The organism is Simiduia sp., assembly GCF_058345725.1.
Map to the genome: position 1 here is coordinate 1 of NZ_JBTUOC010000072.1, position 57,671 is coordinate 57,671.

The 57,671-nt window shown below is 55.2% G+C and carries 51 protein-coding genes, 2 tRNA genes and 1 other RNA gene (1 of these 54 running past the window's edge); 12 read left to right on the forward strand and 42 right to left on the reverse strand.

Annotation, left to right across the window (positions count from 1 at the left end; genetic code table 11):
* Positions 1-498: 498 nt before the first annotated feature.
* The 3 genes from ACW8F6_RS14950 to ACW8F6_RS14960 all read right to left on the reverse strand — a co-directional run bounded on the left by ACW8F6_RS14950 (position 499) and on the right by ACW8F6_RS14960 (position 4,578).
* Positions 499-1,962 (reverse strand): succinate-semialdehyde dehydrogenase, encoded by a 1,464-nt coding sequence (locus tag ACW8F6_RS14950; RefSeq protein WP_491576679.1) that lies wholly within the window; start codon positions 1,960-1,962, stop codon positions 499-501.
* Positions 1,963-2,134: 172 nt separating this feature from the next.
* On the reverse strand, positions 2,135-3,640 hold the full coding sequence (locus tag ACW8F6_RS14955; protein ID WP_491576680.1) for an AMP-binding protein: 1,506 nt from the start codon (positions 3,638-3,640) through the stop codon (positions 2,135-2,137).
* Positions 3,641-3,684: 44 nt separating this feature from the next.
* Positions 3,685-4,578, reverse strand: coding sequence for a LysR family transcriptional regulator (locus tag ACW8F6_RS14960; protein WP_491576681.1), 894 nt, complete (start codon positions 4,576-4,578; stop codon positions 3,685-3,687).
* Between the two features lie 185 nt (positions 4,579-4,763).
* Between ACW8F6_RS14960 and ACW8F6_RS14965 the strand changes: the two genes are divergently transcribed.
* Together ACW8F6_RS14965 and ACW8F6_RS14970 are read left to right on the forward strand one after the other, a co-directional pair.
* Complete coding sequence (locus ACW8F6_RS14965; protein WP_491576682.1) at positions 4,764-5,465, forward strand: CoA transferase subunit A; 702 nt, start codon at positions 4,764-4,766, stop codon at positions 5,463-5,465.
* Positions 5,466-5,476: 11 nt separating this feature from the next.
* On the forward strand, positions 5,477-6,133 hold the full coding sequence (locus tag ACW8F6_RS14970; protein ID WP_491576683.1) for a CoA transferase subunit B: 657 nt from the start codon (positions 5,477-5,479) through the stop codon (positions 6,131-6,133).
* Between the two features lie 299 nt (positions 6,134-6,432).
* Here the strand turns inward: ACW8F6_RS14970 and ACW8F6_RS14975 are convergent, their stop codons facing one another.
* The 3 genes from ACW8F6_RS14975 to ACW8F6_RS14985 form a co-directional block, all read right to left on the reverse strand.
* A complete protein-coding gene (locus tag ACW8F6_RS14975) occupies positions 6,433-7,431 on the reverse strand; it encodes an NAD(P)-dependent alcohol dehydrogenase (protein WP_491576684.1) in 999 nt (332 codons plus the stop codon).
* Positions 7,432-7,443: 12 nt separating this feature from the next.
* Positions 7,444-8,448, reverse strand: a complete 1,005-nt coding sequence (locus ACW8F6_RS14980) for an NAD(P)-dependent alcohol dehydrogenase (RefSeq protein ID WP_491576685.1) — start codon at positions 8,446-8,448, stop codon at positions 7,444-7,446.
* Positions 8,449-8,515: 67 nt separating this feature from the next.
* Positions 8,516-9,070, reverse strand: a complete 555-nt coding sequence (locus tag ACW8F6_RS14985; RefSeq protein ID WP_491576686.1) for a P-loop NTPase family protein — start codon at positions 9,068-9,070, stop codon at positions 8,516-8,518.
* A gap of 387 nt (positions 9,071-9,457) precedes the next feature.
* Between ACW8F6_RS14985 and ACW8F6_RS14990 the strand changes: the two genes are divergently transcribed.
* Positions 9,458-10,117, forward strand: a complete 660-nt coding sequence (locus ACW8F6_RS14990; RefSeq protein ID WP_491576687.1) for a DUF8616 domain-containing protein — start codon at positions 9,458-9,460, stop codon at positions 10,115-10,117.
* 241 nt (positions 10,118-10,358) lie between these two features.
* Here the strand turns inward: ACW8F6_RS14990 and bktB are convergent, their stop codons facing one another.
* Both bktB and ACW8F6_RS15000 read right to left on the reverse strand, forming a co-directional pair.
* Positions 10,359-11,543 (reverse strand): beta-ketothiolase BktB, encoded by a 1,185-nt coding sequence (bktB, locus tag ACW8F6_RS14995; RefSeq protein ID WP_491576688.1) that lies wholly within the window; start codon positions 11,541-11,543, stop codon positions 10,359-10,361.
* 142 nt (positions 11,544-11,685) lie between these two features.
* Complete coding sequence (locus ACW8F6_RS15000; protein WP_491576689.1) at positions 11,686-13,275, reverse strand: ABC-F family ATPase; 1,590 nt, start codon at positions 13,273-13,275, stop codon at positions 11,686-11,688.
* Positions 13,276-13,691: 416 nt separating this feature from the next.
* On the opposite strand from ACW8F6_RS15000, the gene ACW8F6_RS15005 reads away from it, so the two are divergent.
* From ACW8F6_RS15005 to ACW8F6_RS15025, 5 genes are all read left to right on the forward strand, one after another.
* Positions 13,692-15,155, forward strand: a complete 1,464-nt coding sequence (locus tag ACW8F6_RS15005; protein WP_491576690.1) for a serine/threonine-protein kinase — start codon at positions 13,692-13,694, stop codon at positions 15,153-15,155.
* A 22-nt stretch (positions 15,156-15,177) separates the two neighbouring features.
* Positions 15,178-16,833 carry a caspase family protein gene (locus ACW8F6_RS15010; RefSeq protein WP_491576691.1) on the forward strand — a complete coding sequence of 552 codons (1,656 nt, stop codon included), beginning with the start codon at positions 15,178-15,180 and terminating at the stop codon, positions 16,831-16,833.
* 24 nt (positions 16,834-16,857) lie between these two features.
* A complete protein-coding gene (locus ACW8F6_RS15015; RefSeq protein ID WP_491576692.1) occupies positions 16,858-18,336 on the forward strand; it encodes an autotransporter outer membrane beta-barrel domain-containing protein in 1,479 nt (492 codons plus the stop codon).
* 42 nt (positions 18,337-18,378) lie between these two features.
* The gene (locus ACW8F6_RS15020; protein WP_491576693.1) at positions 18,379-22,722 is read left to right on the forward strand and encodes a fibronectin type III domain-containing protein; all 4,344 of its coding nucleotides are present in this window, start codon (positions 18,379-18,381) and stop codon (positions 22,720-22,722) included.
* 95 nt (positions 22,723-22,817) lie between these two features.
* Positions 22,818-23,681 (forward strand): hypothetical protein, encoded by an 864-nt coding sequence (locus ACW8F6_RS15025; RefSeq protein WP_491576694.1) that lies wholly within the window; start codon positions 22,818-22,820, stop codon positions 23,679-23,681.
* Positions 23,682-23,711: 30 nt separating this feature from the next.
* Here the strand turns inward: ACW8F6_RS15025 and ACW8F6_RS15030 are convergent, their stop codons facing one another.
* The 22 genes from ACW8F6_RS15030 to ACW8F6_RS15135 form a co-directional block, all read right to left on the reverse strand.
* The gene (locus ACW8F6_RS15030; protein ID WP_491576695.1) at positions 23,712-24,470 is read right to left on the reverse strand and encodes an MBL fold metallo-hydrolase; all 759 of its coding nucleotides are present in this window, start codon (positions 24,468-24,470) and stop codon (positions 23,712-23,714) included.
* Positions 24,470-25,639, reverse strand: coding sequence for an outer membrane protein assembly factor BamC (locus tag ACW8F6_RS15035; protein WP_491576696.1), 1,170 nt, complete (start codon positions 25,637-25,639; stop codon positions 24,470-24,472). Before ACW8F6_RS15035 ends, ACW8F6_RS15030 begins: the two co-directional genes overlap by 1 nt.
* A gap of 48 nt (positions 25,640-25,687) precedes the next feature.
* Entirely contained in the window at positions 25,688-26,563 is an 876-nt protein-coding gene (gene dapA / locus ACW8F6_RS15040) for a 4-hydroxy-tetrahydrodipicolinate synthase (RefSeq protein ID WP_491576697.1), read from the reverse strand.
* A gap of 85 nt (positions 26,564-26,648) precedes the next feature.
* A complete protein-coding gene (nadA, locus tag ACW8F6_RS15045) occupies positions 26,649-27,686 on the reverse strand; it encodes a quinolinate synthase NadA (RefSeq protein ID WP_491576698.1) in 1,038 nt (345 codons plus the stop codon).
* Positions 27,687-27,831: 145 nt separating this feature from the next.
* Positions 27,832-27,907: transfer RNA gene (locus tag ACW8F6_RS15050), tRNA-Lys, on the reverse strand.
* Positions 27,908-27,964: 57 nt separating this feature from the next.
* A tRNA-Lys gene (locus ACW8F6_RS15055) sits at positions 27,965-28,040 on the reverse strand.
* Between the two features lie 84 nt (positions 28,041-28,124).
* The gene (gene queC, locus ACW8F6_RS15060; RefSeq protein ID WP_491576699.1) at positions 28,125-28,799 is read right to left on the reverse strand and encodes a 7-cyano-7-deazaguanine synthase QueC; all 675 of its coding nucleotides are present in this window, start codon (positions 28,797-28,799) and stop codon (positions 28,125-28,127) included.
* Positions 28,800-28,801: 2 nt separating this feature from the next.
* A complete protein-coding gene (locus tag ACW8F6_RS15065; protein WP_491576700.1) occupies positions 28,802-29,644 on the reverse strand; it encodes a substrate-binding periplasmic protein in 843 nt (280 codons plus the stop codon).
* Positions 29,628-30,278, reverse strand: coding sequence for a 7-carboxy-7-deazaguanine synthase QueE (gene queE / locus ACW8F6_RS15070; RefSeq protein WP_491576701.1), 651 nt, complete (start codon positions 30,276-30,278; stop codon positions 29,628-29,630). Before queE ends, ACW8F6_RS15065 begins: the two co-directional genes overlap by 17 nt.
* 156 nt (positions 30,279-30,434) lie before the next feature.
* Complete coding sequence (gene ybgF / locus ACW8F6_RS15075; RefSeq protein WP_491576702.1) at positions 30,435-31,151, reverse strand: tol-pal system protein YbgF; 717 nt, start codon at positions 31,149-31,151, stop codon at positions 30,435-30,437.
* A gap of 297 nt (positions 31,152-31,448) precedes the next feature.
* Positions 31,449-31,931 (reverse strand): peptidoglycan-associated lipoprotein Pal, encoded by a 483-nt coding sequence (gene pal / locus ACW8F6_RS15080; protein ID WP_491576703.1) that lies wholly within the window; start codon positions 31,929-31,931, stop codon positions 31,449-31,451.
* 27 nt (positions 31,932-31,958) lie between these two features.
* Positions 31,959-33,245: a Tol-Pal system beta propeller repeat protein TolB gene (gene tolB, locus ACW8F6_RS15085; RefSeq protein WP_491576704.1), complete on the reverse strand. Its 1,287-nt coding sequence runs from the start codon at positions 33,243-33,245 to the stop codon at positions 31,959-31,961.
* The gene (gene tolA, locus ACW8F6_RS15090) at positions 33,242-34,000 is read right to left on the reverse strand and encodes a cell envelope integrity protein TolA (protein WP_491576705.1); all 759 of its coding nucleotides are present in this window, start codon (positions 33,998-34,000) and stop codon (positions 33,242-33,244) included. The genes tolB and tolA overlap by 4 nt, the downstream gene beginning before the upstream one ends.
* 7 nt (positions 34,001-34,007) lie before the next feature.
* Positions 34,008-34,433: a protein TolR gene (gene tolR, locus ACW8F6_RS15095; protein ID WP_491576706.1), complete on the reverse strand. Its 426-nt coding sequence runs from the start codon at positions 34,431-34,433 to the stop codon at positions 34,008-34,010.
* A gap of 54 nt (positions 34,434-34,487) precedes the next feature.
* The gene (gene tolQ, locus ACW8F6_RS15100) at positions 34,488-35,174 is read right to left on the reverse strand and encodes a protein TolQ (protein WP_491576707.1); all 687 of its coding nucleotides are present in this window, start codon (positions 35,172-35,174) and stop codon (positions 34,488-34,490) included.
* Complete coding sequence (gene ybgC / locus ACW8F6_RS15105; protein ID WP_491576708.1) at positions 35,171-35,599, reverse strand: tol-pal system-associated acyl-CoA thioesterase; 429 nt, start codon at positions 35,597-35,599, stop codon at positions 35,171-35,173. The genes tolQ and ybgC overlap by 4 nt, the downstream gene beginning before the upstream one ends.
* Positions 35,592-36,602 (reverse strand): Holliday junction branch migration DNA helicase RuvB, encoded by a 1,011-nt coding sequence (gene ruvB / locus ACW8F6_RS15110; protein WP_491576709.1) that lies wholly within the window; start codon positions 36,600-36,602, stop codon positions 35,592-35,594. Before ruvB ends, ybgC begins: the two co-directional genes overlap by 8 nt.
* Before the next feature lie 46 nt (positions 36,603-36,648).
* Positions 36,649-37,266, reverse strand: a complete 618-nt coding sequence (gene ruvA, locus ACW8F6_RS15115) for a Holliday junction branch migration protein RuvA (protein WP_491576710.1) — start codon at positions 37,264-37,266, stop codon at positions 36,649-36,651.
* A 28-nt stretch (positions 37,267-37,294) separates the two neighbouring features.
* Positions 37,295-37,813: a crossover junction endodeoxyribonuclease RuvC gene (ruvC, locus tag ACW8F6_RS15120; protein WP_491576711.1), complete on the reverse strand. Its 519-nt coding sequence runs from the start codon at positions 37,811-37,813 to the stop codon at positions 37,295-37,297.
* 59 nt (positions 37,814-37,872) lie between these two features.
* Positions 37,873-38,616, reverse strand: a complete 744-nt coding sequence (locus ACW8F6_RS15125; protein ID WP_491576712.1) for a YebC/PmpR family DNA-binding transcriptional regulator — start codon at positions 38,614-38,616, stop codon at positions 37,873-37,875.
* A gap of 31 nt (positions 38,617-38,647) precedes the next feature.
* A complete protein-coding gene (aspS, locus tag ACW8F6_RS15130) occupies positions 38,648-40,426 on the reverse strand; it encodes an aspartate--tRNA ligase (RefSeq protein WP_491576713.1) in 1,779 nt (592 codons plus the stop codon).
* A 45-nt stretch (positions 40,427-40,471) separates the two neighbouring features.
* On the reverse strand, positions 40,472-40,747 hold the full coding sequence (locus ACW8F6_RS15135) for an FmdB family zinc ribbon protein (RefSeq protein WP_491576714.1): 276 nt from the start codon (positions 40,745-40,747) through the stop codon (positions 40,472-40,474).
* A gap of 184 nt (positions 40,748-40,931) precedes the next feature.
* Here ACW8F6_RS15135 and ACW8F6_RS15140 point away from each other — a divergent pair, with 184 nt between their 5' ends.
* Together ACW8F6_RS15140 and ACW8F6_RS15145 are read left to right on the forward strand one after the other, a co-directional pair.
* On the forward strand, positions 40,932-42,014 hold the full coding sequence (locus ACW8F6_RS15140; RefSeq protein WP_491576715.1) for an HD-GYP domain-containing protein: 1,083 nt from the start codon (positions 40,932-40,934) through the stop codon (positions 42,012-42,014).
* Positions 42,015-42,335: 321 nt separating this feature from the next.
* On the forward strand, positions 42,336-42,734 hold the full coding sequence (locus ACW8F6_RS15145; protein WP_491576716.1) for an HU family DNA-binding protein: 399 nt from the start codon (positions 42,336-42,338) through the stop codon (positions 42,732-42,734).
* A gap of 94 nt (positions 42,735-42,828) precedes the next feature.
* On the opposite strand, the gene ACW8F6_RS15150 is transcribed toward ACW8F6_RS15145, so the two are convergent.
* The 5 genes from ACW8F6_RS15150 to ACW8F6_RS15170 form a co-directional block, all read right to left on the reverse strand.
* Positions 42,829-44,670 (reverse strand): DUF885 domain-containing protein, encoded by a 1,842-nt coding sequence (locus ACW8F6_RS15150; RefSeq protein WP_491576717.1) that lies wholly within the window; start codon positions 44,668-44,670, stop codon positions 42,829-42,831.
* Between the two features lie 154 nt (positions 44,671-44,824).
* Positions 44,825-45,328, reverse strand: coding sequence for a DUF6702 family protein (locus ACW8F6_RS15155; protein WP_491576718.1), 504 nt, complete (start codon positions 45,326-45,328; stop codon positions 44,825-44,827).
* A complete protein-coding gene (locus ACW8F6_RS15160) occupies positions 45,325-47,778 on the reverse strand; it encodes a M1 family metallopeptidase (protein ID WP_491576719.1) in 2,454 nt (817 codons plus the stop codon). The genes ACW8F6_RS15155 and ACW8F6_RS15160 overlap by 4 nt, the downstream gene beginning before the upstream one ends.
* Before the next feature lie 129 nt (positions 47,779-47,907).
* An RNA gene (gene ffs / locus ACW8F6_RS15165) (signal recognition particle sRNA small type) lies at positions 47,908-48,004 on the reverse strand.
* A gap of 190 nt (positions 48,005-48,194) precedes the next feature.
* Positions 48,195-48,806 carry a nitroreductase family protein gene (locus ACW8F6_RS15170; protein WP_491576720.1) on the reverse strand — a complete coding sequence of 204 codons (612 nt, stop codon included), beginning with the start codon at positions 48,804-48,806 and terminating at the stop codon, positions 48,195-48,197.
* Positions 48,807-48,979: 173 nt separating this feature from the next.
* On the opposite strand from ACW8F6_RS15170, the gene ACW8F6_RS15175 reads away from it, so the two are divergent.
* The gene (locus tag ACW8F6_RS15175) at positions 48,980-49,876 is read left to right on the forward strand and encodes a LysR family transcriptional regulator (protein ID WP_491576721.1); all 897 of its coding nucleotides are present in this window, start codon (positions 48,980-48,982) and stop codon (positions 49,874-49,876) included.
* A 34-nt stretch (positions 49,877-49,910) separates the two neighbouring features.
* On the opposite strand, the gene ACW8F6_RS15180 is transcribed toward ACW8F6_RS15175, so the two are convergent.
* From ACW8F6_RS15180 to pdsR, 7 genes are all read right to left on the reverse strand, one after another.
* A complete protein-coding gene (locus ACW8F6_RS15180) occupies positions 49,911-50,750 on the reverse strand; it encodes a DMT family transporter (protein ID WP_491576722.1) in 840 nt (279 codons plus the stop codon).
* 71 nt (positions 50,751-50,821) lie between these two features.
* Positions 50,822-51,070 (reverse strand): hypothetical protein, encoded by a 249-nt coding sequence (locus ACW8F6_RS15185; protein WP_491576723.1) that lies wholly within the window; start codon positions 51,068-51,070, stop codon positions 50,822-50,824.
* 506 nt (positions 51,071-51,576) lie between these two features.
* Complete coding sequence (locus tag ACW8F6_RS15190; RefSeq protein ID WP_491576724.1) at positions 51,577-52,296, reverse strand: OmpA family protein; 720 nt, start codon at positions 52,294-52,296, stop codon at positions 51,577-51,579.
* A gap of 431 nt (positions 52,297-52,727) precedes the next feature.
* On the reverse strand, positions 52,728-53,189 hold the full coding sequence (locus tag ACW8F6_RS15195; RefSeq protein WP_491576725.1) for a hypothetical protein: 462 nt from the start codon (positions 53,187-53,189) through the stop codon (positions 52,728-52,730).
* A 12-nt stretch (positions 53,190-53,201) separates the two neighbouring features.
* On the reverse strand, positions 53,202-54,035 hold the full coding sequence (locus ACW8F6_RS15200; RefSeq protein ID WP_491576726.1) for a hypothetical protein: 834 nt from the start codon (positions 54,033-54,035) through the stop codon (positions 53,202-53,204).
* Positions 54,036-54,395: 360 nt separating this feature from the next.
* A complete protein-coding gene (locus ACW8F6_RS15205; protein WP_491576727.1) occupies positions 54,396-56,441 on the reverse strand; it encodes an ATP-binding protein in 2,046 nt (681 codons plus the stop codon).
* A gap of 1 nt (position 56,442) precedes the next feature.
* On the reverse strand, positions 56,443-57,132 hold the full coding sequence (pdsR, locus tag ACW8F6_RS15210; RefSeq protein ID WP_491576728.1) for a proteobacterial dedicated sortase system response regulator: 690 nt from the start codon (positions 57,130-57,132) through the stop codon (positions 56,443-56,445).
* A 231-nt stretch (positions 57,133-57,363) separates the two neighbouring features.
* Here pdsR and ACW8F6_RS15215 point away from each other — a divergent pair, with 231 nt between their 5' ends.
* Positions 57,364-57,671, forward strand: the beginning of a protein-coding gene (locus tag ACW8F6_RS15215) for a marine proteobacterial sortase target protein (protein ID WP_491576729.1). Its footprint extends 1,903 nt past the window's final position; only the first 308 of its 2,211 coding nucleotides appear in the window; its start codon is at positions 57,364-57,366; its stop codon lies beyond the right edge, outside the window.

The window sequence follows — 57,671 nt, forward strand, 5'->3', positions numbered from 1 at the left end:
GTCGGCGTCGGGGTTGGCGTCGGCGTCGGGGTTGGCGTCGGGGTTGGCGTCGGGGTTGGCGTCGGGGTTGGCGTCGGGGTTGGCGTCGGCGTCGGGGTTGGCGCGTCGCCGCTGCCCGCTGAACCGCAGGCGCTGAGTAAGCTGGCCAGCAGTATCATAAACACGAGTTTTTTCTGTGACATGTTGTGCTCCTAGTTATTTTTATGCGGAACAACCAAAAACGCAACAATTGATCAGACAGGTTATAGATACCCTCTCGGTAGAGAGTGGCTATAAAGCCTTGTTTCTACTTAATTTTTTAAAAGATGAACAACGATCATTATTAGTATTTGGCCATTCCATGCGAAAACTAAGCTATCCACGCATCAACTGTCAACATATTAATCAGATGCATTGGGCGCCCACATTGATATTTTCCATCTGCCCAATTCTGCGCCAGCCTCAAACGTCAGGCAAAAAAAAGGCCCCCTTGGGAGCCTATCTGACGTCGCTGGGCGGCTATTTATCGATGCCGCCAATACACATGTATTTAATTTCCAGGTAATCGTCCATGCCGTATTTGGAACCCTCTCGGCCCGAACCCGACTCTTTCACACCGCCAAAGGGCGCCATTTCATTGGAAATAATACCCTCATTAATGCCTACAATGCCGTATTCCAACGCCTCGCCCACGCGCCAAATACGACCTATATCGCGCGAATAAAAATAAGCCGCCAATCCAAATTCGGTATCGTTGGCCATCTTAATGGCCTCGGCTTCATTCTCGAATTTAAAAATGGGGGCCACTGGACCAAAAATTTCCTCGCGAAATACGCGCATATCATCGGTAACATTGGTGAGAATGGTGGGCTCAAAAAAGCACGCCCCCAAGTCGGAAATTTTTCCGCCCAAGGCAACCTTTGCGCCCCTGCTCACGGCATCGTCAACCATTGCCTGCACATCATTGGCCGCTTTGTTGTTAATCATGGGGCCTAGGTTAACGCCGTCTTGCTGGCCGTCACCCATTTTTAATTCTTTAACGGCCGCCGCCAGCTTTTCGGTAAAGGCATCGTAAATACTTGCTTGCACCAACATGCGATTGGAACAGACGCAAGTCTGGCCGGCGTTGCGGTACTTGGAGGCCACCGCTCCTCTGACCGCAGCGTCGAGGTCGGCATCATCGAAGACAATAAACGGCGCGTTGCCGCCCAGCTCCATAGACGTCTTTTTCACGGTACCCGCACACTGCTCCATCAACACCTTGCCCACGGGTGTAGAGCCGGTAAAGGTGAGCTTGCGGACTTTTGGATTACTGGTCATTTCGCCACCAATGGCCCGCGAGCTTTTACCGCAAACCATATTGAATATGCCCGCTGGGATACCCGCCGCTTCTGCCAAAGCCGCCAGTGCCAGAGCCGACAAAGGCGTTTCGGTGGCCGGCTTACCCACAAAAGCACAGCCCGCAGCCAGGGCTGGCGCCGCCTTGCGGGTAATCATGGCGTTGGGGAAATTCCAGGGCGTAATGGAGGCCACAACACCCACAGGTTGCTTGATGACCACAATGCGCTTATCGCCCGAGGGAGCGGGAATAATGTCGCCATAGACGCGTTTGCCCTCTTCCGCAAACCACTCGATATAATTGGCGCCATAGACGATTTCGCCGCGCGACTCCGCGAGTGGTTTACCCTGCTCTGCCGTGAGGATGAGCGCCAAATCATCCAGATTTTCGAGAATCAGGTTGTACCAGGTGCGCAGCAAATTGGCGCGCTCTTTTGCGCTTTTGGCCGCCCAGGCGGGCATGGCCGCTTCGGCAGCGTCAATGGCACGGCGCGTTTCGTCTACGCCACAACTGGCGATATTGGCAATAATTTCGCCATTGGCTGGGTTGTAAACGGGAACGGTTTCGCCACTGTCACTGTCGACCCATTGGCCGTTGATGAAAGACTGGCCGCGCAACAGCGACGGGTTGTTCAGTTTAAGCATGGCGATATCCTCAATTGGTCCATTTAGCAGGCGATAGTTATGCGCGTTGCGCTATTCGGAGTGACAGGCAACCTTGGCAGTGCTCTGGGCCCGCGCAGGCCATGAGACTGCCAAAGGCGATAGTTCTATAAAATCAATAATTACAGAATTATAGATTAGGCCATTTCAAACATTATGATTGGAACAGAGCGCGATATTGCGCCCGAAGTGCCGCTTTCTGCACTTTACCCATGGTATTGCGCGGTAATTCTGGCACGGCAATATAGCGCTTGGGTTGTTTAAAGCGGGCCAGTGCCGGCGCCACGGCAGCTTGCAAGGCCTGCAGATCCGCATCACCCACAATCAACGCCACCACTGCCTCGCCAAAATCTGGGTGGGGTACACCAATCACGGCGCTCTCAATCACGCCCGGTTGCGCATCAATACACAACTCCACCTCCTTTGGGTAAATATTGAGGCCACCGGAAATAATCAAGTCTTTAGCGCGCCCAACAATGGACAGATAGCCATCTTCAGACAGACTACCCTTGTCGCCGGTATTGAAATAGCCGTCGGCCGTAAAATCTTCGGCGGTTTTTTCCGGCATGCGCCAATAGCCTTTGAAAACGTTGTCGCCGGCCACCTGAATATTGCCCACTTCGCCGGTCGCCACCGGTTGATGGGCATCGTCTACCACGCGCACGCGAACGCCGGGTAATGCCTGGCCGACAGTGCCCGCTCTGCGCTGACCAGCCAGCGGGTTGGAGGTATTCATATTGGTTTCTGTCATGCCATAGCGCTCCAGAATCCGATGACCGGTGGCCGCCTCAAAGGCGCTAAAGGTGTCGGCTAGCAGAGGCGCCGAGCCGGAAATAAAGACCCGCACCTGCGGGCAGTGATCGCGCTGAATACCGGCGTCCAGCAGGCGGGTGTAAAAAGTGGGCACACCCATCATCACCGTCGACGTTGGCAGCCATCGGAGGGCCTGAGCGGCTTCAAACTTTGGCAAATAGATCATCTGCGCACCGCTCATCAACACACAGTGAATGGCCACAAACAGGCCGTGCACGTGAAAGACCGGCAGCATGTGTAACAGCGTATCGGCGTCGCTAAAGGCCCAAGCGCTGTGCAACGCGCGGGCACTGGCGGCCATATTCTGGTGCGACAACATTATTCCTTTTGGCCGGCCGGTGGTGCCTGAAGAGTACAAAAGTGCGGCCAGGTCGTCGGGCGCACTTGTCGCGGTCGTAAAATCGCTCGGGCAGTTGACACTGGCTTCGGCGAGACTGCCTGAGTCGTCGCCATTTAAGATCCAGCGCCGGGTGATGCCCTGGGCATCGCACAAGGCCGCCAGTGCCGGCTCGTAAGGTGCCGAGCAGATAACCGCCGCCGGCTCGGCATTTTCCAAGAAGTACGCCAGCTCCGCTGGCTGGTAGCCCGTATTCAAGGGGTGGTAGACCAGGCCCGCGCGCAGGCACGCCAAATACAAGCACAGCCCCAGCGGACCCTTATCCACCTGCACGGTCACCCGATCACCGGCGGCGAGCCCCTGCGACACCAAAAAGTTCGCCAGCCGACCGCTGGCGGCCAAGACCTGAGCGCGGGTCCAGTGGCTGCCGTCGGCCAAGGTTAATAAAGGGCGCTGGCCGTCGTTAGCCAATTGGGGGTAAAAGAGCTCAAAAAGATTGGCAGAGTGCATGCGTTTCTCTCATAGATAGCAATGTTGGGATTTCCGGCTCGTCATCAAGCCTGTTGATAGTGGCGCTTTAATTCGTCAATCATGGCGCAGGCCGCCTGCGACAAAGGCCGGCGACGATGGGTCAGTACCCCCACTTGCCGCTCGATATCCGGCCCGCTGAGGGGGATACACACTAGCCCCAACTCGCGCATTTGCGGCTCGCACAGCTGCGGCACTGCGCTTACGCCTAAGCCGGTGGCGACCATGCGCCCCACAGTAGCGAGCTGGTTGGCCTCTAACACCACATTTAAGCTCAGGCCCTGCGCCTGTAGGTGGCGATCAATCAGCGCCCGCAGACTGGAAGGTCGCTGCAAGGCCACGTAGGGGTGTGCACACAGTGCTTGCCAGTGCAGGCAATCGGCCCCAGCCAAGCTGTGCGACGGCGGTACTATCGCCACAAAATGATCGCTGAATAAGGGGGTAAAGGCCACATCCGCCTGGGTACCTGGGTCGAAGGAGATTCCCAGTTCAATGCGCCCCTCGTGCACCTGCTCCACCAACTGCTCAGCAATAACCTCTTGCACGGTGATCGAAATTTCCGAAAAGCGCGAGCGAAAGGCCAGCAACACCTGCGGCAATGCAGTGCTGGCAAAGGATGGCATGGCGGCAATGGCCAGTCGGCCGCGCTTGAGGGCGAAGCGCTGATGGGCTTCGGCCATGACGTTATCCCAGTCGGCCAGCAAGCGCTGCACCTGAGGCAGCAGGTCGGCGCCCTCGGGGGTGAGCGCCACAGCGCGAGTGGAGCGCGCGAACAACAGGCCGCCCAACTCGGCCTCTAAGTTTTTCATGGCAATACTCAAGGCGGGCTGGCTCATGTGCACCAAGGCGGCCGCCTCGGCAAAGCTTTGCGTTTGCGCCACCGCCAGGAACGCACGCCATTGTTTAAGGGACACATTCATCCGATAACACCTCGGCGGAACCGTAGCCCGCCAATAAAAATTATTTAATAATACGTTAATAATTTAAACTGGATAAATATATCTTAACCCTGCATGCTAGCCCAATACAACAGACCCACTGGTCAGAGTTTGCCAGGGGAGCCGTCTACACTCACTCCACAAGGCACATAACACAGGAGTTTTACATGAGCGGATTTAACAAAGTGGTGCAGTCCTACGAAGCGGCCATGGCCGGGCTCACCGACAACATGACCATTATCGCAGGCGGTTTCGGCCTGTGCGGCATCCCCGAAAACCTGATCGCCCAAATCAAGAAGTCGGGCGTAAAAGGCCTGACCATTGTTTCCAACAACTGTGGTGTCGACGGTTTTGGCCTGGGCATTTTGCTGGAAGACCGCCAGATTAAAAAAATGGTGTCGTCCTACGTGGGTGAAAACGCGCTCTTTGAAAAGCAACTGCTGGCCGGCGAGCTGGAAGTGGAACTCACCCCCCAGGGCACCCTGGCCGAAAAAATGCGCGCCGGCGGCGCGGGTATTCCCGCCTTTTATACCGCCACGGGTTACGGCACGCCCGTAGGTGAAGGCAAAGAGGTGCGCGAATTTAACGGCCGTAAATACATTCTCGAAGAATCCATTACCGGCGATTTTGCCATCGTCAAAGCCTGGAAAGCCGACCGCTACGGCAACCTTGTATTCCGCCACACGGCCCAGAACTTCAACCCCATGGCGGCCACAGCCGGCAAGATTACCGTGGTTGAAGTGGAGGAAATTGTAGAGCCCGGCGAGCTGGACCCGGCCCAGATCCACACCCCAGGCATTTACGTCGATCGCGTGATCAAAGGCACCTTTGAAAAACGCATTGAACAACGCACCGTCCGCAGCGCATAAGGAGAATCACCATGGCTTTAACTCGTGAACAATTAGCGCAGCGCGTTGCACGCGAACTGCAAGACGGCTTCTACGTCAATCTGGGCATTGGTATTCCCACCTTGGTGGCCAACTATGTCCCCAAGGGCATGGAGGTCATGCTGCAATCTGAAAACGGTTTGCTGGGCATGGGCCCCTTTCCCACGGAAGACGAAATTGACGCCGACCTGATCAACGCCGGCAAGCAAACCGTAACCACAATTAAAGGCGCGTCTATTTTTAACAGCGCCGAATCCTTTGCCATGATCCGCGGCGGCCACGTCGACCTGACGGTACTGGGTGCCTTTGAAGTGGACGTACAAGGCAACATTGCCAGCTGGATGATTCCCGGAAAATTGGTGAAAGGCATGGGCGGCGCCATGGATTTAGTGGCCGGTGCCGACAATATTATCGTGACTATGACCCACGCCAGCAAGCACGGCGAATCCAAATTGCTCAAGCAATGCACCCTTCCGCTGACAGGCGCGGGTTGCATTAAAAAGGTGGTCACAGACCTGGCTTACATCGAAATTGCCGACAATAAGTTCTGGCTCAAAGAACGCGCTCCGGGAGTGAGCGTCGATGAGATCGTCAAACTCACCGCCGGTGAGCTGGTGATCCCTGAAGTGGTACCTGAAATGGAGTTCTAATGGGCGGGAAACCGCCACCCAATCTTTGTTTTTAACTGTAAATCGTTTTTTCAGTTCCGCACATTGGCAGCCTCTGGCTGCCTTTTTTTCACCGAATACAGAAATGTAACGTTGCACGCCCACTAGGGCAGCGTGCCCTGCCACATATCACTGCCGGTAAGCTTATAGAATTCGGTTAACTCATAGGACTCGCTCACAGGGCTAGCTCGCGAGCGCTTGCGCCTAAACCTTATCACGTCCAGCGCCCAACAAATCCTGCGTGCTTTTGTTAGCGGTACTATTCAATAGCGTTCAGCAACTCAATGTCGTTCAGCGACTGACAGCACTACATGCCCCACTCGCTGTTCAGACTCAACCAACTTGTGCCCCTTAACGGCATCCTCAAGGGGTAACACTCGATCTAACACAACCTGCACATCGCCCGCGGATACCATACCCAGCAAGTCTTGCAACTCTTCACGTGTTTCTCGCGCAAAACCGCAGTGCACTTGAATACCCCTGCCAGGGCGACCTAACAGACAGCGCAACATCGACACTAAGCGCGGATTACCCAAAAGATAACGGCCGCCCGGCTTTAATATCGACAACGCGGCACCGTAGGGCGTTGAAGGCACCATATCGAACACTATGTCGAAACGCTGCTGTGAGTCTGTGATCGTATCGCGGGTGTAATCGATGACGCGATCGGCGCCCAGTGTTTTTAACAACGCCAACTTATGCGGCGCATCCACGGCCGTTACCTCCGCGCCCAACAGTTTGGCGATCTGCAACGCATATACGCCGATACTCCCACCAGCGCCAATGATTAACAGCCGCTCGCCGGCCTGAATTTTTGCCAGGCGCATAAAGTGCAAAGCATTCAAACCACCCAAAAGCAGCGCAGCCGCTTTTTCAAAACTGAGGCCTGACGGTTTTAAAGCCAAGGTATTTGCGCAGGGTAAACACACATATTCAGCGCAGGCCCCCATGCGCAGGTTCGTCGTTCCCAGCACGGCGTCGCCCACGCGGAAATCCCGCGCGCCCTCGCCCAAAGCAGTCACCCGGCCCGAAAAATAGACACCCAAAATCTGTCGGCGCGGGCGCAAAAGACCCACCGCCAGGCGCAGTGGTAGCCAGAACCACTGAACGGAAAAGCGAAAGCTGCGCAGTTCGCAGTCTGTTTTGGTTACTTCCACCGCTTCTACACGCACCTGAATTTCACCGGCCGCAGGGCTGGGCCTGGGGCGCTGTGCCACCGACATCACGTCGGCAGCGCCATAACGTTCGTAGACAAGCGCTTTCATTTGAGCAACAGACATAACCTTTCCTCGTTAACAAGCTAGTGGAATTTCTGGCACCAGTTCGATGATCACTTTGCCGTGGTGCAGGCCGCTGCCAAACAACGCGAGCGCTTGTGAACATTGTTCCAGCGGAAAGCGATCGCCCAACACCGGCCTGAGAACGCCCTGCTCCCCGTATGCACTTAAAGTGGCTAAGCCTTGATTAGGTTTTAAGGCCAGAATAAGCAGGCGCTTCTTATTCGACCGGCGAAAAAACGGCGCAAAGAGCGCCAACAAAAGTAATTTACTGGTGGTACCGCCTGCGGTTACATAGCAACCTTCGGGGGCTAACGCACGCAGATAATGCCAAGGGCAGCGCGTGGAGCGAGCATCGACAATCAGGTCAAATTGCTCGCCGCGCTGCGTGAAATCCTGCTGCGTATAATCCAGTGCGGTATCGCATCCCAAATGCAATAGCAAGGCGCGCTTGCTACCATGATCAACGCCTACGATGCGCGCAGCGCCGGCATGGCGCAACAGTTGGACGCACATACTGCCCATACCACCACCTGCGCCATTAACCAACACGGTTTTGCCCCGCAGCGCTTGTTTATAGAGCGCAATACTTTGCAAGGCGAGCAGGCCCGCGTGGGGTAATGCCGCCGCTTGAGCGTGAGTGAATCCCGACGGTTGTAGTGCGATTGCCGACTCGGGCACGCAGCAGTACTCGGCAAACGCGCCAAATCCGGATTCGGACAAGTCGCCATACACCCGGTCGCCGCGCGCAAAGCGCGTCACACCCGCCCCGACTGCCACCACCACACCTGCCACGTCTGCACCAGGCACCCGCACGTTGGGTCGCAGAAAGCCGCACAGCATGCGAATATAGAAAGGACTGCCCCGCACCAGCGACCAGTCCCAATCGTTTACCGAACTTGCATGTACTTTAACCAGTACTTCGCCCGCATGCACCGTCGGTTGCACCAAGGTGTTTACGGCCAGGGCAGATGGCCCTTTGTAACCGGCCAGTACGGCTCCCTGCATTGGTTCTGTCATTATCGCTTCCTGCGTTGTGTAAGAAATTAACGCCTGGCATCGCCCGCAGCCAGTCGTCAGCTATGGCTCAGTCTGTTATACCCTGCAGCAGTATTTCAGTGGATGTATTTTCGATCAACTCCCATTTTTTCCCCTTGAACCGCAACAATAACGCCCGGTGCGCCGATTGCGAACACACGTCCTGCCGCCTAGGGTAGCTGGCTATCCAATCCAGCAGCATGGTCAAATTTGCATCCTGCGCCGCTTTGGATGCATATTTGTGGGGCTCCCATGGTCGCTGCAAGGCGTTGTGCTGACAGTGCGCCACCGGCATATTCAAGTAAATCATCGCGCTCGCCTTCGGCAACAGCAACTCAATTAAATCGCTATAACAGCCCTCAATGACCCAGTGGGGATGGGCCGAAATAAAAGCCTCTATCTCTGCCCAGGATTGCGCCAGCGGATTGCGCTCTGGCGGGGTACTGGCAGCCCAGGCCAGAGTATCCAAGTCCAGGTGCGCCAGGCCCAATCGTTGGCTGAGGTCTCGCGCCAAGGTAGATTTTCCCGACCCGGCGTTGCCGAACAAAATCCATTGGCGAGGCGCACCTTCGACACCTTGGGCTTGGCGATTTTTTACATTCATTTAGCGCATCCTAACATCAGAGTTCACTGCCAGAGGGGCGGCCCGCTACTGCAGAGTCAGCTACAGGCTAGCAGTGCCGATCGCGCATCGATCGAATGCCTCTACCAAAAAAGTGCCAATTCTAAATGGGATGTGCATCCACACTGCAGCCAAGTGCTCGAACTGGGCACCGGGCGCTCGACCGACAGGCACAGCGCCCTGCGCTAAATCGAGACACAACCCCAACTTTAGTCGCAATTCGAACCGCCCCTTTATATTAACGCTTTTGGCTGAATCCACATCCGGGGTAAAATCCAGCAACCCACCTCACTAACAGTAAAATAGACCTGCTGCGCTGAATAGCGCCTTCTCGCAGAGTCGGCAATTCGTCAAAAGGAATCCTTGACTGTGACCAAACCCGCGTACTTTTTATTTCAACCCGCCAATGATGACCCAAACGACCAATCCATGTTAATTGGTGCTCAATACGTCAAGCATGCATTTTTTGCCAACAATTCGCAGGGTCGAGAAAACTCACTCACCCACTTTACCCACATCGACAGCATGGGGGCGCTTTCCAGCTACGATCCCGCTGTATTGATTGTCTTTGGTCACGGCAACATGGGCGCCGGAATTGGCACCCACAAAACCCATTACGACGAGACAGCGCTGGTGCGCTTACTCTCCAGTAACGGGCTAAAAACAAAGCAAAAAAACCTTACTATCTACCTGTGGGCGTGCAACACCGGCGCTAAAACACCGGGCTCAGGTACATTTAGCCGTACCCGTGAGCCCTTCGCCAAGCGTTTTGCAAATAAATTGCATGCAGCGGGTTTCAGCGGTATTCGCGTCATTGGCGTGGCGGGCTTCATAGCTGGCAGCGGCTCATTTACCTCGCTTACCTATACAGACAGGCCCGTCATCGAGACCCCAAAAGTCCAACCTACTGATGCAAGCCGGCATATTTACTTTGATGTGGGCGCAACCGGCGTGGTGGCCGGCAATAATACCACCTGGAAATGTTCAGCCATGCCCGGCAATAAAGGCTGGAAAACGTCCAAAGTTTAACGATAGGTAATCCGTACAAGGCGGTCACCGCGAGCGATGCCTAACCGGTGATTGCCTCGGCCGCCGTTTCATCAGGGCCGCAATCTTTCCGATATACCATCCCGTAGCTAAAAAACGCCTGGGGCTTGTCTACCAACCCATCGCATATTGACCAGATGGCCTTCGGCTCGATTGACTGCACATATCACAGCCACAAAAAAGCCGGCAAGTTGCCGGCCTTTGATTCAAGTTAATAATTGCGCTACATGCGTTCAAATAGCGCCGCAATGCCCTGCCCGCCACCAATGCACATGGTTACCACTGCGTAGCGCGATTGGGTACGTTGTAATTCATACAACGCCTTGACTGTGATCACTGCACCGGTGGCGCCAATGGGGTGCCCCAATGAAATACCAGAACCATTGGGGTTGAGTTTGTCGGCCGGAATTTCTAAATCGCGCGCCACGGCAATGGCCTGCGCCGCGAAGGCTTCATTCACTTCCCAAACGTCGATATCCGCCACAGTCAATTTATGGGTGGCTAACAGCTTTTTAACGGCCGGCACTGGGCCAATACCCATGTACTTTGGTTCGACGCCGGCAAAACTGTAACCCACCAGGCGGGCCATAGGGGCTAATCCTTGTTTCTCTGCTTCTGAGCGCTCCATTAACACCATGGCCGCCGCCGCATCATTAAGGCCCGACGCGTTGCCGGCGGTCACAGTGCCATCCTTCTTAAACACTGGGCGCAACTTTGCCATTCCCTCTAACGACGCATCTGCGCGCACGTGCTCGTCGTGGGCAAAAGTCACCGTGCCTTTCCGCGTCGTTAATTCGATGGGCAGTATTTGTTCTTTAAAGCGCCCTTCGTCCGTAGCGCGCGCTGCGCGCTGGTGGCTTTCTACCGCCAGTGCATCTTGGTCTGCGCGGCTAATGCCCCATTTTTCTGCCACATTTTCTGCGGTGATGCCCATGTGCACATCGTTGATGGGGCAAGTGAGTGCGCCGGTCATGGCGTCCACCATGGCACCGTCGCCCATGCGGGCGCCAAAGCGCGCCTGTGGCAACCAATAGGGAACGCGGCTCATGGATTCGGCGCCACCGGTCACTGCAACGTCGCAATCGCCCAGTAATATCAATTGCGAGGCCGACACCAGCGCCTGTAAGCCGGAACCACATAGGCGGTTTACAGTGACCGCCGGCGTCGTTTCAGGCAGGCCGCCTTTAATGCCCGCCACGCGGCTCATGTACATATCTTTGCGGTCTGAATGAGTAACATTACCTATCACACAATGACCAACGGCTTCCGGTGCAATTCCCGCACGCTTGACGGCTTCGGCAACCACCTGACCCGCCAGCTCTGTGGGCGCAATATCTTTCAGGCTGCCACCGAAGGTTCCGATTGGCGTACGCACACCACTTAATACCACCACTTCACGCTGACTCATAAGTCACTCCAAACATTTAGTAAACGAACACTGATACCACTAGTTTGCCAAAGTAGAGCCCAAATAGACATGACAAGAATAGCCACTATCACGCAAAAAAATAGGCCCCACTTGAGACCTAAGAGATTATTCAAATCGAGAGTTATGCCACGCCTTGACTGCGTAAATAATCGTCGTAGTTGCCGTGAAAATCCACAATACCCGTGGGCGTGAGCTCAATGATCCGGGTGGCCAGGGACGAGACAAATTCACGGTCGTGACTCACGAACAGCAAGGTACCGGGATAGTTCTCCAGCGCCAAATTTAACGACTCGATGGACTCCATATCCAAATGGTTGGTGGGTTCGTCCAACAGCATGATATTTGGCTTTTGTAGCATTAATTTACCAAACAGCATACGCCCCTGCTCACCACCGGAAATGACATCGACGGTTTTATGAATATCGTGTTGGGAAAACAACAAGCGCCCGAGAGTACCACGGATTATTTGCTCATCATCGCCCTCGCGACCCCATTGCCCCATCCACTCCATGAGATTTTTAGGCTCGGCAAAGTCGCTGGCGTGGTCCTGAGCATAGTAACCAAGCGCGGCATTTTCCGACCATTTCACTCGGCCGCCGCTGGCGGGTTCGACGCCCACCAAACATTTTAACAGCGTCGATTTACCAATACCGTTGGGCCCAATAATCGCAATGCGCTCGCCAACCTCCACAGTGAGGTCTAAGCCGGAGAACAAAGTGTCTTCGTAGCGCTTACTCAGCCCTTCCACTTCCAGCGCCAAGCGATGCAGCTTTTTGTCCTGGTCAAAGCGAATGTAGGGGCTTTGACGGCTGGAGGGCTTAATCTCTTCGAGCTTTATTTTATCAATCTGGCGCGCGCGCGAGGTAGCTTGTTTAGACTTGGAGGCATTGGCCGAGAAGCGGCTTACAAAGGCCTTAAGATCGGCGATCTGGGCTTTTTTCTTGGCGTTTTCTGATTGCAAGCGCTCCATGGCTTGAGTGGCCGCCGTCATGTATTCATCGTAATTACCCGGGAACAACCGCAGCTCGCCGTAATCCAAGTCGGCCATATGCGTACACACACTGTTCAAGAAGTGGCGGTCGTGCGAGATAATTATCATGGTGCAATTGCGTTGGTTGAGTACCCCCTCCAACCACCGAATGGCATTGATATCCAAGTTGTTGGTGGGTTCGTCCAACAACAGGATATCGGGCTCTGAAAACAGAGCCTGCGCCAGCAGCACGCGCAATTTCCACCCAGGCGCCACTTCGCTCATCAAGCCGTAATGCTGCGCAACATCAATACCCACACCAATGAGTAACTCACCCGCGCGCGCCTCTGCGGTGTAACCATCCATTTCGGCGAATTCACTTTCCAACTCTGCGGCGCGAATACCGTCGGCCTCGGTCATCTCGGGATTGGCGTAAATGGCGTCGCGCTCGGACTTTACCGCCCACATTTCAGTGTGCCCCATAATCACAGTGTCAATTACCGAGAATTGCTCGTAGGCAAACTGGTCTTGCTTGAGTTTGCCGATCCGCTCGTTGGGATCTTTTGAAACATTGCCCGCCGAGGGTTCCAGATCGCCACCAAGAATTTTCATGAAGGTGGATTTTCCGCAACCATTGGCACCGATAAGCCCGTAGCGGTTGCCCTCGCCAAACTTTACAGAAACGTCTTCAAATAGGGGTTTTGCACCAAATTGCATGGTGATATTAGCGGTGGTCAGCACAGTATAATTCCGAGTTGGCGCAGTTGTACCAGCTCAATGGCCGGCGGGTGGCGCGGTAAAAAAGGCCGCGCATTATGTCATGGGCGAGCTGCGAACTAAACTGCACGCTCAGGCAGACTATCAAGACCTCGCGTTCGATAGCACAACGCTATACTAAGACTTCTCCCCATTCCTGGGTTCCAGCAAGCTAATCAACCGCCTTGGGTCGCACGTAATCTACAACACCGCCTACCATTTCGAGGGTCTAGAGCCAGACTTTAGCATTACGACTGAATGGTCGGCCCGCGACAAAAGTAAGGACAGTTCGCAATCCACCGCGCAAAGGGGTTAGATTTTGTCAGTTATAGGGTAAAATTTACGCATTCTGCGGCAACGAAAATAATAACGGTGCACCCCGCCGTTGGTGAGGCCCAATTATGGATGATCGCAATAAGCCCACGGCTGGTAATTCAGAGGGCGACGCACCCACTGTCGTAATGACGCGGGCACCCACCACAGATGAGGCCACCGTACTCGCGTCGCCAGCGCGCCGACCAGCAGATAGCACGGCGCTGCGCCCCCAATCTGCGCAGCCTGCAGCCGATGATCGCCATCAAACACTCAATCCTCTGACCAACCAATTACACGCGCCCTACACTAGCGGCGGCGAGGTCATTAAAGACCGCTTCATTATTGAGCAAGAGCTTGGGCAGGGCGGCATGGGCAGAGTCTGCCGCGCCGTAGATTTGCGCAAAGTAGAAGCCGATGACCAACAACCCTATGTAGCCATCAAGCTATTGTCCGCCGAGTTCGCTCAACATGCAGACGCCTTCAAGTCGCTGCAGCGCGAAGCGAAAAAAAGCCAGGCCCTGGCACATCCCAATATCATCACCGTGTACGACTTTGATCGCGACAACGACACGATTTTTATGACGATGGAGGTACTGGAAGGCTACCCGTTAGACGCCATCCTCAAAGGCAAAACCGACGTCATTCTGGACCGCAAAACCGCACTGAGGATCATTCGCCAAATTGCTCTCGCGCTAGAATACGCACACTCAAAAGGCATCGTGCATTCCGACTTAAAGCCGGGCAATATTTTTTACACCCACAGCGGCCAAGTGAAAGTACTGGATTTTGGTATTGCGCGCGCCATTAGCAGCGGCCGCTATACCGACAATTATGACGCTGGCGAGCTAAACGCCATTACACCAAAATACGCAAGTCTGGAAATGTTTGAGCGGCAACCGCCAGATCCACGCGACGATATCTACGCATTGGGTTTGATTGCCGCAGAGCTTTTGTGCCGAAAACATCCCTATCGCAACGAATTTGCCACGGAAGTCAAAGCTCACAATTTACAGCCTGAATTCGCAAACCTGCCCCACTTCATGTACGCCCAGTGGCTCGCAAAAGCTGTTCATGTAGATCGTGCAGCGCGAACTCAAAGTGCGAGCAAATTTCTATCGCAACTGAATTGGGCGGAACGAGGACCACAGCGTATAGCCATCGCAGGCGTTATTGTCGGGCTGCTTGTAGCTGTAAATGTTTTCATCATTGATGCCGTAGACCCGGCAATACCCTTGAAAGACCTACCTGTTGCACAACAACATGCCGTCCTTGACAACCTCGCCAACGCAGACAAAGCGCTAACGTTTCAGGACTATAACGGCGCGCTTCTATATCTGGAACGGGCTTACAAAATACACCCAAGTAACACCGACATCGAAGCCAAGGTAAAAAAAATACTGGCAGATTTTGAAATTAGCTACAAGGCCACGCAGGATATAGAACAAAAGAATTACCTGACACTACAACTTCAAGAAATTGGCAACTACGAATTCATCGCACAGCATAAGTCCTATAAAAAGCTAGCCAACACACTAATACAACAACAATAGCGCTCACCGCGAGGGAAAATTGATGACAGTCCTAATACCCAACCGCTCTACGTTACTATTGGCATTGAGCGCGCTTGCCGTCACCGCTTGCGCGGCCAATAGCCAATTAACAGCTAACGCGCAACCCGACCGGGCGGCGCGTATTGCCGAGTTACAGGTTGTGGATTGTTTATTGCCCGGCCAAATGCGTATGCTGGGTAATCGCAGTTATATGACCCCCCGAAGGCCCGCAGTACTCACCGCCGCCGAATGCCAAGTGCGCGGGGGAGAGTACGTCGCCTACGATCGTGCAGATTACAAAACGGCGCTCAACGTCTGGCTGCCAGCGGCAGAGCAAGGAGACGCAGAAGCACAGGTAAATGTCGGCGAAATATTCGAAAAAGGACTCGGCGCGGAGCCCAATTACGAAGCTGCCCTAATTTGGTATGAAAAAGCAGCCGAGCAGAACAATAAACGCGCACAATTCAACCTTGGCACACTTTACGAGCAGGGTCTTGGGGTCGCTCAAGACAAAGTAGCCGCCCTCTCCTGGTATCGGAAGGCCTGGGGCTTGCCCGAAGACAACATCGTATTTCAATCCACGGTTGCCAAGGCACAAGCAGAGCAAACGGCCGCGCTGAATAAAATAATTCGAAGCAAAGATCTACAAATTCAGGTGATGCAAAAACAGCTTTCTGAACTTGATCAAGCACTAAAACAAAAGAAAGACCAAAAGCTTTTGGCTCAAGTCGACGAGCTAAAAGCCATCGTCAGTCAACTTGAAAAAGAATCTACAGATGCAAAGCAGCAAAAGATCATCCTGCAAGCCAGGGCCGACAAGCTAGTGGTTCGCACCCCAACGGCAACCACAGGCTCTGGCATCACAGCAAAAGGCCACACAGAAACTCAAGGTAACGCCACAGCGGTAACTACGCAAAACATAAACTTCGGAAAATTTTACGCGCTGGTCATTGGCGTACAGAACTACGAAAAAATCAACAGCCTGGAAACGCCGATTAACGACATCAATGCCATCGCCGACTTGCTAGCAAGCCAATACAACTTTAGCGTAACAAAAGTCGTCAATGCCGACGACGTAGGCGTCATGGAGGCAATCAACAACATCAATGAACAACTGACTGAAAACGACAACCTACTGATTTTTTACGCGGGCCATGGGGCCCGGTTGGCATCCGGAGAAATTGAAGCCGGCTACTGGCTTCCCACCAATGCCGAGGCACCGCCGCGCGACACATTCTGGGTTGCCAATGAATTCGTAACCCGTCACTTAGCGCGTTTTAAAGCCAAGCGCGTGCTGGTGGTCGCTGACTCCTGTTATTCGGGCCTATTGTCTACTGCACCCGGCTTCCTAATGTTGGGCGACGACGGCAAATACACCCAGGAGTTTATTGCCTACAAAGCCGACAAGCGATCGCGCCTGTTGATGACTTCAGGTGGCGACAATCCCGTACTCGACAGCACCCAGTCGGGGCACTCCATATTTACGCGAGCTTTCTTACAGGCCCTGCGCAATAACAACGAGATCATGACTGCACCGCAGTTATTTATGAAGCTTAAATCTGAAGTAACAAAATCCGCCAAAGCGGTCAACTTTGATCAGTCACCCGAATACAAAACCATCAAGGGCGCAGGCCATGAAGTCGGCGATTTCTTCTTTATCCCGCAGGCCAAATCGTAAGCAATACCGACAAGGACATCACCTATGAACACCAAATTACACGCCCTCGCAGCCAGCTTCGCAACCCTGTGCGCAACTCCGGCTATGGCGGATCTCACGGACTTGACCGGCTTGTTTCAGTCAGAACTTGAAGAGCGCGCAGCCCTGTCAAATCAAACCGTGTACGACGAGTTAAAGGCCCAAGGCTGTAGTGACACAGAGCGCACCAGCGATGCGTTCTGCACAGGCACTACCTTTATTGTGTGGAAAAATGTGCGCGAACTGGTGCACACGGCCAATGAATTAACCGGTAACGGTCCAACACAATACAGTCTGGACACCGACCTGGAGGGATTGGGTTTTGCACTGCGCTGGACTGCAGGCGAGGAATTCTCCAGCCAGGAATCCATGACCGATAGCTTTACCGGCGGCCAATTAAGTAGCCTGTCCAATCGAATAACGGCCGTACGCAGTGGCGTGCGGGGTTTTACACTCAATGGTTTAAGCGCGAATAACGACGAGCAACTGGCGGCAGTTCAACCGCAATCAGGCCTTAGCGCCGGAGATCCCGCCAACAGTGCCGACGCCGCCTGGTCGCGCTGGGGCGGTTTTTTAAACGGCAGCTATAGCTATGGCGACGAGTCGCCAACGCAAAGGGAAAATGCCTACGATTTCGACGGCAGAGAGGTCAGTGCAGGACTTGACTATCGCGTCAACGCGCAATGGGTTGTCGGCGGTTTGGTGGGCTATCAGGATCAAGAAGTTGATTTTGATTCATCGCAAAGTATTGTCGACGGCGGCGTTCTTATGGACGGCTGGTCGCTGATGCCCTTTGTGCTCTATCAACGCGACGATTGGTATGCCACTGCGTCAACGGGCCTGCAAAGCATGGAATTTACCACCGAGCGCAGTATCCGCTACCCGTCGCTAAATCCCAATGTACCCAGTGTAAATACCGTCGCCACCAGCAGCAATCGCGCCCGCACGCTTACGGGCAGTATAAGTGGCGGTTACAGCTACCGTATTACCGACACCTGGACTCTGGAACCCTCCCTCTCGATAAACTATCAGCGCACGTCCATCAACGCCTACACCGAGCAGGATATCAAAGACGACGGTTTTAACTTTATAGTCGACAAGCAAAGCATTAAATCCTTGGAATCCGTGTTTGGCTTGAAATTGCAGTATCTGCTCAATAGCCAGTACGGTGTTTTCATGCCATTTATCGATGCACAGTTTTATGCGCAACACGAAACCGATGAGCGCTATATCAATGCCACTTACGCCAATGCGTCTAATGTTATTTCAGATAGTGCCCGCTTTTCGCTGCCCACCAATACGCCCGACAGCGACTACAAAATCTACGGTTTGGGTGTGGCCGCGGTATTGCGTGGCGCAAGTCAGGCAACTTTAGACGCCCCGGCCAGTGGCGGCATCCAAGGATTTATACAATTGCGACAGGTAGTAGACGTGGGAAATTTTAGCCAACGCATGATCACCGGTGGATTAAGGTACGAATTCTAACACGCCGTCCCAACCCACTTAACCAATACAAGGAAGCAACCCGTGAACACAATTGCGCAGCGACCCCTATTCCTACGGTTTCAATTAACTTTGCTCTTGCCGATGTTAATTGTGTTTGTTGCCAGTTGTGGCGGTGGCAGTTACACCGATAAGCAAGATGACAAACAGCCGCCAGTCGCCGTCGCCAGCGCCCTGGCGCTGCCCACCACGGGTAGCGCAAAACGCTATCAGGCGCGCGCCAATACGCAAATTCTGCTTACGGGTAAAGACAGCTACAGTAATTACGCGCCTATTTTAAGTTATCAATGGGAGCAATTAGATGGCAGTAATCTCACGCTGATAGAACGTACGTCTAACGCCGTCGCCATTGATCTGCCCGCCAGCGATAGCGCAATCGAATACCGGTTTCAGCTCACTGTGACGGACGCCAATGGCAAGTCTGACCGCGACCAAATTAGTGTAAGCACCGTATCCGTAAACGATGCCGACCGCTTCCTGTCTCATCCTAATACGCCCAACAATAGGCTCACGTTATTGGCGGCACTCGACGAGAGCGCTGAGACCGGCGATGCCCCACAACCGATTGGCCTGACCGTCACCACCACGGCTCACTGGCTAAACAGACTAGATGTCATGGACAGCATGGTGGTGGACACGCAATATTTGACGGCGGAATTTCCCGCAAACTTTGCGCCAGACACCGATTACGATCCACTTACCGATCCGAGAAATCCGTTGTTACAAGCGCTTCTTCCGCTTTTAAATATCGACGATATCAATCAGCATTTTGAGTCAAGCCAACGCGAGCGCCGCTTGGACGCCCACCAAATTGGAACCGCCTACCTCACTCTCACACTGGCGGTTGATGGCACGCCCAGTGTGGATTTTGATGTGCTGGCACTGGATACCGCAGGCGATCAAATTGAAACAGCACCCCTCGTCGCCGACGCTGGCGCGGTACGAGTGAGTGCGCGAGCCCTGCCCGCTCAATCTTCCGCAACAGTGCGCAGAAGCAGTCAATTAATAGACACCGCCAACCGTGTGTTTTCCGTCGATATTTCAATGGACAAACTGCGCGCCGCGCTCGGCCTGGAAAACGCAATATCCGCAAATAATTACTATGCGCTTCTCGATCCAAGCGGCCAATTTTCCAGCTTCAATGCCTGGCGCCAGTATGCAGGGTTTACCGATGCAGAGGGCAATACGGTGACCGACCCATTCATCAGCCACGCGCTTTACTTGAATAATTACGATTTAGGTTTTGGGCGCGACATGTGGCTGCGCAAAGATGAACAGGGCAATGTTTACAGCTACGTCACCAATTACCCCAGCGTAGAGGCTGCGCTGGAAGGCCGCCTTGATTTCGCCATCGTGGCCATGGAGTACAGCGACAATCCAGACCCTGATGGCGAAAACGGCAAAATCGTAAAATTTTATGCCTTTGTGCCCGACGAGCGCACAGGTGACTACCTAAGGGTAAACAGCATGAATTTTGATGGCCGGGGAGAAAAATATTTGCCCGGCGTGTGCACTGCTTGCCACCAAAGCTACCAGGAGGGTTCACAATTTACGCAGTTATCAGATGCAGACCTCGACGCCACATTCATGCCCTGGGATTTGGACTCCTTCTTATTTGCTCATGCAGAAAATGCCGCCCACATAGAGCCGACACTGCAAGCCGAAAACTTTAGCGCCGCGCGCTTGCAACAAAACAGCAGAGAAACTCTGGAACCTGCCATTCGCGCGCTGAACCTGGGCGCACTGGCCACCTATAAAGACAATCCCGAGCGCCATGCTGCAGCTATTCAATTAATTCACGGCTGGTATGGCGACGACGAGCTGGAGCTACCCGTTGACGAGCTGCCTGAGCAACCCTTTAACGGCAATTATGTTCAGCCTGGCTGGCAAGCTGAGCCGGAACTCTACCATCAGGTATTCGCCAGAAATTGCCGCATCTGCCACGTGCAGCTGGCAGAAGCGGAGACCAACTTTGATACCTACGACGAATTTATCGGCAGCGACAAATTACTCAGCTACGTATTTGACCAAGGCGTTATGCCCATGGCGCGGCTCACCATGGATCGATTCTGGAGCGGCGACAACAGCAGTGCCGAACAATTGCGCAACCATTTAGAGGGGTTGGGCGAAACACCGACAGCCAGCCCCGGCGCTCCCAGTGCCGAATTTACTGCCAGTTCGACAAGTCCCGTCATTGGCGAACCACTGCAACTGACGGCGTCGACCAATCATTACAATCAAACCTACCAGTGGACCTTAACACCGCCCACCAATTCTGCTGCCGTACTCGCCAGTTCCCAAGGCCTGCGCACCAGCTTTACGCCCGACCAGCCGGGCACCGAATACACGCTGTCGCTGACAACCACCAATGCGTTCGGCGCGCAGGCAAACAGCCAACAAACTATCACCAGCGCCGACCGCGCGCCCCAGGCTCCCTGCCTAAGCGCCGATACCAGCGGGCTAACGGAGGCGGGCGCCCTGAGTGAAATTGCGGTAGTCAGCCTGTTAACTAGCGCGCAGCTGGGCGATGGCGGCGTCACCCTTGCCACCGTCAATAACGGCAGCCTAGGCAACGTGACTGTAGATGACGATCGACAACGTATTCACTACCAGCTGAATGACCCCTTTGTCCGGGGTGTCGATACCATCAGTTACCAGCTCACGGACGTCAACGGCAGCGTGTCTACCACAGCCCCCAGCTGCACCAGCGCGCCCGAGCCCGGTTTTGGCCACATCACCATTGACAGCCGCAACGAGGGCACATTGGCGCCGTCTGGCTTGATGGCCGCACCAGACGCAATCAACAACAGTTATGCAATCAACCTGAGCTGGGATGCACCCACCGATATTACCCCCACAGGCTATCGCATTTACCGCGATGACATACACCTCAGCGACACCACTAACACCAGCTTCACCGACAGCCCGCTACCGGAAGACAGCAGTTTTAATTATGTGGTCAGCACACTGTTTAACAGCTTTGAGTCCAATCCGTCGGCAGCTGCCAGCGCTCAAACGCTGGCGTTAACACCAGCAAATCTGGTGGGCGACAACAGCGTGTTCGGTCAAATCACGCTCAGTTGGGAGGCCCCCGCAGCTATTGGTAATCCCATCACTTACTCCCTGTACCGCGCCAATAATGGAGCCGAAATAACACTCGCGAGTTTAATCGCAGGCACCGGCCCCTACATAGACACCAGCGTTGAAGCCGGGAAAGCTTACGAATATACGGTTACCGCTACCGATAGCTCGGGCCAAGAATCCGGGCGCTCAAATGTGGTCAGCAATACGGCCAAGCCGCTACCACCCACAAGCCCAACGGCCACCACCATCAGTGGTACACAAATTAATTTGAATTGGGATGCCGTAGCCGATGCAAGCGAGTACAAAATTTATCGCAAGCTCAGCAGCCAAAGTAACGCCAGCTACGTACAGATTGCCGCGCCCGGCACCAATAGCTACAGCGTGACCACGGGTCTGAGCGCCGGTAATGGCTACGATTTCCGCATTGGCGCAACCGTCAACGGCGAAGATTCCATCACCTACGCCACTGTCAGTGCCACAACCCAGCCCAATGCGCCGACAAATTTGGCTGTGGCGCCCAATACCAGCGGCAATCGGTACACCGAAACGCGCTTGACGTGGACGGCTAGCACAGGCGATAGCATCAGCGGTTACAACGTGTATCGCAGCGGCGGATTAATTGCGAGCGGTGTAGCCGGCACCAGCTTTGTGGATACCGGGCGAGCCAGCGGCACCCTGTACAGTTACACCTTGCGAGCCGTAGCAGGTGGCCACACATCGGCCGCCACGAGCACAGCGACCGGCGCCACCTACCCCGCCGTGCCCTCGCCATCGGCCACGCGCATTCCGGCGAGCACCGACGCTAGCGCCCACGATACCCTGCGCATCAGCTGGCCGCGCGTCACCGGCGATAGTGTCACCTACGAAATCAGCGCCAGTGGCTCACGTATTATTGGCGGTAGCGCGGCGGCCTCCGCCGGGCCATTTAGCTTTTCAGACGCCAGCAGCACCGTGCAATACGACCTGGAATCACTCACCAGTTACAGCGACTACACTGTGACAGTGAAAGCCACTGCCAATGGCCTGACCTCCACTAACACCGTCGATGAACCCACGGGCGCCTCGTTCAGTAATGACATTCTCACGGGCCCAGCCGTACGTGTGGGTTGCCGCACAAGTGGCTGTCACGACGGCGAAAGCGATGCCGCACTGCGCACGCGCTTCACTTACAGCTGCGTTGAAACTAACAACCTGCCAGGCTGTAACGTCGCTATGGCGGGCCGCTCCTTTAATGACGATGAAGAGCCGTTGGTGCTAATTTGGAATGCCAGCCAATATGACTAGGTTGCACGCGGATTGCGATAACTGCCTTGGCTGTAACTAGCTGCCCCGCTCCGGCGCAGCCAAACCTGCGCAGTTGCTTGCGGCGCCATTTGTTCGTGGCATGTACGACTCTGCTCGCGGCCTGTAGCCCATTGACACCGGAGCGCGATCGCTTAGCGCTGGCAGCAGCGGCCCACGAGCGCGCCCAGGCTGCGCACTGGCTTAGCCGCGAGCTGCCAACGCGCGACTTTATTCTGCAGAGCTTTCACAGCTCGCCGCGCGCGCGTCACACACAGCCGCCCTACGCGCCACTGCAATTGACTGTGTTTATCGAGGGCGACGGTCGCGCCTGGGATACGCGCACCAGCCCTTCGCGCAACCCTACCCCCCATCGGTCACAGGCGTTGGCCCTTGCCTTGGCACACCCACAGCAACCCGCAGCCTACTTGGCCAGGCCCTGCCAGTATTTACCGCTCGCAAGCCAACCCCAGTGCACACCGCAAACTTGGACGCAGCAGCGTTTTTCAGACAGCGCAGTACGCAATCTGAACGACGCTATAGACAACCTTAAAACGTTATTTCAGGCGGACACGCTGCACCTGGTGGGCTTTTCCGGCGGCGGCGTATTGGCCGCCTTGCTCGCCGCTCGGCGCGCTGACGTCGCTCGGCTTACTACCTTGGCGGCGCCCTTAGACCTGGCCGCCTGGACCAGATTGCACCAGGTCAGCGCAATGCCCCACGCCATCAATCCCGCCGACGTCCGCGCACAGCTTGACGGTGTTAATCAACTGCACCTGGCTGGCACCGAAGATCGCATAGTGCCACCAACGCTGGTGCAACATTTTGTGCAAGGGTTCAATAAGGAAAGTCGCGAGACTGGCAGGGTGCGCTTTAAGCAAGTAGCCGGGGTCGACCACCATTGCTGTTGGGTCCAACACTGGCCAGCCGTGTTAAGCGACGAAGCGCAGAAAAATAAATAATGGGAAAAATTGGCGCTAAAGGAAGTGAATTTAAACCACGTCCAGCCAGTCGAAACCCTGATCCTGACAGGCGTAAATGACCTGCGCAGCCGGGGCCACAACCGGCGCCAAGACCTGTTGCGCCACCTCGAGGGAATTATTCTGCTGACTGATGTGTGCCACCACCAAATGCTGCAACCGCGCCACGTCAAAGTGCGCCAGAAAGCCCGCACTTTGTTGGTTACTAAGGTGCCCCCAAGGTCCGCCAACCCGTTGCTTTAGCGATTGTGGGTAGCTCCCATAGGCCAGCATCACCGGATCGTGATTCGCCTCCAGCACCAAGGCATCACAGTGCTGGTAACTGTCTTGAACATGGGCCGTAATCATCCCCAAATCGGTGAGAATACCCAGGGTTTTGCCCGCCGCCGCAATCACAAATTGCGCCGGCTCGCGAGCATCGTGTGGCACGGCTACCGGCTGCACGTGAAAGGGGCCTAATTCAAACGCTTGGTAGCCCTCTATCAATCGCACCTCCGGCAATTTCCCAAGGTCTTTGGCTTTGAATGTACCGGGGGTAATGTACACAGGCAGATTATATTTGCGCGCAAGCGCCGGCACGCCGCGCAAGTGATCGCCGTGCTCGTGGGTAACCAGCACCGCAGACAGCTGTGCCGGTGTCTTACCCAGGCGCGCCAAGCGCGCCACTGTGTCTTTTACCGAAAAACCGCAGTCGATCAACAGTGTGTGCCCGTCGCACTCCACCAGCGTGCCATTGCCCTTGCTACCACTGCCAAGGGAGGCAAATCGCATCAGATCAAATTCCGGCGAATGATATTAAGCTTTTCTTTTGCATCGCGATTTTTTAAACGCTTGCCATAGGCATCGCGAATGCGAATATCCACCTGCTCATCGGTACCGCGCACCACTATTAAATAGCCCGGCGCTTCCTTGAGTGCACGCCCTTGGTTAGCCAGATCGATGCTTTCGAAAATAGCGCGATTGTGGGCCGAGTCATCCAGCTGCAGATGCGTCAAAATATCGGTTAGCGAGTAAGGCGTTGTGGGCACTTCCGGTTCATCGCTGGAGAACAGCGAAGAAAACCAGCCCCGCTCTTCAGGATCGACCGGCTGCTGCCAATCGACGTAAAAAATACCTAAATCCAGATCGGAGGCAAAGGTGGTATAGCCCTCTTGGCGCAGTGCGTGAGCGATGGTGGCACGGGCGCGCTCGTAAGTTAACGCCATGCGTAATACCGGCTCGCCGTCCACCGTCTTCACCGAGATTTTCGGCCCGCCGCCAATGCCTTGGGCCAGCAGCGACGTTGCGCCATTGCTGGCCTCACTCGCGAGCGTAGCAGCCAGCTCATCCAGCATCCACGATTCGCGCTCGGGATTTACCGACAGTTCAGGCCAAGGCGCGTCAAAACTAGCCGCTTCACCCGTTGCCGCCGACAGGTGCCGAATGTGAATTTCCGTGGAATCAGGTTGTACCCCCTGCTCCACAAATATGCGATAGCGATCGCGGGTTTCTGGCGAGTCTTTAAATTGCAACCAGGCGGTGTCTATGGTGCCCGCCACGGCGTCGGCGTCGGCCAGCTGAATCTTATTGGCCGCCAGGAAATTGCGCGTGCGAGGCCACACTTCGCTGGGTGGCGAATTCACCAGAATCCAGCGGCGCGCGCCCAACTTCTGGATTTTCACACTTTCGGAAAAGTTATTAGCCGCCAATGGCTGTGGTCGGGGAGCCTCAAACTCTTCGGTAATATCGAAGTCGTCCGATTGCACCTGTGGCACCACGTACAACTGATCCAGCGATGTGGTCTTAAGTTTTTCGGGCACAACAATGGGCTGAATGGGTTCGGCGTGCAAATAATCGTTGCCGCGGTCGCGGAAATCGCTGCCCAACCAGCTGCAACCACTTGCGGCAAGGGTCAGCGGTAAAACGGCCAGCGTACGCCAGGTTATTATTGGTTTTATCATGCAAATCTCTTTGGGTTAAACAGTACCGGCCTAGCCGGCACAGGGAAATTACACCAGATCAGCGCTTGCCAACGCGTCTTTGACCTGCTGATGGTACTTTTCTGACAGCGGCGTCAGCGGCAAACGAATGCCCGACGGCATGCGGCCCAGCGCAGTCACCGCCCATTTGACGGGTATTGGGTTCGATTCCACAAACATTGCTTGATGGACCGGCATCAGTCGCGCGTTAATGGCGCGCGCCTCTTCGACCTTGCCAGCGATGGCAAGTTCACACATTTGCGACACCAGCTTCGGCGCCACATTGGCCGTTACGCTGATATTGCCTTTGCCGCCAGCCAATAGCAGCTCTACCGCCGTCTCGTCATCGCCGGAGTAAATTAAAAAATCGGCCGGGGCTTTGTCGATCAACAAGCGGGCCCGTACTAAATCGCCCGTGGCCTCTTTGATGCCAATGATGTTGGTCTGATCACACAGGCGCAATACTGTTTCAGGCAGCATATCCACACCCGTGCGACCTGGGACGTTGTACAAAATTTGCGGGATGTCTACCGCTTCGGCCAAGTGCTTAAAGTGCTGGTACAGGCCTTCCTGGGTGGGTTTGTTATAGTAGGGCGTCACCAGCAGACAGGCATCGGCGCCCGCGCTTTTTGCGCGCTCGGTTAGCTCAACGGCTTCGCGGGTCGAATTGGCGCCGGTACCGGCGATTACTGGCACCCGTCCCGCCACCTGTTTAACCACCGCCGTAATCACGGCCAGGTGCTCATCGACATCCAATGTAGCCGATTCACCGGTCGTGCCCACCGCTACAATGGCGTGTGTGCCCTCGGCAATATGCCATTCTACTAACTCGCGCAAACTGTCCCAGTCCAGCGCTCCATCCGCCGTCATTGGGGTCACCAGTGCGACCATACTACCTTGCAACATGACTCACTCCGTATAGGTTCGCCCATCTGCGCGGGCGTAGCAGATTGACGTCACCACCACTTGGCGGTGCGTCTTTCTTTTTGGTTTATTTGTTGTTCTGGGTAAACGCCAGCATGCGATTAAGGGGCAACATAGCGCGCTCGCCCAAGGCGCGATCCACAAAAATCTCATTGCCACCTGTCTCGAGGCTATGGGCCAGGTTATCCAAGCCGTTCATGGCCATCCAAGGGCAGTTGGCGCAGCTTCTACAGGTTGCACCGGTACCCGCCGTGGGGGCGATATGAAAGGTTTTGTCGGGGCAAAGCTGCTGCATTTTGTAAAAAATGCCTTGGTCCGTGGCCACGATAAAGGCCTGATTCGGCAAGGTCTGAGCCGCTTTGATCAGCTGTGAGGTAGAGCCCACCACGTCGGCCAGCGCCACCACTGCCTCGGGTGACTCGGGGTGTACCAGCACGGCGGCCTCGGGATAACGGCGCACTAAATCTTGAACACCTTGCGCCTTAAATTCTTCGTGAACGATGCAAGCGCCATCCCAGAGCAGCACATCGGCACCGGTTTGCTTTTGCACGTAGCCACCCAGGTGTTTATCGGGTGCCCAGATGATTTTTTGGCCCTGCGCATCCAGGTGTGCCACCACGTCTAGCGCAATGCTTGAGGTGACCACCCAGTCAGCGCGCGCTTTGACTGCCGCCGAAGTGTTGGCGTACACCACCACCGTGCGATCTGGGTGAGCGTCGCAAAAGGCGGCAAAGGTGTCTTCGGGACAGCCTATGTCTAAGGAGCAGGTCGCTTCGAGCGTGGGCATGAGCACCCGCTTTTCCGGCGTCAGAATTTTTGCGGTTTCACCCATGAATTTAACGCCCGCCACCAGCAGCGTTGTGGCGGGATGACGACTGCCAAATCGCGCCATTTCCAGCGAATCGGCCACACAACCGCCGGTTTCCTCAGCCAGTGCTTGAATCAGCGGATCTGTGTAGTAGTGGGCCACAATGACAGCATTTTCTCGGGCCAACAGCGACTTAATCCGAGCTTTGGCCTCGGCAATCTGCGCTTCGGTTTTTTGCGTCGCCGGCTCACTGGCCAAATGCGCCTGAACAAGCTCGCGGTCTAATACTTCGGTCATAGCAATCTCAACGTGCGGGTAGCCGGCGGATTCTACCACAGGTTGGGCCGCTGCGAGGGCTAATCCCAGGCATAAAAAAACCGCCGGTAAAGGCGGTTTTTTTACTGTGTTAACCCCGGCAAACTGCCCGATCAACACCCGAATATGGTGGGTCGTGCGCGACTCGAACGCGCGACCAATTGGTTAAAAGCCAACTGCTCTACCGACTGAGCTAACGACCCGTAAACGGAGGTGAACATCACTGCCAGCAATCACTGCCAGCGACCTTCTTAAATAAGTGGTGGGTCGTGCGCGACTCGAACGCGCGACCAATTGGTTAAAAGCCAACTGCTCTACCGACTGAGCTAACGACCCCCTGAAGGAGGCGCATATAGTACTGATTTAATTAGAAAAGACAAGTAAATATTGGGGTTTTTTCTGGTCAAAAAATCAGCGATTTCAGACGTATAACGTGGCGTCAGGCAGGCCCGCGGCCTCAAATCCCGCCCGCCGCAACCGGCAGCTGTCGCACTTACCGCAGGCCAAGCCAGCCTCGGTTGCCTGATAACAGGATACTGTCAGCCGGTAGTCAACACCCAGCGCGGTACCCGCTTTGACGATATCGGCCTTACTCAGATCGATAAGCGGCGTGTGGATGCGCAACCCCCGCCCTTCGATGCCCGCCTTAGTGGCCAGATTCGCCATGGTCTCAAAGGCCTCGATAAAGGCCGGCCGGCAGTCTGGATAGCCGCTGTAATCCACCGCATTCACGCCAATAAAAATGTCACCGGCCTCGAGCACCTCGGCCCAACCCAAAGCAATGGACAGGAACACCGTATTGCGCGCCGGTACGTAGGTGACGGGGATACCGCTGGTTTCCTCCTCGGGCACATCGATGGCGGCGTCGGTAAGCGCCGACCCGCCAATGGTGCGCAAATCCAACTGCACCACCTTGTGCATTGCAACACCCAGGGCTTCAGCGGTGCGCGCCGCGGCGTGGAGCTCCGCCCGGTGGCGCTGACCATAATCAAAACTTAACGCAAACACCTCATAGCCCTGCGCCTGCGCCATGGCCACTACAGTGGTGGAATCCAGACCACCGGATACCAATACCACGGCCCGCTGTTTCGTCATACTTACCTCTTAATCTGTGTATTCTGGCTCAAGGGCACCGGCGCGCTGGCAGCCAAGCACCGGTTCGGCTCAAAGCACGCCACCGAACGGGGCCACACCGAGTGCTTGTAAAAAAGCACATCTAAGCGCCCTTCAGCCCGCATTTGTGCCAGTGCCTGCTTCAACCCAGACACCCAGGGCGCCATGGCCTTGTGGCGAGTCACATACAAGTCCGCGCGCGTAACTCCCACCTGCAGCGCCATCTTGAGGGAGCTTGCGGGAATACCGGTTAAATACAAACCGTAAGCCAGGGCCTGCTCGGTGGCCACCATAACGTCGATACGATCGATAGTGAGCATCCGCAAGCCCTGCTCTGGCGACGTGACTGGCACATGCTCAAACAGGCTGTTGCTGTCAAAGGCCTCGCCGTACTTGGAACCGCGCACATAACCCACGCGCAGACCGGCAAAGTCCTCTAGGCGCTGGTAGTCCGGCGCCGAGGCCGGCACTAGCGCAACCACGGCAATGGTCACTGCTTCGCCCAGCGATACACCCACCTCTTCCGCCTGTGGGCTGACAAACATCACGCCGATATCGGCATTACCGCTGGCCAGGTCGTGAATCACTCTCGGGTAGGGTGACAACTTAGTGCCGAAGCTCAGCCCCGAACGGGCGGCCAATTCACGCTGAAAATTAAGCAGCAAACCCGTGGGTTGACCGGCGTCGTTGCGCATGCCCCAAGGCGCCACAGCCGCGGTGGCGGCAATCACCTCCTGCGCCTGGGCACGCACTACCCCGGCCCCGCACACAGCCAAGCACAATAACCAACACAGCAATGACCAGCGCAATTCAGTGACCAGGTGCATCTCCCCAGAGTAGCTTGTGCAACTGCAATTGAAAACGCACGGGCAATCCCGAGGCAATCACCCAGTCAGCGAGATCGGCTGGACGCACTTGCTCAAAGGACGGCGAGAACAAGACGTCCCCTACCCGACTGCAGAGTTCGAGCTCGTCCACCTTAAAACATGCCCAATCAAAATCGTTGCGATCGCAGATCACAAATTTGATTTGATCCTGGTCAGTCAGGTGTGGAATGTTTTCCCACAGATTGCGGTGCGATTCACCAGAGGCCGGGGTTTTAAGGTCGACGACGCGACTCACCCGCGCATCCACCTGGCTAACATCCAATGCGCCGCTGGTCTCCAAGGACACTGCATAGCCAGCATCACAGAGCGCGGTTAACAGGGGCAAACAATTCGCCTGGGCCAGGGGCTCGCCGCCCGTTACGCAAACGTGGTGCGCGCCGAAACTCGCTACATCTGTCAGAATTTCGTCCAGTGTGCGCCGCTCGCCGCCGTGGAAGGCATAGGCCGAATCGCAGTAATGGCAGCGCAGGGGGCACCCGGTCAGACGCACAAACACCGTCGGCAAGCCAATGGTCCTCGCCTCGCCCTGCAGAGAGTGAAAAATCTCGGTGATTTTGAGGTTGAGCTGGGCCATGCTGCTGTCCGCACTGAAAAACCGGCAATCTTACGCAAATCCGCCTCGGCATGCGAGCCCTGACCCACCGGCCACCAAGCGAGGGGCCGCCGGGATGCGAAAGGGCCCTGAACGGCCTTGGTAGGATACTAGGCGGATTGCGCCGGACCCAAGCCCCTAGAAATTCTGCGCCAAATAATCTTTTGCCAGGCGCGCCGCGTCGGCATTGCTATTAGCCACCTGCTGAAGCAGGGTTTTAGCGGCCGCTTTTTCACCCAACTGGAACAGGACGGTCCCCAACTTGAATTTGGCGTCTGGCGCCTTGCGATCCGCCGGAAATTCTTTAGTAACGCGCTCAAACCAGCCGCGCGCCTCTTTGAGTTTGCCTTCCACTAAGGCAATTTCGCCCAACCAGTACAGGCTATTTGCCGCATACTGACCATCGGGAAACTGTTCCAAATACTGCTTAAAGCCCAGGCTGGCACCGGCCAGGTCCCGCTGGCGCAACTGTGCATAGGCGGCCTTATAGGCGGCGCCATCGTCGGCATTGGCAGCGGGAATCACCACGTCGTTTACCGCTTTAGTACCACCTGCCCCGCCCGCAATTGCACTGATGCGGCGATCCAGGTCCATGTAGTCATCCTGGCGCTGCTGCTTCAGTCTATTGAGCTCAAAGGCTTGCTCCTCCACCAAACCGCGCAACTCCAGCACTTCCTGCTGCAGTGCCTGCAACCGAAAATACATGTCGGTTTGCTGTGTCGTCGCCGGCGCTGCGGTCTGGCCAGTGGGTGTCGCCTGCGCCGCCGGGCGGGCTTCCACCACCGTCACCTGGGCTTGCGCCACTGCAGTCAACGCCAAATAAACAGCAACACCCGACACAAGCTTAACATTCATACGCTTTTCTCTTACCTATCTAAAATTGCGGTAGTCAGCACCACGCGGAAGGCAGTTAACTGCCCGCTACTGGTGAGCCGATAATCAGGCCAATAAGTAACCAGACCAAGAAGCCTAATCCAGTGGTGCGGCGCGCCAGCAATTGCCGGCCACTTGGCCACCCACGGCATAGCAGCAGTATCTCATACAGAGGTACCAAACATGGGCACCGATTACGGAACACGCAATATACGCCGAGCTAGCCCTAAAATGCAAAAAGGCCGGATAAACCGGCCTTTTTGTGCAGAGCAGTAACGCTTACTTAACTTCGGCGCGACGGTTTTGGCCGTAGGCGCTTTCGTTGCTGCCCATGGCTGCAGGGCGCTCTTCGCCGTAGCTAACCACTTCTAACAAAGAAGCATTAACACCTTGCAGCACCAGGAAGTCGCGAACGGCGTTTGCACGACGCTCACCCAGAGCCATGTTGTACTCGCGTGAACCGCGCTCATCGGTGTGACCTTCGATGCGCACGTTGCGTGGGGTATCCTTCAAACGCATCGCGTGCTTGGTCAGCTCGGCGCGCGCACCTGGCTTCAGCGTAGATTCGTCGAAGTCGAAGTAGAATACAGTTTCCAGTACTTCTACTGGCGCCGGCTCTACCTTCTGAACAGGCTCTTGTACTACTGGTTGCGCGTTGGCATTTGCATCCGCATCGTCTTTTTTAGCGTTGCTGCTACAGCCAGCGACTAACGCCAAAACGATTGCCAGACCCATACCACGCTTGATTGTTTGAAAAGTCATATCTCACTCCACTTTGGATTTGAGGTTTTAGTCGAAAAAGGGTGACCAAGCTGGCTCCCGAACATCTCCCTGTTTGGACGGCAATCTAAACTTCACACCGGCATCGAGGGACACAGCAGCCAAAATGCCTTTGCCCTGATAGCGTGTCGCGTACATCAGCATAGCACCGTTAGGTGCAATACTTGGCGACTCGTCCAAGTAGGTCTCTGTCAAAACTCGCAGATCACCACTTTGAATGTCTTGAGTAGCGATATGAAATACACCGTTGGAACGGTGCACCATGACCAAACTCTTTCCATCAGGGGAAACACGCGCCCTGGCGTTGTAATCGCCGGCAAAGGTTAAGCGTTCTACTATGCCGGTTGCAAGTGTTACTTTGTAAATTTGTGGCTTTCCACCCCGATTAGACGTAAAAACCAGTGCTTTGCCATCCGGCGTCCAGCTTGGCTCGGTATCGATGGCAAAATGTTGGGTAACGCGCGTCAATTGGCGCGTCGCCAAGTGCAAAGTATAGAGCTCGGGATTGCCATCTTTAGACAACACCAGTGCCAATCTATCGCCCTCGGGCGAGAAAGCCGGCGCACCATTCAAGCCCTTGAAATTGGTCACCTGCTGGCGCTGCGCCGTAGCCAACTCCTGCACAAAAATAGCGGCGCGCCCCGTCTCAAAGGATACATACGCGATGCGCTTGCCGTCGGCCGACCAGGTGGGCGACATCAGCGGGTGCTTGGACTCCAACAACAAACGCGGCCGGGCCCCGTCGGCATCGGCCAACATCAGGCGAAAACGATCGTTGGCGTTGCCCTGCTGAAAGGCCTCCACATACAACACTTGGGTGGAAAAGGCGCCGCGGATACCGGTGACCTTTTCGTACACCTCGTCACTAATGAAGTGCGCCAAGTCGCGCAGTTGGGATTCGCTGCCGGCCACGGTTTTCCGGAACAGCTTGCGCTGCCCCAAGATATCGAACAACTCAAACGTTACCGTATAGCGGCCACCCACCTCCTGGATGTCGCCGGTCACCAGAAATTCGGTACCCAGAATACGCCAGTCGCGAAAGATGACTTCGGCCTCGGTACGGGGAAACGCCAACATGTCTTTCACGGGTACCGAGCGAAACTGACCGCTCAATGTCAGGTCGGCACGGACGATACCGGGGATGTCCTCCGGTAAACCACGCGCGCCAGACCAGCCAAAGGGCACAATGCCGATTACCGTCGGATTATCGACGCCCTGGGTAATTTCTATGGTGAGATCAGCCTGCGCCCGCAAACAGCAGACCAACCCAAAAAACAGAACGATGATTTTTTTCACTGCCGCAAATCCTGTGGTTTGAAATCTAACTTAAATTGCCGGAAATTCCGCTCAAATTGCTGGGGGTCCATGCCCACCAGCTCGGGAAAACGCTCGGCCTTTTTAACTGCCTGTTCGGCGCTCCGGTCAAAGGCCGGATTGCCGCTGGATTTAATCACCTTTACATCGATCACCCGCCCGGTGGGCACCAGCTGAATCGCCAGGGTGCACACCATGCCGTTGCGCGCCGAAGGCGGCCGGCTCCAGTTCATCTCAATGCGACTTTGAATCGCCGATATGTAACTTTGCGAGGCCTCTGCGCTCAACTTATCGGTGAGGAACTCATCCTCCTCTTCAACCGCGTCAAATAGCTCGGCCTCTCGGCGGCGCCGACGCTCCTCCTCGGCCTGCTTTTCTTTCAGCTCGCGCTCGCGTTTGGCCTTTTCGGCAGCGGCTTTGTCCCGCGCGGCCTTCTCCTTCGCCGCCTTGTCGCGCGCCGCTTTCTCGCGCGCAAGTTTGGCCTGTTGCTGTTTTTTGGCCTCGGCTGCTTGGCGCTCTTTTTCCCGACGCTGTGCTGCAACATCGATCACTTTTTGAGGCTTAGCGCGCTGTTGCTTGGGCGCGGCTGTTTCCAGCTTGACCAGCCGCGCTTCGACATAATTGGGCGTACTGCGCTTTTGCTCTATGGGTGCTGATTCCCAGCCAAAGGCCAGCACCGCCACTAATATAAGATGCAGCCCTAGACTGACGATGATGGGGAAAGGAGGCAATTGCACAGGCGACCTAAAGTACCGGGGGCTCGGTAACCAAACCCACAGAGGGCGCGCCAGCTGCCTGCAGGTCTGACATTAACGACACCACCAGCCCGTACTCCGCCTTGTGATCACCCCATACCAAGACCGGCGTTTGTGGTTTTTGGCGCAAGATTTTTGAAACCGTGTCGGTAATCTGGTTCAGGGGCTTGGCCTGTTTTTGATCGGCGCCCAGATTTAAGTAATAGGTGCCGTCTTTCTTCACGGACACGATCAATGGCTCTTCGTCATTTTGGTCCATAGGTGCAGACGGCGCCTTAGGCAAATCTACCTTTACCCCCTGCATTAGCAAGGGCGCTGTTACCATAAATACCACCAGCAGCACCAACATCACATCGATGTAGGGCACCACATTGATCTCGGCCATGGGCTTTTTCTTTACGCGCTTGCTACTCATGGGTGCACTCTGCTCTTTACTGGCGAATAGTTAGCCTGAAAACGGCCCATGGCATTAGGACTTGGCATGCACTTGGCGGTGCAAAATAGCCGAAAACTCATCGGAAAACGTTTCATAGGCCGCCGTCAGCGACTCGGCCTTGGCGCTGTAGCGGTTGTAGGCCAACACCGCCGGAATGGCCGCAAACAATCCCATGGCCGTGGCCACCAGAGCCTCCGAAATACCGGGCGCCACTGTGGCCAGTGTCGCCTGGTGCACATTCGCCAACCCGCGGAAGGAATTCATGATGCCCCACACTGTCCCAAACAAGCCAATGTAAGGGCTGACCGACGCCACGCTGGCCAAAAAAGGGAGGTGGGTTTCAAGCTTTTCTTCTTCGCGCGCCAAGGCCACGCGCATGGCCCGCTCGACCCCCTCCATGACGGCATCGGGATCGGCGCCCGACTGTTGGCGCAAGCGGGTAAACTCCTTAAAGCCCGCGCGAAAGATATTTTCCAGGCCCTCGCTCTGGTGCCCCTTGCCGCTGCCCTGCCGATACAGCTGATTCAAATCCACACCCGACCAAAAGTGGCGCTCAAACTCTTTCAGCGCCGAAGCCGCCCGCTGTTGATAAATTCCGCGCTGTACAATCATGGCCCATGACACAACCGAGGCGAGAAACAACAGCGCCATAACCAATTGCACCAGCAAGCTTGCCTCGGCAATCAGGCTCCAGATGGACAGGGGTTCAGGTGTGTTCATGCAGTTGTCTCGGTTGGTGTGAATAATTGAGCCGCCAGCGCCGCCTGGACATCCTCGGGAAAGGATACCGGACGCATGTCACTCTGGCGCACGCAGGCCACTTTGATCTCGGCTTCGCATAAAAGTTCTTGCCCGCGCGTGACACACTGGCGGAAGACCAGATAGCTGCGCGCTAATTTACTGACCTCTGCGCTGACCTGCAAGGCATCGTCCAGCAAAGCGGGACGCAAATAGCGCGCATTGGCCGAGTGCACTACCAGCAACCTGTCGCCGCTTAGAAATGCCGGCTTATCATACCCGAGGGTGCGCATAAATTCAGTGCGCGCACGCTCCATAAACTTTAAATAGTTGACGTAGTAGACGATGTTACCGGCGTCGGTGTCTTCGATATAGACCCGCACCGGCCACTGAAACACCTCAGTCACGGGCCGGCTCCTGCAATCCAAAGACGCTGTAAGCGTGTTGGGTGACCATACGCCCTCTGGGCGTACGAATCATAAAGCCCTGCTGAATCAAGTAGGGCTCCAACACATCTTCAATGGTATCGCGCTCTTCGCTGATGGCCGCGGCCAAACTTTCCACACCCACTGGCCCGCCGCCAAATTTTTCGATCATGGCCAACAACAGACGGCGATCCATTTGATCAAAGCCCTGCTCGTCGACGCTCAACATGTTCAATGCAGCATCGGCAACGGCGGCGGTCACCTGACCATCGCCCTTAACCTCGGCGTAGTCGCGCACCCGCCGCAGCAGGCGATTAGCGATACGCGGCGTACCGCGTGCCCGGCGCGCTACTTCAAAGGCGCCCGATTCGTCCATGCGGATACCCATTAACTTGGCGGAGCGGTTTACGATATGGGTAAGGTCGGCGACGTTATAAAACTCCAAGCGCTGCACTATGCCAAAGCGATCGCGCAGCGGCGATGTCAACAAGCCCGCGCGCGTGGTGGCCCCCACCAGCGTAAAGGGCGGCAGGTCGAGCTTAATGGAGCGCGCGGCCGGTCCTTCGCCAATCATGATATCCAGCTGAAAGTCTTCCATGGCCGGGTACAATATCTCTTCCACGGCGGGACTCAGGCGGTGAATTTCGTCGATAAAAAGCACGTCGCCCGGCTCTAAGTTGGTCATCAGCGCGGCCAAATCGCCAGCCTTGTCCAGCACCGGCCCAGAGGTACTTTTTAGGGCGACCCCCATTTCGTTGGCAATAATGTTTGCCAAGGTGGTTTTACCGAGCCCCGGCGGTCCAAATACCAAGGTGTGATCGAGGGCTTCTTTTCGACCCAATGCCGCAGCGATAAAAATATCCATCTGCTCGCGCACCTTGGCCTGACCCACATAATCCGACAATTGTTTAGGACGCACTGTGCGATCTAACAGGTCTTCGCGCTCGGCGGGTTCGGCACTGATCAAGCGATCTTTTTCAATCATAACTACACGTCGTTAAAGGTAAATTGCAGGCCAGACAGCGCCAAACTCAGGCGGGAATCATGGCCTTTAATGCCAGGCGGATCAATTCCTGGCTGTTGGCATCCGGCGACGCCTTATGGGCTCCGCTAATTGCCTTAGTGGCATCGGCCGGCTTGTAGCCCAGGGCAATCAATGCGGCTTCCGCGTCGTCGCGCGCGTCCGCAGTACGAGGACCACCACTGGCCTGCTCCAGCGCTGCCAGCGCCACCGTATCGCCCGCAAATCCACCCATTTTATCGCGCAGTTCGATAACCAACCGCTCGGCTGTTTTTTTGCCAACGCCAGGCACCTTTACCAGAGCACCCACATTGTCTTCGGCCACGCAGCGGGCGATGGTTTTAGCCTCCATTCCCGACAGGATAGCCAGCGCCATTTTTGGGCCAACCCCGCTGACCTTGATCAAGGTGCGAAACAGCTCGCGGTCGGACTTGCTGGCAAAGCCAAATAGCTGGTGCGCGGTTTCCGACACGGCGAGATGGGTGTGCAATACCACCTGCGCGCCCAGCTCGGGCAGTTGATAAAAGGTGGTCATGGGCGCTTGTAGCTCGTAGCCCACACCACCCGCGTCTACCAATACATAGGGCGGTTGTTTCTCAATGACTTTGCCCGCAATGCGTCCAATCATAAGTTTCTCTATTAGGCTATATAAGTGCTTACTTAACGATTCGGCCGCGCCGGTAGCGGCCGGCTTCGGCGGTGGCCATCAGGGTGCGCGAATGACTGTGGCACAGCGCGACGGCCAAGGCGTCGGCGGCGTCCTCCTGGGGCGTGCCCGGTAACTTTAACAGGGTTTTCACCATATGCTGCACCTGCTCCTTAGTTGCCGCGCCACTGCCAACCACAGCCTGCTTCACTTTGCGCGCCTCGTATTCTGCCACGGGCAAGTTGGCGTGCACGGCGGCCACGATGGCGGCGCCGCGCGCCTGCCCCAATTTCAGTGCCGAGCCAGCGCTCTTCGCCATAAACACCTGCTCTATGGCAAATTCGTCTGGCTGGTACTCGCCAATGATTTGGGATATGCCGTCAAAGATTAATTTGAGACGCTCGGGTAGCGCACCCGTAGGCAGGCGAATCACCCCGCTGGTTACATAGCGAGGCTGACGGTTTTGGGTATCGATGACGCCAAAACCGGTTTTCAAAGAACCCGGATCAATACCCAGAATAATCGACATAGTGGCGTCTTGGTGAGGTGGACGGCCAGAGTGTCCCATGGCCGTCGGTACGGGGCAAGTTAGCCCAGCTGTGCCATAACGGCGGGGGCGATATCGGCATTGGTATAGACGTTTTGCACGTCGTCCAGGTCTTCCAACATATCGATTAATCCCATGACTTTTTGCGCGGTTTCCAGATCGTCGATGGCCACTTGTGTGGCGGGCAACATAGTTACCTCGGCATTGTCGGGGGTAAAGCCTGCGGCGATCAGTGCCTCTTTGACGTTGAGGAAGTCTTCAAAGGCCGTTTGTATTTCGATGCTGCCATCGTCTTGGGTCACGACGTCTTCGGCACCCGCGTCTATGGCCACTTCCATGAGCGCATCTTCATCGCCCGACTCAAACAAAATGACGCCCGTACGAGTAAACAGGTAGGCAACCGAACCGTCTGTACCCAGATTGCCGCCGCGCTTGCTAAAAGCGTGCCGCACCTCGGCCACCGTGCGATTGCGGTTATCGGTCATACACTCGATTAACACCGCCACACCCGAAACGGCGTAGCCCTCGTAGGTGCACTCTTCGTAATTTTCGGCATCGCCGATGCCCGCGCCCTTGGCAATTGCCTTCTCGATGGTATCGCGCTTCATGTTGGCCCCGAGCGCCTTGTCGACGGCGGCACGCAGGCGCGGGTTGTCATCTGGGTTGGGGCCACCCTTGGCCGCCACGGTAAGTTCACGAATGATTTTGGTAAAAATTTTGCCTCGCTTGGCGTCTTGTGCCGCCTTGCGATGCTTAATATTTGCCCACTTACTGTGGCCTGCCATGGTGTTTTCTCCCCCTCGCGATCCCTATGGTTTACTTGGCGTCGTCTTTTTTCACGTCTTTTTCGCGCAGTTTAATGTGCAACTCGCGCAGCTGCTTGGTGTCTACCGCGCCCGGCGCATCGGTCATCACACAGGCCGCCGACTGCGTTTTCGGGAAGGCGATCACATCGCGGATAGACGCCGAATCGGTCATCAACATGATCAGTCGATCCAGACCGAAGGCCAAGCCGCCGTGCGGTGGCGCACCGTATTTCAGTGCATCCAGTAAGAAGCCAAACTTTTCGCGCTGCTCTTCGGCGCTGATACCCAATATTTTAAACACCGCCTGCTGCATGGTCTGGTCGTGGATACGTACAGAGCCACCGCCCAACTCGGTGCCGTTCAGCACCATGTCGTAGGCGCGCGACAAGGCCGTGGCCGGGTTAGCCACCAACTCCTCAGCCGAACAGGAAGGCGCCGTAAAGGGGTGGTGCAGTGCCGCCACGCCATCGTCGGTTTCTTCAAACATGGGGAAATCCACCACCCACAGCGGCGCCCACTGGCGGGTGTACAGGTTCAGGTCTGCGCCAATCTTGCAGCGCAACGCACCCAGAGCCTCGGTCACGACTTTTATGGTGTCGGCGCCGAAGAACACGATGTCGCCGTTTTTGGCGTCCACGCGCTCCATCACTTTCATCGTGACATCATCGCCCAGGAATTTAATGATGGGCGACTGCAGGCCCTCCACGCCCTTCTCAATTTCGTTAACCTTAATCCAGGCTAGGCCTTTGGCACCGTAAATGCCCACGAACTTGGTGTAATCGTCGATTTGCTTGCGGGAGATTTCCGCACCTCCGGTAACCTTGAGCGCGGTTACCCTGCACTTGGGGTCGTTGGCAGGGCCGGCAAAGACTTTGAATTCAATGTCTTTGAGCAGGTCTTTGATTTCCACCAGTTCCAGCGGAATACGCAAATCGGGCTTGTCGGAGCCGTACTTGTCCATGGCCTCTTGCCAGCTCATATGCGGGAAGTCGCCCAGGTCTACGTCCATCAGGGTCTTGAACAGCTCTTTGATCATGCCCTCGGCGATACCCATGATGCCCGCCTCGTCCATGAACGAGGTCTCGATATCGATCTGGGTAAACTCGGGCTGGCGATCGGCGCGCAAATCTTCGTCGCGGAAACACTTGGCCACCTGGTAGTAGCGGTCAAAGCCCGACACCATCAACAGCTGCTTGAACAACTGGGGCGACTGGGGCAGTGCAAAGAATTTACCGTCGTGGGTGCGCGAAGGCACCAGGTAATCGCGCGCGCCCTCGGGGGTGGCGCGGGTGAGAATGGGCGTCTCAATATCCAGAAAGCCCGCACTATCCAGATAATTGCGGATAGCCGTGGTCACCTTCGAGCGAAAACGCAGATTGTGCTGCATATCAGCCCGGCGCAAATCCACATAGCGGTATTTCAGGCGCACATCCTCGCCCACGCTCACGTGGGAGTCCAGCTGGAACGGCGGAGTTTCCGCGGTGTTCAGGATTTCCAGGCCCAGGCCGTAGACCTCCACTTCACCGGTGGCCATCTTGGGATTCACCGTCGCTTCGCTGCGCGCTCGCACGCGGCCGGTGACTTTTAGCACATATTCGCTGCGCACCTTGTCGGCCAAGGCAAAATTGGCGGAATCTGGATCAAACACCACCTGCACAATGCCGTCTCGGTCGCGCAAATCCAGAAAAATCACACCGCCGTGGTCGCGGCGGCGGTCCACCCAACCGCACAGGGTCACTTCGCGGTCAATGTAAGATGCGTTAAGGGCGCCACAGTAATCGGTGCGCATAGTCAAAAATCCCGTTATTAAATAGATGTAGTGTCAGTGTATTGCTTAAGCCGCGCCTGCCGTACTACCGGCCGCCGGCTTGCTGCCGCTGTCCGATTTAGCCGGCGCACCTGCGTCGCCCGCTAAATTCTTCTTTTTACCGGCCTTAAAGTCTGTTTCATACCAGCCGCCACCCTTTAATCGAAAGCCCGCTGCAGATACTTGCTTGGCCAGGCTGGCCTTGCCGCATTGGGGGCAGTCCGATAGCGGGGCGTCACTGATTTTCTGCAACGCTTCCAGTTCATGTCCACAGGACCCACAGCGATACTCATAAATGGGCATAACAGCTCCTGAAAAAATGGGCTAAAAACGAACAAATGGGCGATTGACCAGCCAACCACACTCTCCAGGACACCCGAAATTGGTGCCTGAGCGTAAAAAACGGGCGATTATAGCCTGTGCGTGCCGGCGGATAAACCACGATCATGGTCTAAGCTTGCAGCAGGATAATTCTCGGAGCAGTCCCATGCCCCCCATAGACTTTGCCCGCCCCGACGCAGAAATGGTGGCCGACTTCTTCGCAGACTTTGACGAGGCCTACCAGGCAACCGAGCACCTATTGCTAAAACTAGAGCGCAGCCCGCGCGACACGGCGCTACTGGCCGATTTGTTCCGCCGGGTGCACACCATTAAGGGCAACCTGATTTACGTGGGCCTGGCCGATATTTGCCCCCTCCTGCAAAGCATAGAGGACGTGTTAGAGCCGTTACGGCAAGGCAAACTGGTTTACGACGACCTGCTGAGCGACGTGATACTACTGGCAATGGATGCCACCCATACACTTGTGGAGGCCAGGCTCAATCAGCGCCCGACGCATTTAGACAACGCCCAGCTCAGCCCCGCCTGCATGGCCATCAGCCAGCTGGCCCACTGCGCAGAAAGCGAGCGCCCGGCGCTGATCAGTCAGGCTATTCAGGCGCTGGACCCACAGGCTGAAACGCCCGCCGCAACCAGCGAGTTTGCCGAGTTCGGTATCGAGCCAGATCAAGATCTAAAATTTTTCTCGGAGCTATTGCCAGCCATCGATCAACGCTCGCCCTATTGGCAAGGGCGCACGCGGCGCACTGCACAACTGGCGCTGGCCATGAATCGCGCCGCCAACACGCCCGTTGCACCCCCGCAATTACTGGCTGCAATATATATGCACGATTTTGCGATGGCGTTTCTGCCCCTTAGCCTATTACATAAACCTGGCAGCTACACCGAGCAGGAACGCGCCCAAGTACAGCGCCACCCCGAAACGCCCGCCGCCTTGTTGCGCAGCATGGGCGGTTGGGACGACGCCGCACTGATGGTGGAACAACACCACGAGAGCATGAACGGCGCCGGCTACCCTCTAGGCCTTAAGGAAGACGCCATTTGTGCCGGTGCCAAAATAATTGCCATTGTGGACGCCTTTGACGCCTGCGTGAACAGCCGGGCTCACGTCAACCAACCGCAGCGGCCGCTGATCCGGGCAATCCTTGAAATTAATCGCCACGCTGGCAGTCAATTCAGCCAACGGTGGGTGGACATTTTTAACGCAGTCGCTCGACCAAAGGTCAGCTGAGCCGGCCCACTTAGCACTGTACAAAAAGCGCGCACTGTTACCCCGCGCGCGGGTGGGAAAAATAGTGACCCACAAAAACACAGAAAACGCGCAAAACCCATAAAAAAGCGGCATTCTCGGCTTTTTTCGCGATCGCTTATTGCCGCCACCGAAAGAATGCTTTATATATAGTCTCCAAGCGCACGAAGGTGGATTTCAGCCTATAAAACAAGGCGTTTTTCATCTTCGTAAATTAGGGAAGGCTCTAACAGCCAGCCCCGGCTGCTTACCCCTTATCGTTTAATGTAAACCACCCAAGACCAACTTTAAAAGGACTCACGCATGGCCGCCAAAAAAGCACCTGCAAAAAAAGCCCCAGCAAAAGCCAAAGCAGCACCCAAGGCAGCTAAAAAGCCCGCCGCACTGAAAGCCGTTAGCGAGCGCTTCACGAAAACTCAGATCGTTACCCACATTGCTGAAACCACAGAGCTGAGCAAAAAAGAAGTTAGTGCTGTGCTTGAGGAGCTAGGCAACGTTATTGAAGCCCATATCAAGAAAAGAGCCTGTGGCGAGTTTGTTCTGCCCGGCATGCTGAAAATTAACACCGTGAAAAAGCCCGCCAAAAAAGCGCGCAAAGGTATCAACCCCTTTACCGGTGAAGAGACTGTATTCAAGGCCAAGCCGGCCAGCACATCGGTTAAAATTCGCCCACTGAAAAAACTGAAAGAAATGGCCGTCTAGGCCAACAGCTTTCAGGCACAAAAAAAGCACCTTCGGGTGCTTTTTTTGTGCCTGTTATGGGCGCGCTGGCGCGCACCGCATCGGCCATCTACCACTATTTGCTGGCGATATAAGCGTCCACCTGCCTTGCCAACAGCGACAACGGCAAGGACCCATTAGTCAGTACCACATCGTGAAACTCGCGGTAGTCAAACTTATCGCCCATCGCATCCATGGCCTTTTGGCGCAATTCCAGGATCGTTAACATCCCGACTTTGTAAGACACCGCTTGCCCGGGCCACACAATGTAACGTTGCACTTCGTTTTCAATGTCGCCCCGCGTCATGGGTGTATTGGCCAGCATATAGTCCTGCGCCTGCTTTTCTGTCCAACGCTTGGCGTGAATACCGGTATCTACCACCAGGCGCGCGGCGCGAAAGACTTCATAACCCAAGCGACCGAAATCCTGGTAAGGGTCGGTAAAGGCGCCCATATCCTTACCCATTTTTTCGGCATACAGCGCCCACCCCTCACCGTAGGCAGAGTACCAACTGAGTTTTTGAAACATCGGCACATTTTGCAATTCCTGGGCAATACTGCTTTGGAAATGGTGGCCGGGTGCACCTTCGTGGTAGGCGAGCGTTTCCATCTGGTATACGGGCAGCTCGCGCATATTGCTGAGGTTGACGTAATAGGCGCCCGGACGCGAGCCATCGAGTGAGCCGGGCTCGTAAAAGGCACCCGTGGCCGTTTCAATGCGATAGGGCTCCACTGCGCGCACCTCCAGCGCTGCCTTTGGCAGAGTGCCAAAATACTCCGGCGCGCGCGCCATCATGGCATCGATGTAGGCGGTGGCTTCTTTTAAGTAGCGAGCGCGACCGGCCTCGGTATTGGGGTAATAAAATTCATCGCTCTCGCGCAAATGCGTAAAAAACGCCTGCAAATTACCGTCAAATTTCACCTGCTTGATAATTTCGCGCATTTCATCGTGAATACGCGCTACCTCAGCCAAGCCAAGCTGGTGGATTTGTTCCGCGCTCATGTCGTCGCGAGTGGTGAAGTTGGCCAACTGCGCCTCGTAATAGGCTTTACCGCGCGGCAACTTCCACACGCCGTCCTCAGGCCCCGCCAGAGTAGATTGCCGCTCCATTTCGGCAATCAATCGGTCGTAAGCCGGCTTAACACTGAGCAACAGCGCATCTTTCGCCCGCGCTTTCAATGACGTTTTCGCGGCATCCGATGCGGTCAACGCGTCAACTTTGGCGGTAAAGTCTGCCCACAGGGGCGAGTCCACTTCCGAACTATCAAAAGGCGCACCGGTAATAAGCCCACGACTTGTCTCGATCACCACAGGGTAGGCAAAGCGCGGCGGCATGACACCTGCTTCGGCGCGTTTTTTGGCAGTCTCTGTGTGAATGTCCAACACCTTGCCGTAGCTCTCAAGGCGCTGTACATAGGCTTGTGCATGATCAAGATTTTCAACTTTGTGGTAACCAATGAGCAGTGTGCTCATATTGGTATGCGGCCCAAAAAATTGCGTATACACATAATTTTGGTCGTCAAAGGCCGATTGCTGCAGATCATTTTCACCCACAAATAACGCAAACTCGTAGGAAACCCGCGCCTGCTCCGGCAACAGCGCTGGGTCAAATTTTTCGCGCAGCGTTTTCAAGCGCGCTTGGGTAACGGCAATACTCGCCTGGCGCGCAGCTTCGCTGGGATCGTTCCAACGGCCGTAGGCATCCAGGTCGTCGAGCATACCAAGATAGGTTTTAAATTCGGGATAGCGCGCCAAGTCTTGTTCGAACTGGGTCTGAAAGAACTCGTTCAAAGCCTGTTCAGCAGCCGCCGTGGCCACCGCTTGTTGCGCCTGCGGCGGTGTATCCGGCTGCTGGCTACAGGCCACCAGTAATCCCAGCGCCATGCCAAAACACGCGCGTGCGAACCATGCGTACATACTGAATCTCCCTAATGTGCGCCTTTGGGCGCCAGTCAATGTCTGTTGGTGGATGTGGAATGACTGTAGACGACCTGCCACCACAGCTCCACAAACCTGCGCGACCAAGCGAGCCGATTAATCGGCCAAGCGCACATGGCCGAGTATTCCAGCCCTAGGGTGTGGGATGTATCGCCAGGTGCTGCCACTGGTGATCGCGGGTAAAGCGCAGCGAGCGCACGGCACCCAGGCCTTCCAAATTGATTTGATTGACCTGCTCCGGCCAGTGATCCTGCAGCGCGTCAAAGCGAAACCAGAGGGTCGGAATGCGCTTCGGAATGGGCAACTCCTGATACACCCAAATAAATTTCCCCTCGACCTCCTGGCCCACAGAAATTAGCGGTGCGGGCACCGCCGCCCCTAAGCCCAAGGCAAAATGCGCGCCGACATAGCGCGCAAACTGTTGCTGAGCACCCAAGTCGTCTAGCAAATGCACTTGCCGACCCGCGATCTTGCGCAGCGCATGCTCGGCGTCGTGTAGGTAAAACCGGTGCATAATCTCAATATTGCCGGTTCGCTCATTGAACAGAATTCGGGTAATGGCAGTATTCATCTGGTGCGCCTGCACAGGAGCCGCGCACACTAACGCAATAAACCAACCTACCAACAGCTGCTTCATTTTTTGTGGAATCCGGGTTTTGGGTTTTCAATTTTGGTCTTACTGTCGTGCATGATGTCGCGGTACACAGGGTCGGTTCGCTCTTCGGCTTTATAAGCTTCTATACGCGACGGGATAATTCGGCGAGGATAGTGATTATTCTCCATGTCCACATCCGCAGTCTCCCAGCGCGGATCTACTACCAGGCTAACCAGCTCCTTGTCAGTGACCACCAATTTGGCCACTGCTTTCGGCGAACGTCGCCAGATTTCCGCTGGCAAGTAACGATTTTCTACGCTGCCGTCAGCGAAGGTTAACTCCAGCAAAATTGGCATCACTAAACCGCCCAAGTTGCTGAAGTCAATAACATAGTAGTGTTTGTCCTCTTTGATCGCCCGCGCTAAAACTGCTCGCTCCCAGGGCTCCAGATCTTCGAGCAATTGGCGATATACATTGCGCTCTTTATTGGTAACGGTAAAGCGGTCGTGCTCGTCGTAAAAATCGCGCACATCCGGATTTTTATCCAGCCAGGTTTTCACGCCTGCGTCCCGGTTGCGCTGCACAAAAAGCGAAGTGGGCTTATCGGCCTCTTCGCGACGCAAGCGTTCAAAATCGATATCGGGATTTTTGGTGTCCAAGCGTAATTTGAATACGTGATCAACGGCAATATCCACGTGATCGGTGGAATAAAACCAGCCGCGCCAAAACCAGTCCAAATCAACACCCGAGGCCTCCTCCATGGTACGGAAAAAATCCGCGGGCGTGGGGCGCTTGTACTGCCAACGCTGCGCGTACTCTTTAAAGGCAAAGTCAAACAGCTCACGCCCTAATATCACCTCTCTCAGAATATTCAACGCTGCAGCAGGTTTGGTGTAGGCATTGGGCCCCAGACGCAACACCGAATCTGACTGAGTCATGATGGGCACTTGAATATCCGACTTCATGTAATCGACAATATCGCGCGGCTCAACACCCCAGGGCATTTCTGGGTCCCACTCGCGACCCGCCACACCGTCCAGAAAACTATTTAAGCCCTCGTCCATCCAGGTCCACTGGCGCTCGTCGGAATTGACCAGCATAGGAAAATAAATGTGCCCCACTTCGTGAATGACGACACCGATCAGGAAGCGTTTTTCCGCCTGTGTCCAGGTACGCGAGCCATCTTCGTGCAAAGTGGTGCGCGGACCGTTAAAGGTAATCATCGGATATTCCATACCACCCACGGGTCCATTCACACTTTGTGCAACGGGATAGGGGTAGTCAAAGGAAAAACGTGAATAGACCTCTAGCGTATGTACTACGGCCTCGGTGGAGTATTTTTTCCACAGTTCACCACCCTCCTTCGGGTAAAACGACATGGCCATGACTTCGGGCATAACATCGCCACCTTGCTGATAGCCCTTGGCGTCCCACATAAACTTGCGCGAAGACGCCCAGGCGAAGTCGCGCACTTTGTTCGCTTTGAATTGCCAGGTTTTTGTGGCGCGGGTGCCGGCCTTTTCGTTTTCAAGCGCTTCTTTCTCGGTCACGATAAAAACTGGTCGCTTGGCCGTTCTCGCCTGCTCTAAACGCTGGCGCTGGGCTTTAGTGAGCACCTGCTCGGCGTTTTGAAGTTGCCCCGTCGCTGACACAATATGATCGGCAGGCACAGTCAAATTAACCGTATAGTTGCCAAACTCCAGCGTAAACTCACCCCGGCCGAGGAATTCTTTGTTGGTCCAGGCTTCGTAGTCGGTGTAGGCGTGTAATCGCGGAAACCACTGGGCTAGCAAAAAGATATCGTTGCCGCCTTTACGGGCATCATCGGGGAAATGTTCGTAACCGGCGCGCGCGGAAACCGCGTCCTCTTCCACAATATTGAACTCAAAGTCCATACTGAACTGCAACGCCTGGCCCGGCAATAAGGGCTCGGCAAGATCCAAACGCAAATTGGTACCTACCAACGTGGCTTTAAGCGGGCGCGCCTTGGCATCCTGGATGTTCTTTAGCGTGTAGCCCACCTCGTGGTCGGCCAGCCACTGTTGGCGCCGCAGTTCATCCAGACTCACACCGGCGGGCGCCTCGGGCGTGGCAGTGCGCGTACTGGGGCCCCGGTTGCCAATACCGCCAAAGGTAAGCGTGGTCTCGGCCATGGAGTCGAGACGAAAGCGGTTCTGATCGAGCTGCAACCACAAGTATTTCAATGTGTAGGGCGAATTGTTTTGGTAGCGAATAGTTTGGCTGGCGCTAATGCGGCGACGGTCTTCGTCGAGGTGCGCATCAATTTCGTAATCCACTTGCTGCTGCCAATAGGCTTCGCCCGGTTCGCCGGCGGCATTGCGGTACACATTCGGCGTGGGCAGCACCTCATCCAGCTGGCGAAACTTATCCTCGAAGTCACCTTTGGTTTGCGCGATGGCCGCTTGTAAATTGTGGGCAATAAAAATACTTAGCACCGCGCCCAGAAGGCCGGCTGTCGGAAAAAAACGCATGGAAATCCCCGGAAGTTCAAAATGCTAGATCGTTTTTACAACGAACGAGGGAGGGATTACCTGAACATTAATGCCAATTACTGAGAAATTGAGGCGTTACAGCGGGAGAGAAAATGATTGGGTGGCGACCCCAGTCAGCCACATCCCGGCACATGAAGATTCTGCTACCGTTGCTCCCTTCCGGGCCTGGCGGGGTTCACAGGGCTTCATTGCGGGAGGACCAAAAGGGGCCGCCATAACGAGCGGCGCATTATGGGCAAGTTAATCGGCGATTGCAAGGCGTCGCTCCCGCACCCAAGCTGGTCAAAAAACAGTCAGCGACGCAAACAGGTCGGCAATAAATCAATCCGCTCGCTATCGACCCGGGAGCGCCGGCGACACATTCGGGCCAGCACTGCGCTCGTCGACAATTGGCATCAAGCAGCCTTAAACCGATTTTCGACCACCAACTCGGCCAGCGGCAGCTGCCCGCCTCGGTCCCAGGCGGGGCCCGCCGCCTTGCCCACTGCGAGCAACATAACAATGACATGATCTTCCGGCAGCTCGATCAATTCTGCCACCCGATCCTGGTCAAAACCAATCATCGGGCAACTGTCGTAGCCCATGGCGCGGGCCGACAACATGATATTTTGCGCGGCAAAGGCGCCCGAGCGAATCGCTTCGTCGCGCTGAATCCACTCTCGATTGGCATAAAAATCGCGAATCATGCCCACCAGTACCGCTTGCTTTTCGGGTTCGGCATTGCGCCAATACCGCTGCGGTGACTTTTGCCAGGCCTGGGTGTCAGCGGTAATCACCAGCAGCTCGGAAGCATCGGTGACCTGCGCCTGATCCCAGGCAACTGCGCGTATGGCCAGGCGTTGCTGGGGATCGGTCACGCGCACGAAGCGCCAGTGCTGCAAATTAAAAGAAGTGGGGGCGTGTATCGCGTCGGTGAGTAATTGATTCACTTGCTGCTCTGTCAGTCTGTGGTTCGGATCAAAGTGCTTGACGGATCGCCGCGCGTGGATAATGTCGTGCAACTGCATAAATCAGACTCCCAAAAGGTGAATTGAATTTGACCCCCACATACTCCCAAAAAGTCGCGGACGCAGAAATAACCCTTCCTGCAAGGTCTTTTATGCAACAAACGCAAAAGTGGACTGATATACTTCGAAGCCAGCGCACTGCCACACCCTCATAGGACACCGGAGCTCACCCCATGTTTGATGCCATGCAGCACTTTGTCTCGGTTGTGGAAGCGGGCTCCTTTAGCAACGCCGCAAAACGCTTGAATAAAAATGCATCGTCGGTGGCCCGCCAAATCGACAAGCTGGAAGAGGAGCTGGGCACTCGCCTGTTCACCCGCAGTACGCGGCGCCTGGATCTCACGCTGCACGGGCAAAGTTTTTACCAACAGTGCTTGGATATCTTGGCCAATCTGGCGCAAACACGGGAGTCCTTTCAAGCCCTATCGCCCGCCATTAAGGGCCAGGTAAGTATCAGCGCGCTGGATTCCTACGGCGACGAACGCATCGTACCGCTGCTGCCACTATTCCAGCAGAAATACCCACACACGCGCGTAACCATCAGCCTGGACAACACCTTAATCGATCTGCACGAAGGCGCCTTTGACCTCAGTGTGCGCCACGGCCGCCCCACTGATTCTAACTTCATTATTAAACCACTGGTTAAAACCCAGGGCATTTTGCTGGCGAGTCCGGAGTACCTCAATCGACACCCGCCCATAAACGACCCCGATGACCTGAAGGGCCACGACTGTCTGACACTGTTTAAACATAAACAGCATACCTACTGGCAGTTCACCCAGGGCGACACTGAAAAAAAACTGCGCATCGATGGCAAGCTATCGGCCTGTGGTGGGCGAGCAGTGGTTGGCTGGGCAGCGCAGGGGCTGGGTATTACCTTGAGTTCGCGCTGGTATTGCGAGCGTCTGCTCAATAGCGGTGAGTTGGTGGAAGTGTTGCCGCAGTGGCAGGCCAGTATTGCAGGTCAGGAAGATTCGATGGTTTATCTCATGTGGAAAGCCAACACCGCCAAACGTCCCGCAGTAAGAGCCATGATAGATTTTCTAGCGGAACATCTGACCGAGATCTGACCGGCCACAGAGTCAGCGTGACCCTGCCCCTGCGCTAGTGCGGCTGCTTGCCACTGAAAATCACCAACGCGATACCGCCTAAGATAACCAGTGAGGCAAGTAACAGGCGCGCGGTAAGCGGCTCACTTAACCAAAGTGCGCCGCCCACCGCTGCGATGATGGGCACCGATAATTGCACGCTGGCCGCGGTAGCCGCTCGCAATGAAGGTAGCACGGCATACCATAGCGCATAGCCCGCACCCGAGGCCAAGGCCCCCGAAGCCACCGCATAGAGCAAGCCCGCCTTATCCCACTGCAAAGGCATGGGCCACAACAGCCACAGTGGCAGCACAAAGAGACAGGCGCGCACAAAATTACTGGTTGTGAGCTGCAGTGGCCGAGCGACGCCCTGCCCCAGCAGCGAGTAAGCGCCCCATGCAACGCCTGCGCTTAACATCACTAGGGCGGGCAGCCAGGGCGGCGCCGCTGTTCCCGGCATTAATAGCCCGGCTAATCCAGCCAATGCCATTATCAACCCGCCCCACGCCCAAGTTGTCAATTGCTCCCCGCGCCAAGCACCCACACCAATCATGGTGGCCTGTACAGCGCCAAATAAAATTAATGCACCGGCGCCGGTGGATAAGTTCACATAGGCAAAGGAAAAACAGGCGGCATATATAAATAGCGCAACCGCGCCAAGCCAACTGCCCGCTTTCGCATCAAACCCGCCCCGCAACCACACCAAAGCAGCCAAAAATATCGCCCCCGATAGCAATCGCACGGCGGTAAAACTGGCGGGATCAATGCTGGTTTCTTTCAGTGCCCAGCGGCACAAAATAGAATTGCCCGCAAATGCCATGAGCGCGAGCAAGGTTAACAATGACGTTTTAAACAAAATGCTGAACCGGCATTACATTCTGGGAAGCGTCGCCGTAATTGCGTGCGGCGCGCCGTCGGGAAAAGTTTTCAGAGATTAATGCCCTGCCCCACCAAGCAGCCAATACCCTCGGTCTTGATGGTATCCAATACCTCATCGAGTGCAGCCTGATCCGTATCAAAGTGATCTTCCCAGCAAGTAGAGGTGTTGTACTTGTCGACCACCTCCAGCAACCACTTGCCCTCACCGTCGCCATAAATCTCGACCGTCACCGACTCGCCATCACTTTCAATAACCTGACACAGGGGGGACATTACCAACTCGGGTTCGTCTTGCACGCCATAGACCTCTATTAAGACTTGAATCTGGATTCTACTACGCGCTCAAGCAGAGCAACACTGTGTATCTCAATGATGGCAATCGCAAGCTGGGCACGGCAAAGTCGGCACATCTCAAACCACCGCAGCGCGCAGTCAGCGGCACCCTCTGGCGACGCCCTGCCTCTCGGATGTACCTACATCCTGGGCACACTCGCCTGTGGCGTCCTGCCACCCGGGTGTACCTACATCCTGGGCACACCCTCCTGTGGCGTCCTGCCACCCGGGTGTACCTACATCCTGGGCACACCCTCCTGTGGCGTCCTGCCACCCGGGTGTACCTACATCCTGTAGGCAAAAAATCCCACGAGGTTTCCCTGGTGGGCAAGGCTGTGTGGCAGCACAGTAAATTACGCGTTGTTGTTCAGCAGATAGTTTCACTCCTCCATTTAGTGGTCCCCAACTAACACCTCCCTGTGGTAGCTGGGGTATTTCGCCCCGGCATCCCTGCCAGGCAACTCACAGGATCAGTGGCCCATCGCCATGGCGTCGCGATTGGGCTGAATAATATTGATGTCGACGCGGCGCTCCAGCGCATAGGCCTCCAAATCGCCGCTTTGTGCACGGGACTGGCCGGAACCAAACGCACTGACCGCAATTCGCTCAGGTGTAACGCCCGATACTTCTAACACCTGCTGTACCGCTTTAGCGCGGTAGTGCGACAACACATTGTTGTATTCATCGGTACCGCGTGGGTCTGCGTGGCCCTTTAGGTGTATATTGAGCTCGGGATTCTTGTGCAAAAAGTTGGCGAGCGACTCTACCTGCGCCTTGCCCTGCTCGGTCAGCACATCGGACCCTGTGTGGAACAGCACCTGTAGCTGCAGTTGATCCAGCGCCAAGGCCTGCAGTTCCGCCAACTGCGCTTCTTGATGTGCCAGAACTTGGTTGCGCTCAATCAGTTCGGCGCTCAATATTTCTGAATGTTTTTCTGCCTGCGCCAGTGCCATTTCTAAATCCTCTTGCTCATCCACTTGCTTGATTTGCTCAGCCACATAGACGCCGCCCAATGCGCCGATAAACATTCCGATGGGGCCGCCCACAATGGCACCCACGACACTGCCGGTAGTAAATGCCGTACCCTGCTTTAATTCGGTGAGCTTGTTTGTTTCGGCCTGTGCGCCAGCGGCTAGCGTGGTGGCGGCAATGGCGAGAGCGAGCGTGGTGGTGCGTGCAATGTTTTTCATGATTCTGTCCTGTAGAGTCAATGGGGTGTGGTTCAATTCAACTTACATCGTTAGAACAGCGTTTGGCTTGTTGCCCTGTCCTTGATGCTTAGTAAACCAAGACAAAGGGGCGGATCGCGGGCGCAATTGCGATAGAGTGGGGATCAATTGTGGCGAAATGTGGCGAGTTCCAGAGCCGCTGACAAAGACGCAATGTGAATAAACTACGGGCGCCACTGCCTTAGCTAAAGGCACTGCCCCTAACTATAGGCACCGCCCCTAGCTACAGGCACCGACTCTTGCGAAAAATGCTGACACACTGAAGGGTACTGAATGACAGATATCGATCAAAAAACAATCACACATGGTACAAACCAGCCAGCCAAAATTTGGGATGCACCAATTCACACACATGTAAGAATCAGGATAAAATCAAAATGAGCAGAAATATTTTAATTAGCAATTAGTGAGAGTAATTGCTCTTTAGCCAAGAGGCGAAAACCATCCTCATACATATCGGACTCTGTGGCTACTTCATATGCAAAGTTTGACGGTAATTCGTCGAACTCTATTTCGCCATTATCAGCGTAGTAAAATCGACCACTGAGCTCACCATCGATTGATAGTATGGCCGACGCGCTCGCACCGCCAACTTTCTGAATGCCTATCAGTAATGTTTTTGCTTCGGCAAACCAGTTACCACCGCCAAAAACCCACTCGCCACAAATTATTAACGCCTCCCTATCCAGATCAACAACCTCTGGGTACTCTACCGACTCTAAACAGACTTCCATCAAATCAAACACTGCAGGAAGGACATCTAGAGATAGCTCATCTTGCATGAAATAAGTCGCAACACACTCAAACAATTGACCATCCTTAAACTGAATCGCTACAGATAGCTCCGCTTCCATTAGATATCCCCCTTAAGCTTTTATAGACTCATCTTTAACCAACTTCCACTTGGCGAGCACGTTATCGGGAAATTCCCCCGCCTCAAGCCTATTGAACAAATATTCTCGCAGCTGCACCGCGCAGGATCTATCCTTCAACGAATCATGACTATTATAAAAATTAAGCACTGAACTCATGGTAGCGCCAATAAGTTGCTGATGGCGCTCCGTATCCCATATTTCATCTGCATATACATCAATATTATATGCATAGTGGTCCCACAAATATTGACCAGGTGCAAACGGGTTGCAACCCTGTGTCGTTAGCAAAAGATAGGAATGCAACAAGCAGCAATTGGCCAAATACTCAGGATCTAAACCTAAACTGAACTGGCCATCTTTATATTCCCGCGTTTCTCGATAATCAAACGAAGGCACCAACAACTTTACAAATGATTTCTCGCGCCCACCACACATACCGTAGTCTGAACCAAACCATCTTGGATTAACTTTGAAGACCGTTCTCCTAAACCTGTTTAAATGATGACATCTCCACTCATCGAAACCATCGAACACCTGATTCATCAACGACTCCGGACAATACCACATCAAATAAAACAACAGACCACTTTCAAACAGTCTATTTATCCCCGCATATGCCAGATACTCACCAGAAAACAGCAACTCCTCTAAAGCCCCCTCAAAATACAGTTTCTTATGGTACTTTAGGTTTGCTTTTCTCTCTCCATCACCCAATAAAAATATGTTCTTTTTTATTATTTCCCACTCTTTCTTTCGCAACACATCGTCTGAAACACTGAGATTAACCCAAAACACTTTCTTTTTGGAGCGTTCAATTTCAATCATACACTTTACCCGTAACAATTTTTGAATGAGCCTGTCGCGAAAGTCTCGACAGCATACTGATTCGAAGCACCAGTTAAATCCTTTACCTCTTTTTCGACCCTGTTTACCACCCGTCTTAGCTTGTTAAATCAGCTCGAAACATGGGTCTATTGTGCAGCCTGCTCATGTAGCTATCGGTCGGCTTGGCCTAACTATTCTGGTGCTGACCTATTCGTTTCGCCAAGCTGATCAGCAGCCTAAAAAGCACCTCGTGTATCTGAGTCAAGCTACTCTTAATTGCATGCGTGGTTAAGCGCAAATGCAAATATTGGCGAAGGACGCCTATGCCAAACGAAAAGCGGACGCAAAAAAAAACGCTCATCAGCTAATGGGCAGGGTAAATGTAAATACCACGCCGCTGCCGTCGGGCTGATTTGCTGCCGCAACTTGGGCACCGTGAAAAGCGGCAATGAGCCGCACAATATGCAGCCCCAAACCTAAATGCGACCCCTGCCCCTCTGGCCGCACCGACACCAGCGAGTCAAACAATTGGTGTTGCATGGACGCGGGTAGTAAGGGGCCATCGTTAGCCACCGAGAGCGTTACGTGCGTGGCCGTCCGCTCAAGCGCAATGCAAATCTGCCCGGTGGGCGGGCAAAAATCCACCGAATTTTCCACAAGTTTATCCAGCAGTTGCACCATAAGATCAGGCACCAGTCGCACCCTAAAATCACCTTCCCCCACCCTGCTCGCGATGGGGCGAGCAAAGCTATCGCTGTAGGCCTCCGCTACGTCGCGCACCAGTGCAGCCAAATCCACTTGCTCCGGTTCCGAGTGCGCGAGCGACTCCTCCAAACGACTGGCAGAACTCATGGCATTGAGTATTGCCGACAAGCGATCGGCACCCGCCTGGGCTCGCTCGCGGTACACGCTGGCCGACCCCAGTGTTGGGCTGTTCGCCATCTCTAAATGCAAATTATCCAGCGAGCTTTTCACCACTGCCAGCGGCGTGCGCAGCTCGTGCGACAGTTTGCTCGACAGGGTTTGAAGGTATTGCGTGTATTCACGCAGACGCACCAACAAACTCGATAAAGTTCTGCTAAGCCCGCCCAATTCATCCTGGCTGCGGCTGTCCGGCAACTGATGGGCGATGGTACCCCCTTCGCCCAGCGCATCCTCTGCCGCGCGAGCTAGGCGTTGCACCCGCCAACTTAACCAACTGGCATAGCCGAGCAGAGCCCCACCTAACACCAGCACGGCCAATACGCTGTAAAACAGCAGGCGTCGCATCGCCTGACGGGTACCGGCATCTTGCGCCTGGGCGCTCTGTACCAAGCCCACAAAACCGGCGCGCTGGCTACCGGTATAAATCGGCACCAGTACCAGTGCCAGCAATTGATCCTGCGTGCGAAACCATTGCGCCAACACATCGCGCGAAGGCGAGTCTGGATGCACCAATTGTCCGGTAACGGCCGGCTCGCGCCAGGCTGGCAGTGGTGGCCGAGCCAAGAGCGCACGCCACAACCAGCCGTAGGCGGATTCCGCAGGCACACTTTGGTCTGCACTGGCGCCGTCAAATTGGTCGGCAAAATCGCCAGTATCCGCTAGTACCCAATGGTCGCTGGATAGCACCACCCAGCGTTGATCTGACTCCGAAAAAACCGACAGTAAAGCGGTCATATCGGGTTGCTGTTGCAACACTGTGGGCACAGGTTGTTGTTCTGGATGGGTCGACAGCCGTGTGACGGGCAGGCCCGGCGATTGACTCACCAAGGTAACGGCCATACCCGCACCCGCCAGCGATTTTGGCAATTGAATTTCAACTTGATAGCCGTCCACACGCTCCTGCCAGTAAGCGCGCACGCGATGCTCCTGCTCAACCTTGCCACCGGGAGTGCGCTGATAAACCTGCGCCTTACCGGGTGCACTGGCAGATAAAAAATAAGTGTGCGCACCGCCTTGGAGATCGCGCGTGCGGAGTACCAGATGATCACCACTGGCTACGGCATCCCGCGCCGGATTGTGGTAGTGCAAATCTCGGTCGTGCACGCGTACAAAGGCATAGTACGCACTGCCGTACTCCGCCAACTGCAAATTGCCGTGCACCGATGCGTCGCGATCGCCCAAGGTGCGGGCCTGAAAGGGAAAATAACGCCACTCGTCGTCGTAGCCATCGACAATGGGCGCTGCTAATAGCGGGTGTGCGTACAACGGGTCCGATTGAGGTGCTACAACTGCGTGGGATAGCTGTGCCAGATACTCGCCATCGCTGGCAATCATTTTAGCCACGGCTTTGGCGCTGGCGGTCATGGCGCGCAACTGACCGTCGCGCAAAATGGATTGCATCTCGGACACGTACTGCAACGCGGCCCAAGGCAAGATCAGCGTGAGTCCGGCCAATAAAATCAGCTGTCGGCGTAATCGCACGCTAAGCGTCCCAGCGGTAGCCCATACCGTAGGCTGTTTTTATACAATCAAACTCCGGATCTAGCTGCAAAAACTTTTTCCGCAACCGTTTGATATGCGACGTAATGGTATTGTCATCCAACACCACATTAGCGGCATCCATCAACTGCTGTCGACTTTTTACGTGACCGGGATGACGCGCAAGCGCCTGTAGTATCCACAATTCTGTCACCGTCAGCTCCACCGGCTGATCGCGCCACCGAACACTCATGCGGTCCATGTCTAGCACCAACGGACCGCGGGTGAACTGCTCACCCTGTGGCTGCCCCACGCGAGCCAGTGCGTCCACACGTCGAAATAACGCATTCACTCGCGCTAGCATATGGGGTTGGCTTATATCTTTCGTCAGATAGTCGTCGGCACCTAAACGCAGACCCGAAACAACATCAAAATCGCTGTCGCGTGCGGTTAAAAATATAATCGGCACCGAGGGCGATAAGCTCCGCAGCTCTCGGCACAGATCAAACCCACCCTCGTATTCGGCTCCCAAGCCCACATCGATAATGGCGAGATCTGGCAGCCGCAATTGAAATGCTGCCAGCGCGCTGGGCCGGTCGGCGTACAAACTGACTTTGAAGCCCTGGCGTTCCAGTGCTGCGCGGCAATTTTCCGCAAGATCTGCTTCGTCTTCCACTACCGCTATATGGCGCACCTTCTTTCCTCTCACGCAATAGGTTGCTTGCTACTGTGCCCGCATTGTAACCACTCCGCTGGGATTTAGGCACCCCGCACCTTGGGCGGGCTGGCGCCGGCGGTTGCACCTGCCACATTTCGCCACAATTGATCACCAAAAAACCCCACTGGCCGCACTCCCAGGCCCAATTCAAGGCGCTAAATAGCACACCTACCCCCTCACAATTTCGCGCAAATTCTGGAGATCACCATGTGTTTTTCACCCCGCCGCATACCAAAACACCTAATTCTCGAAACGCCCCGCAAGCCTGGTTTACTCGAGCGTCACTGGGTAAAACTCGTGGGCACGGCCACCTTTGTCTTACTGGCGCTGGCCCTGGCCGATATGGCACAGGCAAGCGACGCAGACTTTAATCCCAAGACAATCGACGCTGGATCACTGGCCTTCAAGCAGGCAGATGGCTACGCCTCCGCCACCCACCTTGAAAGTGCCGCAAGGGTAGATATCAATGGCATGATCGCGCGGCTGGTTTTAACCCAACATTTTAAAAACAACAC

Excerpts from the sequence above, each read along its gene's own strand:
- ACW8F6_RS14950 (WP_491576679.1), bottom strand. The coding sequence starts at position 1,962 with ATGCTTAAACTGAACAACCCGTCGCTGTTGCGCGGCCAGTCTTTCATC.
- ACW8F6_RS14955 (WP_491576680.1), bottom strand. The coding sequence starts at position 3,640 with ATGCACTCTGCCAATCTTTTTGAGCTCTTTTACCCCCAATTGGCTAAC.
- ACW8F6_RS14960 (WP_491576681.1), bottom strand. The coding sequence starts at position 4,578 with ATGAATGTGTCCCTTAAACAATGGCGTGCGTTCCTGGCGGTGGCGCAA.
- ACW8F6_RS14965 (WP_491576682.1), top strand. The coding sequence starts at position 4,764 with ATGAGCGGATTTAACAAAGTGGTGCAGTCCTACGAAGCGGCCATGGCC.
- ACW8F6_RS14970 (WP_491576683.1), top strand. The coding sequence starts at position 5,477 with ATGGCTTTAACTCGTGAACAATTAGCGCAGCGCGTTGCACGCGAACTG.
- ACW8F6_RS14975 (WP_491576684.1), bottom strand. The coding sequence starts at position 7,431 with ATGTCTGTTGCTCAAATGAAAGCGCTTGTCTACGAACGTTATGGCGCT.
- ACW8F6_RS14980 (WP_491576685.1), bottom strand. The coding sequence starts at position 8,448 with ATGACAGAACCAATGCAGGGAGCCGTACTGGCCGGTTACAAAGGGCCA.
- ACW8F6_RS14985 (WP_491576686.1), bottom strand. The coding sequence starts at position 9,070 with ATGAATGTAAAAAATCGCCAAGCCCAAGGTGTCGAAGGTGCGCCTCGC.
- bktB (WP_491576688.1), bottom strand. The coding sequence starts at position 11,543 with ATGAGTCAGCGTGAAGTGGTGGTATTAAGTGGTGTGCGTACGCCAATC.
- ACW8F6_RS15005 (WP_491576690.1), top strand. The coding sequence starts at position 13,692 with ATGGATGATCGCAATAAGCCCACGGCTGGTAATTCAGAGGGCGACGCA.
- ACW8F6_RS15010 (WP_491576691.1), top strand. The coding sequence starts at position 15,178 with ATGACAGTCCTAATACCCAACCGCTCTACGTTACTATTGGCATTGAGC.
- ACW8F6_RS15015 (WP_491576692.1), top strand. The coding sequence starts at position 16,858 with ATGAACACCAAATTACACGCCCTCGCAGCCAGCTTCGCAACCCTGTGC.
- ACW8F6_RS15030 (WP_491576695.1), bottom strand. The coding sequence starts at position 24,470 with ATGCGATTTGCCTCCCTTGGCAGTGGTAGCAAGGGCAATGGCACGCTG.
- ACW8F6_RS15035 (WP_491576696.1), bottom strand. The coding sequence starts at position 25,639 with ATGATAAAACCAATAATAACCTGGCGTACGCTGGCCGTTTTACCGCTG.
- dapA (WP_491576697.1), bottom strand. The coding sequence starts at position 26,563 with ATGTTGCAAGGTAGTATGGTCGCACTGGTGACCCCAATGACGGCGGAT.
- nadA (WP_491576698.1), bottom strand. The coding sequence starts at position 27,686 with ATGACCGAAGTATTAGACCGCGAGCTTGTTCAGGCGCATTTGGCCAGT.
- queC (WP_491576699.1), bottom strand. The coding sequence starts at position 28,799 with ATGACGAAACAGCGGGCCGTGGTATTGGTATCCGGTGGTCTGGATTCC.
- ACW8F6_RS15065 (WP_491576700.1), bottom strand. The coding sequence starts at position 29,644 with ATGCACCTGGTCACTGAATTGCGCTGGTCATTGCTGTGTTGGTTATTG.
- queE (WP_491576701.1), bottom strand. The coding sequence starts at position 30,278 with ATGGCCCAGCTCAACCTCAAAATCACCGAGATTTTTCACTCTCTGCAG.
- ybgF (WP_491576702.1), bottom strand. The coding sequence starts at position 31,151 with ATGAATGTTAAGCTTGTGTCGGGTGTTGCTGTTTATTTGGCGTTGACT.
- pal (WP_491576703.1), bottom strand. The coding sequence starts at position 31,931 with ATGACTTTTCAAACAATCAAGCGTGGTATGGGTCTGGCAATCGTTTTG.
- tolR (WP_491576706.1), bottom strand. The coding sequence starts at position 34,433 with ATGAGTAGCAAGCGCGTAAAGAAAAAGCCCATGGCCGAGATCAATGTG.
- tolQ (WP_491576707.1), bottom strand. The coding sequence starts at position 35,174 with ATGAACACACCTGAACCCCTGTCCATCTGGAGCCTGATTGCCGAGGCA.
- ruvB (WP_491576709.1), bottom strand. The coding sequence starts at position 36,602 with ATGATTGAAAAAGATCGCTTGATCAGTGCCGAACCCGCCGAGCGCGAA.
- ruvA (WP_491576710.1), bottom strand. The coding sequence starts at position 37,266 with ATGATTGGACGCATTGCGGGCAAAGTCATTGAGAAACAACCGCCCTAT.
- ruvC (WP_491576711.1), bottom strand. The coding sequence starts at position 37,813 with ATGTCGATTATTCTGGGTATTGATCCGGGTTCTTTGAAAACCGGTTTT.
- ACW8F6_RS15125 (WP_491576712.1), bottom strand. The coding sequence starts at position 38,616 with ATGGCAGGCCACAGTAAGTGGGCAAATATTAAGCATCGCAAGGCGGCA.
- aspS (WP_491576713.1), bottom strand. The coding sequence starts at position 40,426 with ATGCGCACCGATTACTGTGGCGCCCTTAACGCATCTTACATTGACCGC.
- ACW8F6_RS15135 (WP_491576714.1), bottom strand. The coding sequence starts at position 40,747 with ATGCCCATTTATGAGTATCGCTGTGGGTCCTGTGGACATGAACTGGAA.
- ACW8F6_RS15140 (WP_491576715.1), top strand. The coding sequence starts at position 40,932 with ATGCCCCCCATAGACTTTGCCCGCCCCGACGCAGAAATGGTGGCCGAC.
- ACW8F6_RS15145 (WP_491576716.1), top strand. The coding sequence starts at position 42,336 with ATGGCCGCCAAAAAAGCACCTGCAAAAAAAGCCCCAGCAAAAGCCAAA.
- ACW8F6_RS15150 (WP_491576717.1), bottom strand. The coding sequence starts at position 44,670 with ATGTACGCATGGTTCGCACGCGCGTGTTTTGGCATGGCGCTGGGATTA.
- ACW8F6_RS15155 (WP_491576718.1), bottom strand. The coding sequence starts at position 45,328 with ATGAAGCAGCTGTTGGTAGGTTGGTTTATTGCGTTAGTGTGCGCGGCT.
- ACW8F6_RS15160 (WP_491576719.1), bottom strand. The coding sequence starts at position 47,778 with ATGCGTTTTTTTCCGACAGCCGGCCTTCTGGGCGCGGTGCTAAGTATT.
- ACW8F6_RS15170 (WP_491576720.1), bottom strand. The coding sequence starts at position 48,806 with ATGCAGTTGCACGACATTATCCACGCGCGGCGATCCGTCAAGCACTTT.
- ACW8F6_RS15175 (WP_491576721.1), top strand. The coding sequence starts at position 48,980 with ATGTTTGATGCCATGCAGCACTTTGTCTCGGTTGTGGAAGCGGGCTCC.
- ACW8F6_RS15190 (WP_491576724.1), bottom strand. The coding sequence starts at position 52,296 with ATGAAAAACATTGCACGCACCACCACGCTCGCTCTCGCCATTGCCGCC.
- ACW8F6_RS15195 (WP_491576725.1), bottom strand. The coding sequence starts at position 53,189 with ATGGAAGCGGAGCTATCTGTAGCGATTCAGTTTAAGGATGGTCAATTG.
- ACW8F6_RS15200 (WP_491576726.1), bottom strand. The coding sequence starts at position 54,035 with ATGATTGAAATTGAACGCTCCAAAAAGAAAGTGTTTTGGGTTAATCTC.